Annotated in this window: 46 protein-coding genes (2 of these 46 cut by a window edge); 24 read left to right on the top strand and 22 right to left on the bottom strand. The window is 73.8% G+C overall.

The features are described from left to right. From ACF059_RS22185 to ACF059_RS22175, 3 genes are all read left to right on the top strand, one after another. A protein-coding gene (locus ACF059_RS22185) for a serine-threonine protein kinase (protein ID WP_392059782.1) crosses the window boundary here: on the top strand, positions 1 to 1,326 show its 3' portion. The gene continues 48 nt to the left of window position 1, outside the view; only the last 1,326 of its 1,374 coding nucleotides appear in the window; its start codon lies beyond the left edge, outside the window; its stop codon occupies positions 1,324 to 1,326. Positions 1,327 to 1,421: 95 nt separating this feature from the next. After that, positions 1,422 to 2,045, top strand: a complete 624-nt coding sequence (locus ACF059_RS22180) for a hypothetical protein (RefSeq protein WP_392059779.1) — start codon at positions 1,422 to 1,424, stop codon at positions 2,043 to 2,045. 121 nt (positions 2,046 to 2,166) lie between these two features. Continuing rightward, positions 2,167 to 2,880 (top strand): 3-keto-5-aminohexanoate cleavage protein, encoded by a 714-nt coding sequence (locus ACF059_RS22175; protein WP_392059776.1) that lies wholly within the window; start codon positions 2,167 to 2,169, stop codon positions 2,878 to 2,880. Here the strand turns inward: ACF059_RS22175 and soxR are convergent. Continuing rightward, positions 2,861 to 3,304, bottom strand: a complete 444-nt coding sequence (gene soxR / locus ACF059_RS22170) for a redox-sensitive transcriptional activator SoxR (protein ID WP_392059774.1) — start codon at positions 3,302 to 3,304, stop codon at positions 2,861 to 2,863. The genes ACF059_RS22175 and soxR overlap by 20 nt on opposite strands. A 157-nt stretch (positions 3,305 to 3,461) precedes the next feature. Between soxR and ACF059_RS22165 the strand changes: the two genes are divergently transcribed. Next, positions 3,462 to 3,923 (top strand): MaoC family dehydratase, encoded by a 462-nt coding sequence (locus ACF059_RS22165; protein ID WP_361946544.1) that lies wholly within the window; start codon positions 3,462 to 3,464, stop codon positions 3,921 to 3,923. Here ACF059_RS22165 and ACF059_RS22160 read toward each other — a convergent pair. Together ACF059_RS22160 and ACF059_RS22155 are read right to left on the bottom strand one after the other, a co-directional pair. After that, a complete protein-coding gene (locus ACF059_RS22160; protein WP_392059771.1) occupies positions 3,914 to 4,570 on the bottom strand; it encodes a TetR/AcrR family transcriptional regulator in 657 nt (218 codons plus the stop codon). The genes ACF059_RS22165 and ACF059_RS22160 overlap by 10 nt on opposite strands. 107 nt (positions 4,571 to 4,677) lie before the next feature. Next, the gene (locus ACF059_RS22155) at positions 4,678 to 5,829 is read right to left on the bottom strand and encodes an acyl-CoA dehydrogenase family protein (RefSeq protein ID WP_392059768.1); all 1,152 of its coding nucleotides are present in this window, start codon (positions 5,827 to 5,829) and stop codon (positions 4,678 to 4,680) included. A 78-nt stretch (positions 5,830 to 5,907) separates the two neighbouring features. On the opposite strand from ACF059_RS22155, the gene ACF059_RS22150 reads away from it, so the two are divergent. After that, a complete protein-coding gene (locus tag ACF059_RS22150) occupies positions 5,908 to 6,594 on the top strand; it encodes a TetR/AcrR family transcriptional regulator (protein ID WP_392059765.1) in 687 nt (228 codons plus the stop codon). Positions 6,595 to 6,640: 46 nt separating this feature from the next. On the opposite strand, the gene ACF059_RS22145 is transcribed toward ACF059_RS22150, so the two are convergent. The 8 genes from ACF059_RS22145 to ACF059_RS22110 all read right to left on the bottom strand — a co-directional run bounded on the left by ACF059_RS22145 (position 6,641) and on the right by ACF059_RS22110 (position 18,666). After that, positions 6,641 to 7,720, bottom strand: coding sequence for a Zn-dependent alcohol dehydrogenase (locus ACF059_RS22145; protein WP_392059762.1), 1,080 nt, complete (start codon positions 7,718 to 7,720; stop codon positions 6,641 to 6,643). Between the two features lie 79 nt (positions 7,721 to 7,799). After that, positions 7,800 to 9,212 (bottom strand): aldehyde dehydrogenase family protein, encoded by a 1,413-nt coding sequence (locus ACF059_RS22140; protein WP_392059758.1) that lies wholly within the window; start codon positions 9,210 to 9,212, stop codon positions 7,800 to 7,802. 98 nt (positions 9,213 to 9,310) lie between these two features. Beyond that, complete coding sequence (locus ACF059_RS22135; protein WP_392059755.1) at positions 9,311 to 10,786, bottom strand: CitMHS family transporter; 1,476 nt, start codon at positions 10,784 to 10,786, stop codon at positions 9,311 to 9,313. 73 nt (positions 10,787 to 10,859) lie between these two features. Continuing rightward, positions 10,860 to 13,091 carry a molybdopterin oxidoreductase family protein gene (locus tag ACF059_RS22130; RefSeq protein WP_392059753.1) on the bottom strand — a complete coding sequence of 744 codons (2,232 nt, stop codon included), beginning with the start codon at positions 13,089 to 13,091 and terminating at the stop codon, positions 10,860 to 10,862. 225 nt (positions 13,092 to 13,316) lie between these two features. Next, positions 13,317 to 13,937, bottom strand: coding sequence for a TetR/AcrR family transcriptional regulator (locus tag ACF059_RS22125; protein WP_392060332.1), 621 nt, complete (start codon positions 13,935 to 13,937; stop codon positions 13,317 to 13,319). A 47-nt stretch (positions 13,938 to 13,984) separates the two neighbouring features. After that, the gene (locus ACF059_RS22120; RefSeq protein ID WP_392060329.1) at positions 13,985 to 15,289 is read right to left on the bottom strand and encodes a hypothetical protein; all 1,305 of its coding nucleotides are present in this window, start codon (positions 15,287 to 15,289) and stop codon (positions 13,985 to 13,987) included. A gap of 163 nt (positions 15,290 to 15,452) precedes the next feature. Beyond that, the gene (locus ACF059_RS22115; protein ID WP_392059750.1) at positions 15,453 to 16,379 is read right to left on the bottom strand and encodes a hypothetical protein; all 927 of its coding nucleotides are present in this window, start codon (positions 16,377 to 16,379) and stop codon (positions 15,453 to 15,455) included. A 124-nt stretch (positions 16,380 to 16,503) separates the two neighbouring features. Continuing rightward, positions 16,504 to 18,666, bottom strand: coding sequence for a right-handed parallel beta-helix repeat-containing protein (locus ACF059_RS22110; RefSeq protein ID WP_392059748.1), 2,163 nt, complete (start codon positions 18,664 to 18,666; stop codon positions 16,504 to 16,506). A 161-nt stretch (positions 18,667 to 18,827) separates the two neighbouring features. Here ACF059_RS22110 and hmgA point away from each other — a divergent pair, with 161 nt between their 5' ends. Together hmgA and ACF059_RS22100 are read left to right on the top strand one after the other, a co-directional pair. Then, positions 18,828 to 20,168, top strand: coding sequence for a homogentisate 1,2-dioxygenase (gene hmgA, locus ACF059_RS22105; RefSeq protein ID WP_392059745.1), 1,341 nt, complete (start codon positions 18,828 to 18,830; stop codon positions 20,166 to 20,168). 62 nt (positions 20,169 to 20,230) lie between these two features. Continuing rightward, complete coding sequence (locus ACF059_RS22100) at positions 20,231 to 20,980, top strand: GntR family transcriptional regulator (protein ID WP_392059742.1); 750 nt, start codon at positions 20,231 to 20,233, stop codon at positions 20,978 to 20,980. Positions 20,981 to 21,037: 57 nt separating this feature from the next. Here the strand turns inward: ACF059_RS22100 and ACF059_RS22095 are convergent, their stop codons facing one another. Then, complete coding sequence (locus ACF059_RS22095) at positions 21,038 to 21,202, bottom strand: hypothetical protein (RefSeq protein ID WP_392059739.1); 165 nt, start codon at positions 21,200 to 21,202, stop codon at positions 21,038 to 21,040. A gap of 155 nt (positions 21,203 to 21,357) precedes the next feature. On the opposite strand from ACF059_RS22095, the gene ACF059_RS22090 reads away from it, so the two are divergent. Continuing rightward, positions 21,358 to 22,479 carry a type ISP restriction/modification enzyme gene (locus tag ACF059_RS22090; protein ID WP_392060326.1) on the top strand — a complete coding sequence of 374 codons (1,122 nt, stop codon included), beginning with the start codon at positions 21,358 to 21,360 and terminating at the stop codon, positions 22,477 to 22,479. Positions 22,480 to 22,485: 6 nt separating this feature from the next. Here the strand turns inward: ACF059_RS22090 and ACF059_RS22085 are convergent, their stop codons facing one another. Further along, positions 22,486 to 23,253 (bottom strand): TetR/AcrR family transcriptional regulator, encoded by a 768-nt coding sequence (locus tag ACF059_RS22085; RefSeq protein WP_392059736.1) that lies wholly within the window; start codon positions 23,251 to 23,253, stop codon positions 22,486 to 22,488. A gap of 73 nt (positions 23,254 to 23,326) precedes the next feature. Between ACF059_RS22085 and ACF059_RS22080 the strand changes: the two genes are divergently transcribed. The 3 genes from ACF059_RS22080 (at position 23,327) to ACF059_RS22070 (ending at position 26,385) form a co-directional block, all read left to right on the top strand. Beyond that, a complete protein-coding gene (locus ACF059_RS22080; RefSeq protein WP_392059733.1) occupies positions 23,327 to 24,316 on the top strand; it encodes an ATP-binding cassette domain-containing protein in 990 nt (329 codons plus the stop codon). Further along, on the top strand, positions 24,313 to 25,101 hold the full coding sequence (locus ACF059_RS22075) for an ABC transporter permease (protein WP_392059730.1): 789 nt from the start codon (positions 24,313 to 24,315) through the stop codon (positions 25,099 to 25,101). The genes ACF059_RS22080 and ACF059_RS22075 overlap by 4 nt, the downstream gene beginning before the upstream one ends. Before the next feature lie 87 nt (positions 25,102 to 25,188). Further along, a complete protein-coding gene (locus ACF059_RS22070; RefSeq protein ID WP_392059727.1) occupies positions 25,189 to 26,385 on the top strand; it encodes a CaiB/BaiF CoA transferase family protein in 1,197 nt (398 codons plus the stop codon). Positions 26,386 to 26,433: 48 nt separating this feature from the next. Here ACF059_RS22070 and ACF059_RS22065 read toward each other — a convergent pair whose 3' ends face one another. Further along, entirely contained in the window at positions 26,434 to 26,703 is a 270-nt protein-coding gene (locus tag ACF059_RS22065) for a hypothetical protein (protein WP_076046471.1), read from the bottom strand. 277 nt (positions 26,704 to 26,980) lie between these two features. Between ACF059_RS22065 and ACF059_RS22060 the strand changes: the two genes are divergently transcribed. After that, positions 26,981 to 28,732, top strand: a complete 1,752-nt coding sequence (locus ACF059_RS22060; protein ID WP_392059724.1) for a serine/threonine-protein kinase — start codon at positions 26,981 to 26,983, stop codon at positions 28,730 to 28,732. Here ACF059_RS22060 and ACF059_RS22055 read toward each other — a convergent pair. Further along, entirely contained in the window at positions 28,702 to 29,514 is an 813-nt protein-coding gene (locus ACF059_RS22055; RefSeq protein WP_392059721.1) for an SGNH/GDSL hydrolase family protein, read from the bottom strand. The two genes, ACF059_RS22060 and ACF059_RS22055, sit on opposite strands and share 31 nt — an antisense overlap. Before the next feature lie 214 nt (positions 29,515 to 29,728). Here ACF059_RS22055 and ACF059_RS22050 point away from each other — a divergent pair, with 214 nt between their 5' ends. Then, positions 29,729 to 30,826: a DUF5925 domain-containing protein gene (locus ACF059_RS22050; RefSeq protein WP_392059718.1), complete on the top strand. Its 1,098-nt coding sequence runs from the start codon at positions 29,729 to 29,731 to the stop codon at positions 30,824 to 30,826. 69 nt (positions 30,827 to 30,895) lie between these two features. Here the strand turns inward: ACF059_RS22050 and ACF059_RS22045 are convergent, their stop codons facing one another. Beyond that, positions 30,896 to 31,300: a GntR family transcriptional regulator gene (locus ACF059_RS22045; protein WP_392059715.1), complete on the bottom strand. Its 405-nt coding sequence runs from the start codon at positions 31,298 to 31,300 to the stop codon at positions 30,896 to 30,898. Positions 31,301 to 31,352: 52 nt separating this feature from the next. Between ACF059_RS22045 and ACF059_RS22040 the strand changes: the two genes are divergently transcribed. Together ACF059_RS22040 and ACF059_RS22035 are read left to right on the top strand one after the other, a co-directional pair. Continuing rightward, positions 31,353 to 32,291 carry a GNAT family N-acetyltransferase gene (locus tag ACF059_RS22040; protein WP_392059712.1) on the top strand — a complete coding sequence of 313 codons (939 nt, stop codon included), beginning with the start codon at positions 31,353 to 31,355 and terminating at the stop codon, positions 32,289 to 32,291. Next, entirely contained in the window at positions 32,288 to 32,806 is a 519-nt protein-coding gene (locus ACF059_RS22035) for a DUF402 domain-containing protein (protein ID WP_392059709.1), read from the top strand. Before ACF059_RS22040 ends, ACF059_RS22035 begins: the two co-directional genes overlap by 4 nt. Before the next feature lie 10 nt (positions 32,807 to 32,816). Here ACF059_RS22035 and ACF059_RS22030 read toward each other — a convergent pair whose 3' ends face one another. From ACF059_RS22030 to ACF059_RS22020, 3 genes are read right to left on the bottom strand one after another with little or no spacing between them, the layout of a single operon-like run. Next, the gene (locus tag ACF059_RS22030) at positions 32,817 to 34,919 is read right to left on the bottom strand and encodes a PQQ-binding-like beta-propeller repeat protein (protein ID WP_392059706.1); all 2,103 of its coding nucleotides are present in this window, start codon (positions 34,917 to 34,919) and stop codon (positions 32,817 to 32,819) included. A gap of 21 nt (positions 34,920 to 34,940) precedes the next feature. Beyond that, positions 34,941 to 37,145 carry a PQQ-binding-like beta-propeller repeat protein gene (locus ACF059_RS22025; RefSeq protein WP_392059703.1) on the bottom strand — a complete coding sequence of 735 codons (2,205 nt, stop codon included), beginning with the start codon at positions 37,143 to 37,145 and terminating at the stop codon, positions 34,941 to 34,943. A 6-nt stretch (positions 37,146 to 37,151) separates the two neighbouring features. Further along, positions 37,152 to 38,042, bottom strand: a complete 891-nt coding sequence (locus tag ACF059_RS22020) for a serine/threonine protein kinase (RefSeq protein ID WP_392059700.1) — start codon at positions 38,040 to 38,042, stop codon at positions 37,152 to 37,154. A gap of 331 nt (positions 38,043 to 38,373) precedes the next feature. Between ACF059_RS22020 and ACF059_RS22015 the strand changes: the two genes are divergently transcribed. After that, complete coding sequence (locus tag ACF059_RS22015) at positions 38,374 to 39,417, top strand: lytic polysaccharide monooxygenase (protein ID WP_392059697.1); 1,044 nt, start codon at positions 38,374 to 38,376, stop codon at positions 39,415 to 39,417. Between the two features lie 30 nt (positions 39,418 to 39,447). Here ACF059_RS22015 and ACF059_RS22010 read toward each other — a convergent pair whose 3' ends face one another. The 3 genes from ACF059_RS22010 to ACF059_RS22000 form a co-directional block, all read right to left on the bottom strand. After that, on the bottom strand, positions 39,448 to 40,308 hold the full coding sequence (locus tag ACF059_RS22010) for an esterase/lipase family protein (RefSeq protein ID WP_392059694.1): 861 nt from the start codon (positions 40,306 to 40,308) through the stop codon (positions 39,448 to 39,450). 167 nt (positions 40,309 to 40,475) lie between these two features. After that, entirely contained in the window at positions 40,476 to 41,513 is a 1,038-nt protein-coding gene (locus tag ACF059_RS22005) for a hypothetical protein (RefSeq protein ID WP_392059691.1), read from the bottom strand. Then, a complete protein-coding gene (locus tag ACF059_RS22000) occupies positions 41,510 to 45,130 on the bottom strand; it encodes a DNA polymerase III subunit alpha (protein WP_392059687.1) in 3,621 nt (1,206 codons plus the stop codon). Before ACF059_RS22000 ends, ACF059_RS22005 begins: the two co-directional genes overlap by 4 nt. A gap of 157 nt (positions 45,131 to 45,287) precedes the next feature. Here ACF059_RS22000 and ACF059_RS21995 point away from each other — a divergent pair, with 157 nt between their 5' ends. From ACF059_RS21995 to ACF059_RS21960, 8 genes are all read left to right on the top strand, one after another. After that, positions 45,288 to 46,379: a DUF3533 domain-containing protein gene (locus tag ACF059_RS21995; RefSeq protein WP_392059684.1), complete on the top strand. Its 1,092-nt coding sequence runs from the start codon at positions 45,288 to 45,290 to the stop codon at positions 46,377 to 46,379. Between the two features lie 87 nt (positions 46,380 to 46,466). Next, on the top strand, positions 46,467 to 47,396 hold the full coding sequence (locus ACF059_RS21990; RefSeq protein WP_392059681.1) for an alpha/beta fold hydrolase: 930 nt from the start codon (positions 46,467 to 46,469) through the stop codon (positions 47,394 to 47,396). A gap of 225 nt (positions 47,397 to 47,621) precedes the next feature. Beyond that, positions 47,622 to 47,786, top strand: a complete 165-nt coding sequence (locus ACF059_RS21985; protein WP_360887843.1) for an FXSXX-COOH protein — start codon at positions 47,622 to 47,624, stop codon at positions 47,784 to 47,786. A 29-nt stretch (positions 47,787 to 47,815) separates the two neighbouring features. Further along, entirely contained in the window at positions 47,816 to 50,104 is a 2,289-nt protein-coding gene (fxsBH, locus tag ACF059_RS21980; protein ID WP_392059678.1) for a radical SAM/SPASM protein FxsBH, inactivated beta-hydroxylase extension form, read from the top strand. 50 nt (positions 50,105 to 50,154) lie between these two features. Beyond that, entirely contained in the window at positions 50,155 to 50,889 is a 735-nt protein-coding gene (locus ACF059_RS21975) for an AAC(3) family N-acetyltransferase (protein ID WP_361953907.1), read from the top strand. Positions 50,890 to 50,932: 43 nt separating this feature from the next. Further along, positions 50,933 to 52,327, top strand: a complete 1,395-nt coding sequence (locus ACF059_RS21970; RefSeq protein WP_392060323.1) for a TIR-like protein FxsC — start codon at positions 50,933 to 50,935, stop codon at positions 52,325 to 52,327. After that, entirely contained in the window at positions 52,311 to 56,300 is a 3,990-nt protein-coding gene (gene fxsT / locus ACF059_RS21965) for an FxSxx-COOH system tetratricopeptide repeat protein (RefSeq protein ID WP_392059675.1), read from the top strand. Before ACF059_RS21970 ends, fxsT begins: the two co-directional genes overlap by 17 nt. Positions 56,301 to 56,385: 85 nt before the next feature. Then, positions 56,386 to 56,952: the 5' portion of a DUF4231 domain-containing protein gene (locus ACF059_RS21960; protein ID WP_392059672.1), read on the top strand. 330 nt of this gene lie beyond the right edge of the window; the window shows 567 of its 897 coding nt (coding positions 1-567); it begins with the start codon at positions 56,386 to 56,388; the stop codon falls past the right edge of the window.

Below are 56,952 nucleotides of genomic sequence, written 5' to 3'. Positions count from 1 at the left end.
GGTGGCGGGGCCGGAATCTGGGCCGAGATCGGGGTGGGGGTGGGGGCCGGGATCGGGGTCGGGCCGTACGCGGAGCTGACCTTCGACGCCGAGGGGGACGTCGACCGGGCGACGCAGGGGACGGTGGCCCGGATGGAGGCCACGGACGTCCTGGTCTTCGCGCACGGCTGGAACAGCGACCGCTCGACGGCGACCCGGCTCTACGACCGCTTCTTCGCCCCCTTCCCGGGGCTCGTCGGGCCGGGGGTGCGCCTCGGCTACGTGGGCGTCGTATGGCCCGCGATGCGTTTCTCCGACGAGCCGATACCCGACTTCGACGCGCCCGGCGCCGTCGCCGCGGCCCCGGCGTCCGCCGGTACGGCGCTGGACGCCGCCACCCGGCAGGCACTCGACGCGTTCTGGCCGGGGCGGCAGGCGGAGCTGGACAAGGTGGCGCAGCTGCTGGAGGAGCGGCCGGACTCGGCGGTCGCCTTCATCGAGTTCGGCGCCCTCGTACGGGAGCTGGCGGGGGTGGACGCGGTGGCCACGGCGGCCGCCCCGTCGGTTCCCGCGATCTTCGTGGACGACGTACTGGAGGTCTGCCGGGCCCTCACCCAGGCCCTGGTCGAGGCGGGCGCGCCGGCCGGGAGCTCGGACGAGCCGGGTCTCGCACTCGGCGGCGGGCTGCGCGGCCTGTGGGGCGGCGCCAAGGAACTGCTGCGGCAGGCGACGTACTACAAGATGAAGAAGCGGGCCGGAGTGGTCGGTGAGCGCGGGCTCGGGCCGGTCCTGGCAGAGATCGCGGCCGGCCGGCCGGCGCTGCGCTTCCATCTGATCGGGCACAGCTTCGGGGCGCGGGTGGTGTCGTTCTCGCTGCGCGCGGTGCCGGCCGGAGCCCGTTACGTGAAGTCCGTGACCCTGCTCCAAGGGGCCTTCTCCCATTACGCGTTCGCCGACCGGCTGCCGCACGACGAGCGCAACGGCGGCGCCCTGCGCGGCCTCCACGGCAGGGTCGACGGACCGGTGGTGGCCTGTCACTCACCGCACGACTCGGCCCTGAGGGTGTTCTATCCGCTCGCCGCCCGGATGGCAGGCGATTCGGCCGGTCTGCTCGGCTTCGACGAGCGCTGGGGCGCGGTCGGGCACGACGGGGTGCGGGCGGTGCCGGGCGCGCCGCGGCTGAGCCTCGACGCGGCCCTGCGCGAGGGGGTGCCCGCGACCGGTTGCGTCAGTGTGGACGCGGGCTCCGTGGTGCGGCGCGGCGGCGCCCCGTCGGGGGCGCACAGCGACATCTGCCACGAGGAACTGGCCCGGCTCGTGGTGGGAGCGGGGCGCATGGGGCGCTGACTTCCGGCCACGTGCCACCCGCACGCCTCGACCGCCCCCGCATGCGCCCGGCCCCTGCCGGGCATGTTGGGCACATCGGCGGAGGTGATGGTGTGATGGCGGGTTTCCGGAGTCTGGCCTATCAGGTGCGCGACGCGCGCAACGACCGCGCCCTGCGGCGCCATTCGCTGCGCCGCTGCCTGGAGCGGTTCGCGCCGTACGGGCACCGGGCGACCTGGTGGCACCTGTGCGACCGGCACGGGATCGCCCCCGAGGACCGCGGGGCGGATCCGCTGCGGCTGGTCGCCGCGCTGGAGGAGCTGGAGGACGCGCGGGCGGTGTGGCTGGAGTACGAGCGCCAGTTCGCGGAACGGCGCAGACGGGAGAAGCACCACGGGCTGCGCCGGCCGGAGTGGGCGTGGGGCGGGAGCGGGGACGCGGTGGTGCGGTGCGCGGATCCGGGGGTGCGGCCGGAGGGGTCGCTGGGCGAGGTATTGCGCAGGCTGGTGCGGGCGCTGGAGTCGGAGCCGGGCACCGCGTGCCCGGTCTGCGGGGAGCAGGAGCTGCGCTGGCCGCCGGTGACGGCGGGGCCGAGGCGCGTTCCGTCCGGGGCCGGCGGGAGCTCCGGGCACGGCCCGTGGGAAGGGGCCTGGGCCTGGGACGGTCCGGTGTGCGCGGGCTGCGGGATCGTGGTGCCGAAGCCGGCACTGGCGGACACCCCCACGGCGGGGGCGGCGTGAGCCTGGGGCACGGCGCGAGCACGCGGCACGGTGTGTGGCCAGGGGGCGGCATGCGCCCGGGCCGCGGCCTGCGCCCGGGGGCCGCGTGAGCCCGGGCCCCGGCGGGGGTTTTGCGCTGCCCGTGTCGTTGAACGGCTCCCGGAGCGCCGTCGACGGGGTGGCCGTGCCGATGTCGCCGGAGGACCTGGCGCAGGCGGCGCGGCTGGCGGTCGCCGCCGGGGCCGGGGAGGTGCTGGTGCACCCGCGGACCCCGTGCGGGAGGGAGAGCCTCTCGCCCCGGGTGGTCGGGCCGGCGCTGGAGGCGCTGCGGGGCGCGGGGGTCGGTGTGCCGCTCGCGGTGTGCGCGAGCATCGGGGCCGAGCCCGATCCCGCGGGGCGCCTTGAGCGGGTGCGGTCGTGGACGGTGCTGCCGGACCGCACGGTCGTGGACTTCGCGGAGCCGGGGGCCGCGGACTTGGCCGAGGTGTTGCTGGCGCGGGGCGTCGCGGTGGACGCGGAGGTCGCGCTGGGCGGACCGGCCGGGCCGGAGCCCATGCGACGGTTCCTGGCCTGGCCGGTGCGCGAGCCCGCCCGGGTCCGGCTCGTCGCCGAGCTCGCGTCGGCCGATCCCACCCTGGTGGCCGCCCTGCCCGGCCTGCCGCCGGTGGCCGTGCTGCTGTACGGGCGGGAGGCGGCCGCCTGGCCGGTGCTGCGGCTGGCCGTACGGTGCGGCGCGGGCGCGCGGACCGGCGTAGGCGACGTACTGCACCTGCCGGACGGGCGGCCGGCGCGGTCGAACGCCGAGCTGGTGACGGCGGCGCTGGAGCAGCGCCGGCCTACAGCCGTGAGCCGGTGAGCCGGTCGCCGAAGGCGTCGTCCGGGTTGGACAGGGCGCAGGTTTCCAGGGACAGGCAGCCGCAGCCGATGCAGTCGGTCAAGTGGTCGCGCAGTCGCCCGAGTTGACTGATCCGCTGGTCGAGTTCGGCGCGCCAGGCCTCGGAGAGGCGGGCCCAGTCCTCGCGGTTGGGGGTGCGCTCCTCGGGGAGGCGGGCCAGTGCCTCGCGGATGCTGGCCAGGGGGATGCCCACGCGCTGGGCGGCGCGGACGAAGGCCACCCTGCGCAGTGCGTCGCGGGTGTAGCGGCGCTGGTTGCCGGAGGTGCGGCGGCTGCTGATCAGGCCCTTGGCCTCGTAGAAGTGGAGCGCCGAGACGGCCGCGCCGCTGCGGGCGGACAGCTGGCCGACGGTGAGCTCGTGGACGTTCTCGGGAATCTGCGGCACCCGGCCGAGGGTAGTCGGAGGTCCGTTGACATACACATACGGTCCGACCATGCTGAGCAAGCGCTTGTTCGCCCGGTCGCACACCAGCCAGCGGCAGTCGCCCGTACGTCCCGTACGTCCCGTACGTCCGTCGTAGTCGAGAAGGCAGGAGCAGGGCATGGCCGAGCCGAGGATCTTCACGTCCGCCGAGGAGCTGCACGCCGGGATCGGCGCGCCGCTCGGCCCCAGCGACTGGCTGGAGGTGGACCAGAAGCGGATCGACCTCTTCGCGGACGCCACCGGGGATCACCAGTGGATCCACGTGGACCCGGAGCGGGCGGCGTCCGGACCCTTCGGTTCCACCATTGCGCACGGCTATCTGACGCTGTCCCTGCTGCCCAGCCTGGTACCGCAGGTCATGCGGGTCGAGGGCATGCGGATGGGCCTCAACTACGGGGCGAACAAGGTGCGTTTCCCGGCGCCGGTGCCGGTCGGCTCGCGGCTGCGCGCCACGGCCGTGATCACGGAGGTCGCGGAGGCGGGCGGCGGCGTACAGGTCACGGCCACCGTCACGGTCGAGCGCGAGGGCGGCGACAAGCCGGTGTGCGTGGCCGAAGCGGTGTCCCGCTACTACTTCTGAGGGCGGCGGGGCTGCTCCTGCTGAGGGCGGGGCCGCGCGGCCACCATGCGCAGCACGAGGTCGGCGTAGAGCGCGCCGACCTCGTCGGGGGTGCGCTGCCCGGCCACGTTGAACCACCGGGCCACGTCGATGCACAGCGACAGCACGGCGAGGGTGGTGCCGGGCACGTCGGGGACGTCGAACTCCCCCGCCGCGACCCCCTCGACGAGGATGCGGCGCACGACCGCGTCGCTCTGCCGGCGCAGGGCCACGATCTCGGAGCGGTGCTCCGGGGCGAGGGCGTCGAGCTCGTACTGGACCACGCGCGCGGTGGTGTGGTGCGCCGCGTGCCACAGGACGAACGACCGCACGGCGGCGTCGAGCCGGTCGGCGGCGCAGCCGGGGCCCGCGGCCGCCGTGGTGAGGATCTCCAGCGCCTTGTCGTGGCCGATCCGGCTGATGCGGTGGAGCAGCTCTTCCTTGGTCTTGTAGTGGATGTAGAGCGCGGCCGGGCTCATGCCGGCGCGGCTGGCGATGTCGCGCGTGGTGGTGGCGTGGTACCCACGCTCGGCGAAGGCCTCGACGGCGGCGACGAGCAGCCGCCGCGCGGCGTCGGGGGTGACCTCCGACCACGGCTGGTAGCCGCCGGTCTCCACCGCGCTGTCCATCTCTCGCTCACCCTCTTCGCCTTGCAGGAATGAACACCTTACCGGAGGGTGAGCAAGCGCTTAGCGGAGATCGTCCCTCCGATTGGGGCGGAGGACGGCCGGCGGGCTCAGAAGGCGGACACTCCCGTGCGGGCGCGGCCGATGAGCAGCTTCTGGATCTGGCTGGTGCCCTCGTACAGGGTCATCACGCGGGCGTCGCGCAGCAGCTTGCCCGCCGGGTATTCGTCGATGTAGCCGTAACCCCCGTGCACCTGGAGGGCGTTGCTCGCGGCGCGCACGGCGGCCTCGGAGGCGAAGAGCTTGGCGGTGGAGGACTCGACGGCGAAGGGCAGGCCGCGGTCGATGAGGTCCGCTACCCGCCAGGTCAGCAGCCGGGCCGCGTCCACGTCGACGGAGATGTCGGCGATGAGCTCCTGGACCAGCTGGTGCTGGGCGATCGGCTTGCCGAACTGCTCGCGCTGGCCGGCGTACGAAACGGCCGCGTCCAGCGCCGCCTGGGCGATGCCCACGCAGCCGGCGGCGACCGACATCCGGCCCTTGGCCAGGGCGGACATGGCGACCGAGAACCCCTTGCCCTCAGGGCCGAGCAGCGCGGAGGCGGGCACGCGCACGCCGTCGAGGGTGAGCTCGGCGGTGGCCTGGCCGCGCAGGCCGAGCTTGCCGTGGATCTCGCGGCGGCTCAGACCCGGGGTGTCGGCGGGGACGAGGAAGGCGCTGACCCCGCGGTGGCCGGGCTCCTCGCCGGTGCGGGCGAAGAGGAGCACGACGTCGGCCCAGGTGCCGTTCGTAATGAACGTCTTGCCGCCGTCGAGGACGTACGAGTCCCCCTTCCGCACGGCGCGGGTGGTGAGGCTGCCCGCGTCGGAGCCCGTGCCCGGTTCGGTCAGGCCGAAGCAGCCGAGCGCGTCGCCGGAGCACAGCCGGGGCAGCCAGGCGCGCTTCTGCTCCTCGGTCCCCCAGGCCGCGATGGTCTTGGCGACGAGGCCGAGGGAGACGGAGACGATGCCGCGCACGGCGGAGTCGCCGCGCCCGAGCTCCTCGGTGACCAGGGCGTAGGCGAGGTGGTCGCCGCCGGAGCCGCCGTACTCCTCGGGGACGGTCATCCCGAGGAAGCCCAGGGCCCCGAGCTTCTTCACGACGGCCCGGTCCACGCTCTCGGCGCGGTCCCACGCGGCGGCGTACGGGGCCACCTCGCGCTCGGTGAACTCGCGGGCGAGCCGGCGTACGGCGGCCTGCTCCTCGCTCAGCTCCATGTTCACCGGGCACCTCCGGGCACCTCGTCCGGGCTTTTAACTAGCGCCGGTAGTTTATGGCGGACAGGGCCTACTATGTGGCGCATGGCCAGACCGCGCAAGCCCCTCCTCAGCAGAGCCCGGATCGTCGAGGCGGCGGGTGAGCTGGTGGACGCGGAGGGGCTGGAGGCGGTGTCGACGCGTCGGCTGGCGGCCGCGCTCGGGGTCAGCGGGCCTTCCCTGTACAACCACTTCCGCACCAAGGACGAGATCCTGGAGGCGGTGGCGGACGCGGTGAGCGCGCGGGTCGACTTGTCGATGTTCGAGGGGGCCGGCCAGGACTGGCGCGGGGCCCTGCACGCGTGGGCGCACTCCTACCGGGACGCCCTGTCGGACCATCCGCACATCGTCCCGGTGCTGGCGCGGGGCCCGGGCCGCCGCCCGGCCGGACTCCGGGTGGCGGACGCGGTGTTCGGCGCGATGACGGCGGCGGGCTGGCCTCCGGCGCAGGCGACCCGGATCGGCGCGCTGATGCGCTACTTCATCCTGGGCTCGGCGGTGGCCTCGTTCGCCCGGGGTTTCGTGGACGACCGCACGGCATACGACCCGGCGGACTACCCCCACCTGGGCCAGGCCCACCTGCTGGCCGAGCGGCAGCGCGAGGTGGACGAGGGCGCCTTCGAGACGGGCCTGGCGGCGCTGCTGGACGGGCTGGCCCTCCAGTACGCGGCGTTGAAGGACGCCCCGCTGGACGCCCGATTGGACGCCCCGCCGGAGCGTCCAGCCGGCTGAAGAGCCGAGACGGGCTGAAGAGCCGAGACGGGCTGGAAGACGACCGCTAGAAGACGACGAGCGAGCGGCCGCCCTTGCCCGCGAGCATCGCGTCGAAGGCCGCCGGGATGCCGTCGAGGGTGATGCGGTCGGTGACCAGGGCGCCGAGGTCGAGGCGGCCCGCGCGGACGTGCTCGGCGATCACCGGGAGGTCGACGGCGGGGTCGCTGTTGCCGTAGACGCAGCCGGTGAGGGTGCGGGCGAAGTGGAAGATCTCCAGGGCGTGGAAGGTGATCTGCTGCTCCTTGCCCCCGATGCCGACGACCGTGGTGCGGCCGCCGCGACGGGTGGACTCCCAGGCCGCGCGGATGCTCTGCGCCCGGCCCGCGCATTCCACGGCGACGTCCACGCCGTGCCCGCCGGTGAGCGCGCGGATCTGCTTGGCGGTGGTGTCGGAGGCGAGCACGAAGTCGGTGGCCCCTGCGGCGCGGGCCAGCTCCTCCTTCGCCGGGGACACGTCGACGGCGATGACGGGGCCCGCCTGGGCGACCCGGGCGGACTGGAGGGCGGACAGGCCGACACCGCCGACGCCGAAGACCGCCACCGATTCGCCGGGACGGACCTGGGCGCTGTGGTGGACGGCCCCGTAACCGGTGAGGACGGCGCAGCCGAGCAGGGCGGCCTCGGCGAGCGGGATGCCGGCGGGCGCGGGCAGCACGCAGTTGGCCGCGACGACGGTCTCCTCGGCGAAGGCGGCCACGTTCAGTCCGGGGTGCAGCTCGACACCCTCGGCGTCGTGGGCGTAGACGGCGCCGACGCCGGAGAGCGCCGAGGCGCACAGCCAGACCTCGCCGAGGGTGCAGTGGTGGCACCGGCCGCAGGACGGGGCCCAGTTGAGCACCACGCCGTCGCCGGGGGCGACGTGACTGACGCCCTCCCCGACGGCGAGGACCGTACCCGCGCCCTCATGGCCGAGGACGGCGGGCACGGGGACCCGCATGGTGCCGGTGGTGAGGGAGAGGTCGGAATGGCAGACCCCGGCTGCGGTGAGCCGCACCCGGACCTGCCCGGGACCGGGATCGGGCAGCACGATCTCCCGTATCTCCAGCGGGGCTCCGACGGCGGGCAGGATGGCGGCGCGGACCATGGTCGTCGTCTCGTCTTTCCGGTGCGATGAGGGCGGAGGTGCGGAGCGGTGCGGTGCTCGGGATCAGAACTACTCGGAATCAGAACTGCAGGGACTTGGTCTGGAGGTACTCCGCCAGGCCGTGCGGGCCAAGCTCGCGGCCGACACCCGACTGCTTGTAGCCGCCGAAGGGCGCGAGCACGTTGAAGCGACCGCCGTTGATGTCCACCTGCCCGGTGTCCATACGGCGCGCGAAGGCCACGGCCGTCGCCTCGTCCTCGGCCCATACGGCGCCGCCCAGGCCGTAGACGGTGCCGTTGGCGATGCGCAGGGCCTCCTCCTCGTCCTCGTACGGGAGGATCGACAGCACCGGGCCGAAGATCTCCTCCTGGGCGATGGTCATGTCGGGGGTGACGTCGGCGAACACGGTCGGGGCGACGAAGTACCCCTGCTCGTGCGGTGTCTCCGGGCCGCCCGCGACGAGGCGCGCGCCCTCGTCCACGCCCTTGGCGATGTAGCCGCGGACGCGCTCGTGCTGCTTGGCGTTGACGACCGGGCCGACGCGGGTGCCCGGCTCGCGCGGGTCGCCGGTGGGGAACGCGGCGACGGCGGCGGCCGCGAGCGAGACGGCCTCCTCGTACTGGTCACAGTGGACGAGCATGCGGGAGAGCGCGTTGCAGCTCTGGCCGGTGTTGTTCATGACGTGACCCACGCCTGCCGCGACGGCCTTGGCCAGGTCGGCGCCGGGCAGGATGACATTGGCCGATTTGCCGCCCAGTTCGAGGGCGACCCGCTTGACGGCGGCGCCGGCGGTGGCGCCGATCTGCTTGCCGACGGCGGTCGAGCCGGTGAAGGAGACGAGGTCGACTCCCTCGTGCGCGGCAAGGGCCTGCCCGGCGACCGGGCCGGTCCCGGTTACCAGGTTGAAGACTCCCGCCGGGATGCCCGCCTCGTGCACGGCTTCGGCGAAGAGCTGTGCGGTCAGCGGGGTGTCCTCGGCGGGCTTGAGGACGATGGTGCAGCCGGCGGCGAGAGCGGGCGCCACCTTTGCAACGATCTGGTGCAGCGGATAGTTCCACGGCGTGATGGCTCCGACGACGCCGACCGGCTCCAGCAGCACGGTGGAGTTCCCGATCCGCTCCTCGAAGGCGTACGAGGACGCGAGCTCGGCGTAGGAGGAGGCCACCGCGATCGGCGACCCGACGTGGACCATCGTCGAGAAGCCGATCGGGGAGCCGAGTTCGGCGGTGATGGTGTCGGCGATCTCGGCCTTACGGGCCTGCAGTACGTCGCGCAGCGCACGGATCAGGGCGCCCCGCTCGGCCGCAGGCGTGGCCGCCCAGCCGGGGAAGGCGGCACGGGCCGCGCGTACGGCCGCGTCCACGTCCTCGCCGGTCCCGGCGGGGACCTCGGCGATGACCTGCTCGTCGGCGGGGTTCACGACCTCGATCCGGTCGCGTCCGACGGCAGGCCGCCACTCGCCGTCTATGTACATCCCGTCGTGGGCCTTCATGGCATTCCTCCCGAGCACGCACGAGCGCGTAGGTCCGACCTCGCGAACACCCTACAAACTAGCGCCGGTAGTTTTTGGTGACCAGGGGGCGGCCAGGATCAGATGATGCCGAAAACCATCCCTGCCGCGAGGACGACGAGGGAGGTCAGAGCAGCCCATTTCACGGTGAAACGGGTGTGGTCGCCGAACTCGACCTTGGCCATCCCGACGAGGACGTAGACGGCCGGAACCAGGGGGCTCGACATGTGCAGCGCCTGGCCGACCAGGGAGGCGCGGGCGATTTCCAGCGAGGAGACGCCGTGGGCGGCGCCTGCCTCCGCGAGGACGGGCAGCACACCGAAGTAGAAGCCGTCGTTGGACATGAAGTAGGTGAGCGGAAGGCTCAGCAGACCGGTGACGAGCGCCATGTGCGGGCCCATGCCCTCGGGGATGGCGCCGACGAGCCAGTCGGCCATGTGCTTGACCATGCCGGTGCCGGTGAGGACGCCCGTGAAGACGGCGGCGGCGAAAACCATGCCGGCGACGTTCAGGACGTTGTCGGCGTGGGCGGCGAGGCGGCCCTTCTGGTCCGGCATGTGGGGGAAGTTCACGGTGAGGGCGAGGGCGGCGCCGAGCAGGAAGAGCACCGGTATGGGCAACAGCTCCATGATCATCGCGGTGAGGAGTGCGACGGTGAGCCCGGCGTTGAACCAGTAGAGGCGCGGTCGCAGCGTGGCACGGTGGGGGTCGAGGCCCTGGAAACCGTCCTCGGGCGCCGACGCGGCGCCCGCCTGCGGGACGGGATCTGAGCCGGTGGCGACGGTGGCGGAGGAGGGCCGGGGGGCGTCGGCATTCGCCTCGGCTCCGGCTCCGGCTCCGGCTTCGGCTTCGGCCTTGGCCTCGGCCTCGGTCGAGCGGGGGGCGGCCGGGACGAGAGACGCTTCCACAGTCTCGGGCTCCGCCTGGCCGGGCAGGACCAGCATGCCGACGCGGCGCCGCTCCTTGACGCCGAGGACGTACGCCAGGACGAACACGAAGAGCAGGCCCACCGCGAGGGCCGGGATCATCGGGACGAAGATGTCGGCGGCGTCGAGCTTGAGTGCGGTGGCGGCGCGCGCCGTGGGGCCGCCCCAGGGCAGGGTGTTCATGACGCCGTTGGCCGTGGCCGCGACCCCCGTCATGACCACGAGGCTCAGCCCGAGCCGCTTGTACAGCGGATACATGGCCGACACGGTGATCATGAAGGTGGTCGACCCGTCGCCGTCGAGCGAGACGATGGCGGCGAGGACGGCGGTGCCGACCACCACCCGCATCGGGTCCGCCTTACAGAAGCGCAGGATGCCGCGCACGATCGGGTCGAAGAGGCCGACGTCGATCATCACGCCGAAGTAGACGATGGCGAACATCAGCATGGCGGCGGTCGGTGCGAGCTTGCCGACGCCTTCGATGACGTAGTCGCCGAGGTGCGCGCCCTTGCCTGCGAACACGCAGAAGAGTGCGGGGATGAGGACGAGCGCCGCGATGGGCGACATTTTCTTCATCATGATCAGGACCAGGAAGGTCGCGATCATGGCGAAGCCGAGGAAGGTCAGCATGGAGGGAAGGTAGGTGCCGCCTCCCCGGCCCAACAAGACGTCCGCGTGTGAGCAATACGAGCAAAACCCCAGCTCAGGGCAGGGGTGTCAGTTCAACGGGGAACCCGTTGAGCACCGCGGTGCCCGACAGCCGGTCGAGCCGGGTGCCGTCGAGCAGCTGGTTGACGTTCACGCCGGGCACGGCGGAAGCCACCGAGAGCCGGGTCCCGGGACGGTCGTGGCCCCAGCCGTGCGGAAGGCTCACCACGCCGGCGCGGACGGCTTCGGTGACCTCGACGGGCACCTCCAGGCTCCCGCCGTCGGCGGTGACCCTGGCCCGTCCCCCGTCGGTGAGACCGAGCCGCCCGGCGTCCTGCGGGTGGACGTGGAGGGTGCAGCGGTTGGAACCTCCGGTGAGGGCCGGGACGTTGTGAGACCAGCTGTTGTTGGACCGCAGATGGCGGCGGCCCACGAGCACCAGGGTGGCGGGGTGGTGGGCGAGCGACTCCCGCAGCCTGGGCAGCTCGGCCGCGATCGGTTCCGGGAGCAGCTCGATCCTGCCGCTGCGGGTCTTCAGCACGCCCGGGAGCCGGGGCTGCAACGGACCCAGGTCGATGCCGTGCGGGTGTGCGAGGAGTCGCTCCAGGCTGAGCGAGCCTTCGGCATCCGCGCCGAACCGGTCTCCGTACGGCCCGAGTCGCAGCATCAGGTCGAGGCGGCGCTCGGGACCGCTGTCGCCGGTGAGGAGGCCGGCGAGGTCTGCCGGGTCCCGCCCGTGCAGCGGGGAGCGGGGATCGGCGGTCTCCTTGACCAGGGCGGCCTGGACGGCCAGCTCGTCGACGGCTTCCGGGCCCGCCGCACCGTGCATGCCGGAGACGGCGAGGACGAGACGCGCGTGGATGTCGCACTCGTCGAGACGGCCCGCCTCCAGGGGGACGGCCGAGCGGGTGTAGCGCACCTGGTTGCGGATGGCGAAGCCGTTGAAGGCGAAGTCGTGGTGGGCGCTTTGCGAGGGCGGCGGCGGGGGCAGCACCACGTGGGCGTGGCGTGAGGTCTCGTTCAGGTACGGGTCGACCGAGACCATGAAGTCGAGCCCGGCCAGCGCCCGGTCGAGCCGGTCGCCGTCGGGTGCGGACAGGACCGGATTGGCGGCGATGCAGATGAGCGCGCGGAGCTGCCCCTCCCCCGGGGTCTCGATCTCCTCGGCCAGGGCGGCGGTGGGCAGTTCGCTCTTGGCCTCGGGGTGCCCGCTGACCCTGCTGTGCCAGCGACCGAGGCTGAAGCCCTTGCCGGGCCCGGCGGGGCGGGGCCGGGGTCCGGCGGCGGGCAGGGGGAAGAGGACTCCGCCCGGCCGGTCGAGATTGCCGGTGAGGATGTTGAGTACGTCGACCAGCCAGCTGGTCAGGGTGCCGTACTCGACGGTGCAGCTGCCGATGCGCCCGTAGACGGCGGCGGTGGGCGCGGCCGCGAGCTCGCGGGCGAGGGTGCGGATCTCGTCGGCCGGAAGGTCGCAGGCGGGGGCTACGGCCTCAGGAGTGAAACTCGCGAGCGCGTCGGCGAGTTCCCCGAGTCCCTCGGCTTGTTCCTCCAGTTCGCCGGGGGCGGCGAGCTTCTCCGCGAGCAGGGTGTGGGCGAGGGCGGCGAGCAGCAGGGCGTCGCTGCCGGGGCGCGGCGCGAGGTGGCGGTCGGCGAGCGCGGCGGTGCGCGTGCGGCGCGGGTCGACGACGACCAGCGTTCCGCCGCGGCTGCGCAGGGCCTTGAGCCGGCCGGGGAAGTCGGGGGCGGTGCACAGGGAGCCGTTCGACTCGACCGGGTTCGCGCCGAGGAGCAGCAGGAAGTCGGTCCTGTCGAGATCGGGAACCGCGATGGCGAAGGGGTCGCCGAAGAGCAGCCCGCTGGAGACGTGCTTGGGCATCTGGTCGAGGGTGCTCGCGGTGAACACGTTGCGGGTGCCGAGGGCTTTGAGGAGCAGCGGGGGGTAGAGCGCGCCGGCCATGGTGTGGGAGTTCGGATTGCCGAGGACCACGCCGACCGACAGGGCACCGTGCTCCCGGACGAGCGCGGGGACGGCGGCCGCGATGGCGTCGTAGGCCTCCTCCCAGGTGGCCTCCTGGAGCCGGCCGTCGCGGCGGACGAGGGGGGTCCGTAGCCGGTCGGGGTCCGCGTCGAGCTGGCCGAAGGTGGCGCCCTTGGGGCAGACGAAGCCCTTGCTGAAGACGTCCTCGCGGTCGCCTCGGGCCCCCGTGACCGTGGTGCCCTCGATGGTGAGGGTCAGGCCGCAGGTGGCTTCACAGAGGGGGCAGATGCGCAGGGCGGTGCGGGGCATGGGCCCTCCAGGGCGGCGGCGGACTGCGGCGCGGACACGCGGGCCCTTCGAGCATACCGACCGGTAGGCACGGAGAGGAGGGTCCGGCGGGAGCAAGTACGGCGGGGGGTGGGCGGGGCGGGCCGGGGACGGGGCGCCAGAGCAGAGGGAGACCGGGGACGGGGCGCCAGGGGCAGGGGGAGGCCGAGGACAGGGCGCCAGGGGCAGGGGAAGGCCGCAGGGGGCTCAGTCCAGTACGCGGGCCAGGTAGGCGTGCATCATCGCGCGGGTCTCGGCGACGATGTCCGGATCCCCGGCCGGGTCGGTCCGGAAGGCCAGGTGGATCAGGGCGTCGGTGGCCTCGACGGCGACCAGGACGGCGCGTTCGAGGACGGCGTCGGGCGTCAGGCCGAGGTGCGCGGAGAGCAGTTCGGTCAGACGCGCGGCGACCTGGCGGTTGGGGTCGACGTCCGGACCCTCGGCCGGGGGCGCGGGCACGCCGAAGTCGATGAGCGCGAAGCCGGGGACGCTGCGTTTCATCGTCAGGTACTCGTCCAGCACCGCGTCCACGACGGGCCGCCAGTGGGTGGCCGGGAGCTCGGCGAGCCGCTCCGCGATGCCTTCGGCGTAGCGGTCCAGGTTGCGGTGGGCGAGCGCGACGGCCATGGCCCGCTTGTTGCCGAAGAAGCGGTAGACGGAACCGATCGGTACGCCGGCGCGCTGTGCGACGGCGCGGGTGCTGAGGTTTTCGTACCCGGTCTCGTCCAGCACTTCGGCGCAGGCGTCGAGGATCCGGGCGAGCCGGTCGGCGCTGCGCTGCTGTATCGGCGCACGGCGCAGGGAGGGGGCGGGAGGCACGGGGTCCATCATGCCGTTCCTCGCTTTCGGGTGCGCCGGGGGCCTCGGTTCGGCTTTCAGTTCAGCAGCAGGCTGAGTCCGCCGACGGTGTACGTGATCATCAGCGCGAGCAGCGGCAGTTGGCCGGCCACGGCCTTCGCGGGCGGGAAGAGGCGGACCGAGCGGTCGTGGGCCGCGACGACGCCGAGCACGTGACCTGCGACGACGGCGACGACCTGGAGGGCGGCGAGGGCCCCGGGACCCAGGGGTGGGGCGGCTTCGGGGGCGTTGTCAGTGCCGAGTGCCATGCTTACCATGCGTGGTCCTTCGACTACAAGGAGGGAGAAGTAGTGAGCGATGAGATAGCCGAGGGCGATCGGCACGAGTGAGTGCGCGAAGGCGGTCAGCGGGCTGGGGTGCGGGCCGCTGACGAGGCGGGTGGCCGCCGCGCAGAGGCAGTACAGGGTGGCGACGAGGGCGATGGAAGCGAGCAGTCCGAGTGTGGCCGCGGGGGTGCGGCCGAGGGGGGAGGTCTGGAGGACGTTGATCCAGGAGGGGTTGTCGGAGAAGCCGTCGTAGGCGGTGGAGCCGAGCAGGACGCAGACGGTGGCGACGAGTCCGGGCCGCTCGGGTGTCGCGTCGAGTCCGTGGAAGGGGTTACGGAGGACGAGGCGGCCGTCGCTGCGGCGGCCGAGGGGGGAGAGCCGGGCCAGGAGGGCGGAGTACGCCTCGAAGGCGTCTCCGTCGTCGAACCAGCGCTCGCCGAAGCGGGCGGCGAGCGCGAGTTGGGCCGTGGCGTAGGCGGCGAGGGCGAACAGGAGGGTGGTGGTGGATGCGGGGTCAGGAGCGACGAGTTCGAGCCATGTGAAGCCGAATAGTCCGGCGGCGGCGGGCCATTGTCCGAGTCGGGCGGGGAGGGGGCGGCGGCCGGGGTCGCGGGGACGCAGGGCCCGGGAGAGCAGGCGGTGCAGGGTGCGGAGCGGGTTAAGGAGGCGCCAGACGGGGCCGAGGAGGAGGGAGGCGGGGACGAGTCCGACCCAGAGGAGGACGTAGACGGCGCCGGGAGCGGGGTTGCGTGCGGGGTCGTCGGGACCGAGGAGGAGGTGGAGCAGAACGGCAAGTGCGGCAGCGAGTCCCAGCCCGCGCAGTGCGGTGCGGGTGGCCGGCGCGTCGGCCACCCGCTGAAGGGCGGCGGGCAGGGCGAGCCCCGAGCGGTTTCCGCGGAAGCGGGAGGTGGACCAGAGCAGGCCGAGCGCGAGAAAGGAGACGAAGAGAGCGGCGAAGGCACCGGCGAACGCGTAGAAGGGAGAGATGGGCAGATCGTGCTGGGAGCCGATCCCGTGCGCGAGCGCGGTGAGCGGATCGGCCGGGTGAAGGACCACGCCCTGGCCGCGACCGCCGCCGCCCGCACCGGGGCCCGTGCCCGGGAGGAGGCCCGGCCCGCCCGGGCTCACCACCGGCCCGCCCACGATGGTGCCCTACGGCCGCTTTCACCCGACGGCGCGGCCGCCGGGGTCCCGACGCTGAGCGCGGGGCGGGGCGGGGTCATCGGACGAGGAGTTGGGTCAGGACGAGGTCGGACTCGTGGGTCTCGACCTCGAAGAGGCCCGTGCGGTCGGCCGTCAGGACCAGGGTGGCCTCCTGGCCAGCGGGCAGGGCGAGTTCCTTGTCGTATCCGTGGACGTGCAAGGTGTCCGCGCGGTCGCTGGTGACGCGCAGGGCGACCCGCTCCCCGCGCCGTAGCTCGGTGCGGGCGGGGGCCGGGCTGACCTTGCCGTCCCGGACGGTGATGGTGACGGTCCGGTCGGCTTCGGGCGCCGCCGGGGGCTGTGCCGGGGGTGGCGGCGTGCCGCCGTGGCTGTGGCCGCCGGGTGCGGCCTGGGCGGTGGCGGTGAGCGGGGCCGTGCCCTCGACCGGTTTGCCGGATACCGCCCAGGCGGTGTGGTCGTCCGCGTAGAGGCGGACGGTCAGGGTGTGCGTGCCTTCGGGGACCTGGGCGGCGGGCAGGTGGAACCAGGGGCCGTACAGCCGGGCCAGCTTGCGGCCGTCGAGCTCCAGGTGCGCGTGGCCCGCGCCCGGGAGGGCCGCGCCGCCGGTGCTGTCGGGGGTGAAGCGGAAGTTCTTCACCGCCAGCTGGAGGTTCCAGCCGTCCTCGGAGTCGGGCCGGGCAATGAGCTGGACCTCCGGCGCGCCCTCGGCCGGGACCTCGCGCAGCCGGTGGCCGGTGCCGTCGGCGGCGGTGAGCAAGGTGCCCACGCTTCCGGTGGCCTGCTCGTGGCTGGTGCCGGGCTTGTGGTGGGTGGTGGCCCGCCCGCCGCAGCCCGTCGCCGCGCCGCCCGCCAAGAGCAGGACGAGGGCGAGCAGGCCCGTGGCGCGGGCCGCCCGGCGGGCTGGGCGCGGCCGGCTCGTAGGCCCTGCGCACGCGTCGCACCGACCCGGGTCATCGGCCCGGGCGCCGTCGACACCGCTCATCGCGAACCTCCCGAGGAGTGCCGGGCCCGCCGGCCGGCCGTCCGAGGGTGCACGGCAGCCGACTCAGGCGATACGGCGGCTGGCGCGGTCCGTACGGCGGCCGGTCGACGTGCCGGGGTGCGGGTCATGCCGTGGCCTCCGGGGTCGTGGCGGTGGCCGAGGCGGGTGTCGACGGCGCGCCGAGGGTCGGGGACGGCGCCGTGGGGGCCGGGGTGTGGCCGTCGGCCGGGTCCTCGCCGGGGGCGTCGGGGGCGGCGGTCGGGGCGGCGCCGGGGGTGGTGGGGCGGGCTGAGGCGATGGCGGTCCATAGGAGCCAGATCACGGCGACCAGGGTGCGGAGCCAGGCGGGGCTGAGTGGGGTCCAGGGGATCATCAGGACGGCCTTGTCGAAGGCGTCGAGGAGCGTGAGGGCGCCCAGGAGCAGGGTGAGGCGGGCCAGCCAGGGGCGGGTGGGGCGCAGTGCCACGCCGACGCCCGTCCACCAGAGGCCGAGGAGGAGGAGGGCCAGTGCGGGGACGGAGGTGGCGGACAGGGCCATGGTGGAGCCGGCCACGTCCAGGGCCAGGCCCGCCAGGCCCAGGAGCGAGGCGGCCGTGCCGAGGCGCGACCCGCGCAGGCGGCGCCACCACAGCGCCCCGCCGACCAGCAGCAGGACCGCCGCCACCGCCAGCGCGAGCTGGGTCTCGACCCGCTCCAGACCGCGCGCGCCGTACCAGTCGCAGCCCGCCGGGAGCTTGCGCGCCTGGACGCTGTAGTCCGCGCAGACGAAGAGCTGGACCAGCTTGACCGGTTCGCCGACCAGCCGGGCCGAGGCCCCGGAGACCGCGCCGCGCCGCTCACCGCACTGCGGGACCGTGCCCGGGGAGGAGCCGTCGGGGCCGTCCTGCCAGCAGTTGCCGCGCCCCTGGCCGTCCCACCACACGTCCATGCCGTTGGGGCGGGCGGCGCCTGACCTGTCCTTGCCCATGGTGTTCGCGGCGTACCGGTTGTGGTGGGAGGTGTCGGTCTGCTTCGACCACTTCTCCTCGCCGCGCATGAAGGCCGGGACCGCGCTGAGGAAGAAGCCCGCGCGCCGGTGCCCGTACACCCAGTTGTCCTCGTAGAGGTTCCAGTTGCCGCCCGCGGTGATGATGCCGGTGCCCGGCGGCATGGAGATCTGCGGGCAGACGACACCGCGTTCGTAGCCGCGCTCGATCGGCGGCTTGGCGCAGGTGCCGTCGGCGACGTGGCGGTAGTAGTCCTGGTTGTTGTCGTGGATCAGGTTCCGCTCGAACTTGGCGTGGTTCTGCGGGAGTCCGGGATGACCGGGGAAGGCGCTGTCCATTGAGGCGCCGCCCATGTTCTGGTCGAACTCGTTGTCGTGCACCCAGACCGAGTCACCCGCGGTGCCGGAGTAGCCGACCATGTTGTGGTGGCTGCGGCAGCCGGTGATCTCGATGGAGTAGCGGGGGACCTCGTAGCCTCGGCCGTCGTTGATGTTGGAGGCGCTGCCGGGGTAGATGCCGGAGTCGCCGTTCCCGTACGACTCGCAGTTCTTGTAGAGCCCGTGGTCGCTGGCGAAGGTCAGGAAGCCGTACTCGTCGTTCCAGCGGGTCAGGACATCGTCGATGACGAAGCCGTCGCCCGCCAGCACGTACAGCGAGTTGAAGGTGGTGCGCTGGGCGGTGAAGTTGCGGAAGTAGACGCCGTTGGACCGGTCGGCGCGGATGGCGTTCAGCTTCTGGTACTTGGCGTCGATGACGACATCCGTGCGGGTGGCGCCGGTGCCTTCGATCTGGAGGTTCGTCTTGCCGAGGATCGCGACGAGGTTCTGGTTGTGGCGGCAGGCGACCTGCTGCTCGTAGCTGAGGATCTGGTAGCCGAGGGAGGAGTTCGGGGCCTTCAGTGCGGCGCACTCCCCCGCCGGGGCCCCGAGTGAGGGCTCCTCCTCGTACAGGCCGGGAAGGACCGCGATGTTCATGCCCGGCCGGTCGACGGCGTCGACGGCCTGCTGGAGGTGGCGGTAGCCGCTCTGCTCGCAGCGGTCGTACAGGGCGAGGTTGCGCTGCCTGAGCTCCTCCGGGAAGGCGGATATCCGGCGTTCGAAGGCGGGGCGATCGGTCTTGCAGACGATCAGGTCCGGCTCCGCCGCGCGGTACTCGGGTACGGAGCCCGAGCCGTCGGGGAGGGTGATCGGGCGCTCCTCGTGTGCGCGGGCGGCGGGCGCGGCGGCGAGGAGGGACACGAGGGCGAGGAGGGCGGCGAGGAGCGCCGCCGGCACGGCAGGATACCTGCGGGTCCACGACATGCGCGTGAGAGTAGAGCATTGTTCATCTTTTCGGATCCCCCCGCGCACGGGGGAATCGGGAACCGCGTGATCCGGCCATCCGCGCCAGGACACCGTTGACGCGCGGCCCGCGGAATCCTACTGTCGACCATAGGATTCCTTCGACGGAGCAGGAGCAGCACATGAGCGAGCAGGCCGGCGGCAGCGAGCAGGCCAGGAAGACGGCGGAGGCCCTGGAATACCTCACCGGCTTCGGCAACGAGCACAGCTCCGAGGCCGTCCCCGGCGCCCTGCCGCTCGGCCGGAACTCGCCGCAGCGCGCCCCCCTCGGCCTGTACGCCGAGCAGCTCAGCGGCAGCGCCTTCACCGAGCCCCGCAGCCACAACCGCCGCTCCTGGCTCTACCGGATCCGCCCGTCGGCCGCGCACCCGCCCTTCACCCGGATCGACAACGGGGCCCTGCGCACCGGCCCCTTCACCGAGGCCCCGGCGGACCCGAACCGGCTGCGCTGGAACCCGCTGCCCGACCCGGCCCCCGGCACCGACTTCCTGGCCGGCCTGTGGACCCTCGGCGGCAACGGTGACGCGACCCAGCGCACCGGTATGGCCATCCACCTCTACGCCGCGAACGCGCCCATGACCGACCGGGTGTTCAGCGACTCCGACGGCGAGCTGCTGATCGTCCCCGAGCGCGGCGGTCTGCTGCTGCGCACCGAGCTCGGTCTGCTCGCCGCCCGCCCGGGCGACGTGGCCCTCATCCCGCGCGGCGTCCGCTTCCGCGTGGAGCTGCTGGACTCCGACGCCCGCGGCTACGTCTGCGAGAACTACGGCCAGCCCTTCCAGCTGCCCGACCTCGGCCCGATCGGCGCCAACGGCCTCGCGGCCGCCCGGGACTTCCGGGCCCCGGTGGCGGCGTACGAGGCGCCCGACCTGCTCGACCGCCCGACCGAGGTGGTCAACAAGTTCTGCGGCAACCTCTGGTCCGCGACCTACGACCACTCCCCGCTCGACGTGGTGGCCTGGCACGGCAGCCACGTCCCGTACGTCTACGACCTGCGGCGTTTCAACGTCCTGGGCTCGATCAGCTACGACCACCCCGATCCGTCGATCTTCACGGTCCTGACCTCGCCCTCCGACACGCCTGGCCTGGCGGGCGTGGACTTCGTGGTCTTCGCCCCGCGCTGGCTGGTCGGCGAGGACACCTTCCGCCCGCCGTACTTCCACCGCAACGTGATGAGCGAGTACATGGGCCTGATCGAGGGCGCCTACGACGCCAAGGCCGAGGGCTTCGTCCCCGGTGGCGGCTCGCTCCACAACATGATGTCCGCGCACGGCCCCGACCACGAGACCTTCGAGCGGGCGAGCGCCGCCGAGCTGAAGCCGCAGAAGATCGACGACGGTCTGGCGTTCATGTTCGAGACCCGCTGGCCGATCACCGCCACCGCCCAGGCGGCCGGCGCCGATCACCTCCAGCGCGGCTATGACGACGTGTGGCAGGGTCTGCAGCGCCACTTCCGCGCCTGACCGGCACTGCATACGCTGCATGCGCCGCCGTCACCCCTGTCCAGCCGTTCGGAGATCCACCCGTGACCGCCTTCGCCCCCGACTCGCTGGTGCTGAACCGGAAGCTGCCCCTCTGGTATCAGGTGTCGCAGTCCCTGCGCGCCTCGATACTCGGGCGCACCCCGGACGCCTCGCTGCGCCTGCCCACCGAGGAGCGGCTGGCCGAGCACTACGGGGTGAGCGTGCTGACCATGCGGCAGGCGCTCAAGGAGCTGGAGGGCGAGGGGTTGATCAGCCGGCACCGGCGGCGCGGCACGTTCATCGAGCCGGGGGCGCTGCGCAGCACCCCGGTGCGACTGCTGGGCTCGGTCGACGCGATCGTGGCCCAGCAGTCGGGTGACCGTACGAAGATCCTCGGCCACGGCCGCACGGCCGTGGCCGGGGAGCTCCTGGAGCATTTCCCGGGCACGGCGGAGGTGGTCGCCTACCGCCGGCTGCGGTACGACCGCGAGAGCGGCGAGCCGACCAACTGGGTGGAGAACGCGGTGCTCCCGCAGCTCGCGGAGGCGGTGGACCTGGCCGATCTCGAACGCTGGCCGATGACGAAGGTGCTGCGGGACGTCGTGGGCGTGCGCATCAGCCGGATCACGGACACGGTCGAGGCGCGGCTCGCCGACCCGGAGACGGCCGAGCTGCTCCAGGTCCCGCTGCTCAGCCCGATCCTGCACTACACGGGCGTGACGTACGACGAGGACGGGCGGGTGGTGGACGTGGCGCGGATCCGCTACCGCGGCGACCGGTTCTCCTTCACCGTGACGGTCGACGCGCACTGACCGGCGAGGAGGACGGCGACGGCGTCCCGGCGAGGAGACCGGCGCCGGGGAACGGCGTCACTTCTTCTGCTCGTCCTCCGTGGCGCGCTCACCCTCCGCCTGGGACGGCGTGGTCCGCATCGTCTGGGGGTGGCGCTCCTTGCGCTGCTTGTCGTCCATGTCCTCGTCGAGGCGCTCGCCCTCGGCCTGCGACGGGGTCGAGTATTCGTCGTACTGGCTCATGACCCACTCCTCGGTCGGACCGCCTGGATGCGTACATGTGAGTACATGTGCGTACATAAGGAGCGTAGCGCTTCGGCCTGGACGCGGCCCGGCCGTCGGGTGCCGTCGCTACCATCGGCGGCGTGAGCGACGACGTACCGCTGCTGGACGATCTGATGCCCTGGTCCGTGGGCGGCCTGCGCCTGGGCCGGGACTGGGTGGCCGCGCCCGATCCGGCCGCCCTGCGCGCCCGCTGGGCCGCTCTGACCGGCTGCGAAGGGGCCGAGCGGGAGCGCTTGTTCCGCCCGAGCCGCAGGCGCACGCCCGCCGCCGGGGCGGCCGCGCTGCCGGGCCAGCGCTCGGCGTCCACGGCCCGTTTCGCCGACGCGCCCGGGCCCTGCCCCGAGCCCGTACGGGTGCTGCGCGAGCCCTTCGACGAGCAGTGGCTCCTGCCGGACCAGCGGCTCATCGACACGGCACGCCCGGAGCTCTGGCGGGTCCGCGACGAGCACCAGCTGTTCACCGTCGAGACCCCGGAGCTTCTGGTCACCGCCCACCTCCCGACCGGCCGGCTCGGCCGGATCCGGCCGCTGCACCGGCGCCCCGGCGGCGCGGAGCCGAACCTCGCCCCCGGCCTGCTGGACCTGCTGGGCGAGCGCTACGGCGGCTGGGCCAGCCCCGAGGAGTTCCTCTGCTGGATCCTCGCGGCCGGCCGCCCGGGCCCGCGCGGGTACGAGGTCCCGCTCACGGCCGACCCCGAGCGCTGGCGGGCCGGGCTCCGGCTCGGCCACCGGCTGCTCGCCGTCCAGCTGCGCGGGGCCCGCGGTGAGCCGCCGCGACTGCCCGGCGGGCGCCGCCCGTACGTCCGCTCGGCGGTCGGGGCCTGGCCCGACGGGCTCGCGTACGACGCGGACAGCGAGACCCTGAGCCTCGGGAGCGGGACGGTGTCGCCCGTGCCGCAGAAGGCCTGGGAGTACGAGGCGCAGGGCGTACGGGTCCTGGAGGCCTGGTTCGCCGCGCGCACCGCGCACCGCGGCCCGGACGCCGACGGGCTGGAGGCGCTGGGTCCCGCCGAGTGGCCGCAGAGCTGGACCTCGGAGCTGCTCGCCCTGGTGACCACCCTGGCCCTGCTGGCCGATCTGGCCCCGGAGCGGGCCGCGTTCGAGCCCGGCCCGGGCCTGGCGGCCGGTGAGCTGCGCGCGGCCGGGGTGCTGCCGCCGCCGGCCCGGGCCCGGCGCCCGGCCTCGGTGCTGGACCACCAGGAGGAGGGCCCGGGCGGCCAGTTCGCCCTGCTCTGAGCGGCGCTAGGAAGGCGGGTCCGAAGCCGGGCCCGCACCCGAGGCGGCCCCCGGATCCCACGCCCCCAGCAGCCGCATCAGCGTGCGGTCGAACACCGCGGCCATGTCCAGCCCCGCGCCCGGGACCGGGCCGCCGGCCGTGACGGCCGCCGCCAGCCGCGGGTACTGCCCGGTGGCCAGGCAGGAGCCGAGCCAGGCCGTCCGTACGGCCTGTTCCTGCGCCTCGCTCCAGGGCAGCGACCGGGCGCGCTCGGCCAGCGCGAGCTCGCCCGTCACGTAGGTCGCGACGGTGCCGTTGACGGCGGCCACGAGTTCCAGTTTCTCGGCGTCGGGGACCTCCAGCGGAGCCAGGCAGTCCAGGCTGTGCTCCAGATAGCGCAGGGCGTTGGGGCTGAAGCCGTAGACGGGGCTCAGCAGGCCCGGCAGCCAGGGGTGGCGGTGCATCAGCGCGCGCGTCTGGCGGGCCAGGGCCAGCATGTCGGCCCGCCAGTCGCCGGTCGGCCGGGCGAACTCGTACTCCCCGCTGACGGCGTCGACCATCAGCTCGTACAAGTCCTCCTTGCGCGGCACGTAGTTGTAGAGGGACATCGTCCCGGCACCGATCCCGGACGCCACCCGGCGCATGGAGACGGCCTCGATCCCCAGGGCGTCGGCGACCCGCACCGCTTCGGCGGCGATCGACTCGCGGCTGTGCGCGGGCCTGGGTCCGCGACCGGTCCGCTGGGGGCGGGACCAGATCACTTCGGGTTCAGCGGGTCGACCGCCGGCTGTCATCGCTCAGATCACCTCGTCGTCTCGCCCCCATCTTAGTTACGTACACCGTACGCAATGCGGTAAGGTCCCGCACATGACCACTACGTACGCTGTACTTAGTGAGGGTCTGGAGAAGAACTACGGGGAGGTCCACGCCCTGCGCGGGCTCGACCTCGCCGTCGCCGAGGGCACGGTCTGCGGCCTCCTCGGCCCCAACGGCGCGGGCAAGACCACCGCCGTCCGGATCCTCACCACCCTCACCACCCCCACCGGCGGCCGCGCCCTCGTCGCCGGCCACGACATCACCCGCGACCCCGGCTCCGTCCGCCGCGCCATCGGGGTCACCGGCCAGTACGCCTCCGTCGACGGGGAACTGACGGGCCGCGAGAACCTCAGCCTGTTCGCGCGGCTCGCCGGACTGCGCGGCTCCGCGGGCCGGGCCCGGGCCGACGGGCTGCTGGAGCGCTTCGGCCTCGGCGAGGCCGCCGACCGGGTGGCCGGCACCTGGTCCGGCGGGATGAAGCGGCGCCTGGACCTGGCGGCGGGGCTGATCACCCGCCCCCGGGTGCTGTTCCTCGACGAGCCCACCACCGGCCTGGACCCCGCGGCCCGCGAGCAGATCTGGACGGCGGTACGGGAGCTGGCCGACGAGGGCACCACCGTCCTGCTCACCACCCAGTACCTGGAGGAGGCCGACCGGCTCGCCGGCGACATCGTGGTCGTCGACCGCGGCCGCGCCGCCGCCACCGGCACCCCGGCCGAACTGAAGGCGCTGATCGGCGCCTACGCGGAGGTCGCCGTCACGGCCCGCGAGGCGCTCGCGGGCGCCGCCGGGGTCCTGGACCAGCTGACCGGCGGCCGCCCGGTGCTCGACGAGGAGCGGCTGACGGTCGGGGTGAGCGTGCTCGACGCCGGGCTCACACTGCCCCGCATCATCCGGGAACTCGACACCGCCGGGGTCCCCGTGACGGACGCGAGCCTGCGCCCGCCCACCCTCGACCAGGTCTTCCTGCGGCTCACGAAGCGTTCCGGGCAGGCAGGGGACGCCGGGCAGAGCGGGCACCACGAGGAGTACGCCGCATGAGCACCCTGCTGTACGACGGCGGAGCCGTCCTCGTCCGCCAGCTGCAGAAGGCCCGGCACGCCCCGGGCCTGCTGATCCTCACGCAGACGATGCCGATCACCATGCTGCTGTTCTTCGGCTACGTGTTCGGCAGCGCGCTGGCCATGCCGGGCTCCGAGTACCGCGAGTTCCTGGTTCCCGGGCTGCTCGCCGCCACGGCCGCGAACGGGCTGATGGCGGGCATGTTCACGGCCGCGCAGGACGCCCACCGCGGGGTGACGGACCGCTTCCGGACCCTGCCCATGAGCCGTACCGCCGTCCCGCTCGGGCAGACTGCGGCCGACCTGCTCACCACGGGTCTGTCGATGGTGCCCCTGATGCTGGTGGGGCTCGCGATGGGCTGGCGGTGCGAGAACGGACTCCCGGGCGCGGCCGGGGCGTGGGGCGTGCTGCTGCTGTTCCGCTTCGCCACCGCGTGGGCGGGCACCTACCTGGGCCTGTTGAGCCGGAGCGAGGAGGCGGCGGGCCAGCTCGGCAGCGCCACCTTCATCCTGCCGATGCTGTCCAGCGCCTACCTGCCGACCGCCGGCCTGCCCGGGGGCCTGCGCGCGGTCGCGGAGTGGAACCCGATCAGCGCGGTCGCCACGGCGGTGCGCGCCCTGTGCGGCAACGCGGGCGGCGAGGTGGTGGCGGGCGCGTCCTGGCCCGTCGCCCACCCGGTGGCCGGGGCGCTGCTCTGGTCGCTCGCCCTGCTCGCGGTCTTCGTGCCGCTGGCCACGCGCCGGTTCGCACGCGGCCGGGACTGAGGGGACGCCCCCGTCGGGGGGTGCGGCGGGCGCCCGTCGCCGCGGGCGGGGTGACAGGATCCCGCCCGACCGGGTAGGCAGGGGCCCATGGCTACCGAACCGCACCCCCTGGACGGCATCACCGTCGTCGCCGTCGAACAGGCCGTCTCGGCCCCCTTCGCCACCCGTCAGCTCGCCGACCTCGGCGCCCGGGTGATCAAGGTCGAGCGCCCCGACGGCGGCGACTTCGCCCGCGCCTACGACACCGCCGCGCGCGGCCTCGCCTCGCACTTCGTCTGGGCCAACCGCGGCAAGGAGTCGATCGCGCTCGACCTGAAGGACCCGCGGGGCCGGGAGGTCCTGCACCGACTGCTGGCGGGCGCCGACGTCTTCGTGCAGAACCTCGCGCAGGGCGCCGCGGCCCGGCTCGGACTCGACTCGGCCGCGCTGTGCGCGCGTTACCCGCGGCTGGTCGCCGTGGACGTCTCGGGTTACGGAGCCGAGGGCCCGTACGCCCACAAGCGCGCCTACGACATGCTCGTGCAGTGCGAGGCGGGGCTGGTCTCGGTGACCGGCACCGCGGAGCAGCCCGTGAAGGCGGGCATTCCGGCGGCGGACATCGCGGCGGCCATGTACGCCTTCTCCGGGGTGCTCGCCGCCCTGCTGCGGCGCGGGGTGACCGGCCGCGGGGGCAGGGTGGAGGTGTCCATGCTGGACGCGCTCGCCGAGTGGATGGGGCATCCGCTGCACCACACGATGCACGGCGGGGAGCAGCCCGTGCGCACGGGCCTCGCGCACGCGGTGATCGCGCCGTACGACGCCTATCCGACGGCCGACGGGGACCGCGTGCTGCTGTCGGTGCAGAACGACCGCGAGTGGCGGCGGCTCGCCGGACAGGTCCTGGAACGGCCCGAGTTGGCCGAGGATCCGGACTACGCGACGAACACGGCGCGCACCCACAACCGCGAGAAGACGGACGCGGTGGTGGCGCAGGCGCTGGGCCGGCTGGACGCCGACGAGGCGGTGGCGCGGCTGGAGGCGGCGGGCATCGCCTGCGCGCGCCTGAACTCCGTCGCCCAACTGGCCGGGCATCCGCAGCTGGCGGCCCGGGACCGTTGGCGGGAGGTGGGATCACCGGCCGGTCCGCTGCGGGCCCTGCTGCCGCCGATCGGGCTGCCGGGCGGCGCGGCACCGCACATGGGTGCGGTGCCCGCGCTGGGTGAGCACACCGAGTCCCTCCTGCGCGCCCTGGGGATGGCGGGCGCGCAGATCTCGGAACTGCGCCGGGACGGTGTGATCGCTTAGGGCCGGGAAGCCGCGGCCCGGGGGCCGTCGGCTGCGGTGCGGGGACGGTTACGAACGGCGGCTGCCGAAGAGCGTGCGACGCAGGCGGCGCAGCGGCGCGAAGAGCGAGACGCGCGCGCTCCTGCTCCGCAGGCGGTGCGTGTGGTCGCGGGAGGTGAGCTCGCGCATCAGCAGCGTCGCCTCGGCGGTCTCCCGGTGCGGGACGGCGGGTCCGCCCAGCACGGCGAGATGGCGGTCGAGGCGCGAGCTGGTCGCACTGCTGCCGCAGGTGATGGCAGGCACGCGGGGCGGCCTGCTGCGCATTGCTATCTGTTCCATGTTCTCTCCCCACCCGTACGAGGGCACCCGGCCCGGGCAGGTTAACCCTATCGTCCCCGGATCGCCCTCGGGTATCCCGGTGGTGTGAATTACCCCTGCGGCTACGGGGAGTTGACGGTTACTCAGCGGAGTCGACAGTCACTCTCCGCACGGATGTCACGCTGCGGAGGGCCCCGCCGCGCGTCCCGTCACGACAGGAGCCACACGCCGCACACTGCGCTAACTTGGAGTGACTGCGCGATGACGCATCGGCGCACAGGAGCACTCGGGGGCTCGCGTGAGTGAGGAATCGAACTCCGGTCGTGTCGTCGCGGGCCGCTACCGGCTGCTCGAGGCGATCGGCCGTGGCGGGATGGGCGTCGTGTGGCGGGCCCGGGACGAGGTGCTGGCCCGTGACGTCGCCGTCAAGGAGGTGCGGGCGCCCGACGGACTGGACCCCGCCGAACTGCAGCGGATGTACCGGCGCCTGGAGCGCGAGGCGTGGGCGGCGGCCCGCATCGCGCACCGCGGGGTGGTCACGGTCTACGACGTGGCCTCCGAGGGCGGGCGGCCCTGGATCGTCATGGAGCTGGTGCACGGCCTCTCCCTGGCCGACGCACTGGAGGCCGAGGGGCCGATGAGCCCGCAGCGCGCCGCGCACATCGGGGAACAGGTCCTGGCGGCGCTGCGCTCCGCGCACGACGCGGGGGTGCTGCACCGGGACGTGAAGCCGGGCAACGTACTGCTCGCCAACGACGGCCGGGTGGTGCTCAGCGACTTCGGGATCGCGAGCCTGGAGGGCTCCTCGGCGATCACCATGACGGGCGAGGTGGTCGGCTCCCCCGAATTCCTCGCGCCCGAGCGGGCGTTGGGGCGCGATCCGGGGCCCGAGTCGGACCTGTGGTCCCTGGGGGTCATGCTCTACGCCGCCGTCGAGGGCGCCTCGCCGTTCCGCCGGGCCACCGCGCTGGACACCCTGCGGGCCGTGGTGGACGAGGAGTTGCCGCCGCCGCGCCGGGCCGGGCCGCTGGCCCCCGTACTGGAGGGGCTGCTGTGCAAGGACCCGGCCGAGCGGCTGCCCGCGGCGGAGGCGGCCCGGATGCTACGGATCGTGGGCGCGGGCGGGGCCGTACGGGCGTCCGGCGGGCCGGTGTCGGGGCCGGCCGCGGTGACGGGGCCGGTGGCGGGCAGGGGGCCGGACGCGCCGACCGTCCTCGCGCACGGCCGCCCGCAGGAGCCGGGACCGGCGCGGTACGGGCAGCCCACACCGCCGCTGCCCGGGCCCGGGCCGGTGGGCCGCGAGAGTCGCGAGAGCCGGGCGGGGACGGTGCTGGCCGTCGGGATCGTGCTGATGCTGCTCGCGCTGGTCGCGCTGGGGTGGCTGCTGCTGAAGGACCGGGGGAACGGGGACGGGGACGGCGGCACCCCGTCGGGCTCGGCGAGCACCGCGCCCTCCGTCACCACGAGCCCTTCCGCGCCCGCGTCCGCCTCGGCGTCGGCCTCCGTGTCGGCTTCGGCCTCGGCCGGGGAGGGGCAGTACGTCTCGGTGTACGTCGACGCCGTGCGCACCTCCTACACCGGAAGCTGCCCGCCGCCCGCCGAGCGGGCGCCCGCCTTCACCGCGATCGTCGAGGTGGAGCGCACTCCCGTGTCGCTGGAGTACCGCTGGGCCACGAGGAGCGGGCGGACCACCGGTCCCGGCTGGCAGTCCGTCACCTACGAGGAGGGCGGGCCGCGGAGCCGGCGGCTGGAGCACACCGAGCTCACGTACGCGCCGGACGCGACCTTCGAGGACGCGGTCCGGCTGGAGGTGCGGGGACCGGCGGAGGTGGCCACCCAGTGGGTGCCCACCTCCGTGACGTGCGAGAGGGCGACGCCGACCGGCGGGGCCTCCCCCTCCGGCGCGAGCCCGTCGCCGGCGCCGAGCCCGTCCCCGAGCCCGGCGTCGACCGACGGGGATCAGGCGGTCGAGGCGGATCAAGCGGTTGTCGAGACGGATCAGGCGGTTGTGGAGGCGGATCAGGCGGCGTTCGTGAGGACCGGCAGGTAACCACCGGAGTGTCCGGAGGCGGTCGGGTGGTAGGACTCCGGGACGTTCAGCCAGTTGAGGCTGTGCAGCCACGCGCTGCCGGAGCAGATCTCGTGGCCCGTGAAGGCGCCGACGACCGAGGCGTAGGTGAAGCCGTGGTCGGCGGCGCGCTTGGCGATGGCGGCGTTGAGGTGGTCGGCCGCGCCGTTGATGGCGGAGCGCTCGCCCTCGGTCAGCCCGGTCGTGCAGGTACCGGCCAGCTTGTAGAAGCGGGGATAGCCGATGACGACGACGTGGGCGGCGGGGGCACGGCTGTCGATGGCGTTGTAGACCTGGTCGAGCTGGCCGGGGAGGGTGGAGTCCACGTAGGCCTTGGCCTGGTTCACGCGGGTGATGCAGGAGGATTCGGACTGGAGCACACAGGTCGTCATGACGTCGGAGAATCCGGCGTCGTTGCCGCCCACGGTGATGCTGACCAGGTCGGTGCCGGAGTTGAGCGGGGCGAGCTGGTTGGCGAGGACGTCACCCGTACGGGCGCCCGAGCAGGCGGTGAAGGAGAAGGTCTGCGGGGCGTGGGCGGCGGCCCACAGGGCCGGGTAGGCGCGGGTGGTGCGCTTGCAGTCGCCGCTCGCGGTGTCGTAACCGCCGGCGCCGAGGCCGGAGGAGTACGAGTCACCGAGGGCGACGTAGCCGAAGTCGGCCTGGGCGGCGGCGGACGCCTGGCCGGCGCCGAACAGGGCGGCGCCCGCGGCGAGTAACAGGGAGGACGTCAAGGCGGCGAAGCGCGGCATTCTCTTGCTCATGGGGGTGCGGCTCCTTGTGGGGGTTACTCGGGAGTTACTCCTGAGTCCGTGGTACAAGCAGCCGGGCGTGGCTGGAAGTGTTCATGCCAAGAATGTTCGGGGAAGAGTTGTGGCCCGAATCTTCACTCCCGCATGCGTTTGAAGAGGTAACTCGGGCACCCGATCCGGCGAAACACGGGTGCACGCGGGCACCGCGTGCCGGATCATGGACGCCATGCCAGCCAACCCGCATGACGCGCTGCCGATCCGGCTCAATGTCGACGACAGCGATTCACCGTCGGATGTCGTGGACGCGCTGTTTCTCGGCCGTTTCGCCTCCGGTGAGCAGCCGTACTCGCACAGCGTGTCCATCGAGCGGGTCAAGGCGGAGGCCACCCTTCTGCCGCCCGGGGCCGCCGTGTTGCGCTCGGCGCGCGACAGCGACCGCAGCGCCACCCTCGCCGAGGGCGAGGGCTGGACCATGCTCGTCTCCCGCTGGAGCCGTGGCGCGGACGTCACGGTGACCGCGGTCAACGACGAACTCGCGCAGTCGGTGCTCGCCACCGCCACGGAGGGCGCGCAGGACGAGCCCGAACCGCAGCCCGAGAACGTCACGATGGGCTTCTGGTACGTCTCCCCGCGCCGCGGCCCGTACCGGACGACCCGCCAGATCGCGGCCGGGACCTGGGCGGAGGTGCGGCCCAACTACACCGCGCCGGTGGCCGGGGCCATGGACCGGCTGATGAAGCTGACGCCGGACGACATCGCGGGCCGGCTGCTCCTGCTGCACGGCCCGCCGGGCACGGGCAAGACCTCGGCGCTGCGGACGCTGGCCCGGTCGTGGCGGGACTGGTGCCAGGTGGACTGCGTCCTGGACCCGGAGCGGCTGTTCAACGACGTGGGCTACCTGATGGACATCGCGATCGGCGAGGACGAGGGCACGTCGAGGGGCCGTTGGCGGCTGCTGCTGCTGGAGGACTGCGACGAGCTGATCCGCGGCGAGGCCCGCCACACCGCCGGGCAGGCGCTGTCGCGCCTGCTCAACCTGACGGACGGGCTGCTGGGGCAGGGCCGCAACGTCCTGGTCGGGGTGACGACGAACGAGGACCTGGAGCGGCTCCACCCGGCGGTGGTCCGGCCGGGGCGCTGCCTGGCCCGCATCGAGGTCGGCCGGCTGACGCACCCGGAGGCCGTGGAGTGGCTGGGCACGGACGAGGGCGTGTCCCGCGAGGGGGCGAGCCTGGCGGAGCTCTTCGCCCTGCGGCGCGGCACGGGCCCGGCGGCGATCCTGCCGCCGCAGCCGCACAGTTCGGAGGCGGGGCTGTACCTCTAGGAGTACGGGGCCGTACCTCTAGGAGTACGAGGCCGTACCTCTAGCAGTACGGGGCGGACGAGGTCCGGGTCACTGGGCGTACCGGGCCCGGACGGCGTCGCCGGCCGCGGCCGTCGCCTCGGCCTGAGTCAGGCCGAGGCGGTGCACCCGCTCCGCGTAGGCCTGCGCGGCGGAGGCGGCCTCGCGCGACGCCGAGTCCCCCGCGGCCGCGACGAACGTGCCGTTGCGGCCCCGCGTCTCGATCACCCCGTCGGCCTCCAGGGCCCGGTAGGCCTTCGCCACGGTGTTGGCGGCCAGCCCCAGCTCCTGCGCCAGGCCCCGTACCGTCGGCAGCTTGTAGCCCGCCGGCAGCCTTCCCGACCGGGCCCGGTCCGCGATCTGCGCGCGCAGCTGTTCGTACGGGGCGGCCGAGCCGGCCGCGGTGTCGAGGGTGATCTTCAGGTTCGTCGAGGTCACGGGGTGATTCTCCCCCATGGCCCCTTAATTGGGAGGCGCCGGGCGCCAGCGCGCCCGTAGCGTCTGCCGCATGACCGTATCGATCCGCGACCTCCGGCCCGACGACCCCTCGGACGCCGAGTCCGTCGTCCGGGTACGGCGCGCTGCCCTGCCCTTCATGATCACCACGGCCGAGGGCGTGGCCTTCGAGCTCGCCTGCGCCCACCCCGCGAAGCACTACCGCCTGCTCGTCGCCGAGACCGCCGCGGGTGCCGTCATCGGCACCGCCCAGGTCGGCATCGCCCACGACAGCCCGCAGCCCGGCCAGTCGTACGTCAACGTCCACGTCGATCCGGCCCACCGCCGTCTCGGCGCCGGCACCCTCCTGCTCCGCGCCGCCGAGGCGCACCTCGCCGCACGAGGCGCGGTCGACACGTACGCCTGGGTCCTGGACGAGCCCGCCCACCGCGCCTTCGCCGAGCGCCACGGCTACCGCCCCAGCCGGTCCGCGCACTTCCTGCGCCTGGACCTGGCCGGCGCCCTGCCCCCGCTCCCCGAGGTCCTCCCGGCCGGGGTCGAGCTGCGCCCCGCCTCCGCCTTCGCCGCCGACCCCCGTCCGCTCTTCGAGGCCGACGCGGAGACGACGTCCGACGAACCGGGGGACGTGGCCGTCGAGTTCGACGACTACGAGGACTGGCTCGCGCACACCTGGAACAGCCCGGCCCTCGACAAGGAGCTGACGACCGTCCTCCTCGTCGACGGCGCGGTGGCCGCCTTCACGGCCGCCCAGACGGATGGAGCGACCCGCTACGCCACGGCGATGACCGGCACCCTGCGCGCCTTCCGGGGGCGTGGTCTGGCGAAGCTCGTCAAGAACGCGTCGCTGCACCGGGCCCGCGAGGCCGGGTACACCGAGGCCTTCACCGGCAACGACGCCGGAAACGCTCCGATGCTCGCCGTCAACGAGTGGTTCGGATACGAGATCTGCGCGAGCGAGACGCGTTACACGAGGAAGCTGGGGACCCGATGACCGAGCGACCGACCGGCCGACCGACCGCGCAACCCACCGCCCGGCTGACCGTCGTCCTGACCAAGGCCGGCCGGACCAAGATCCGCTATCCGGCGGCGCAGGTCGCCGACGACGGCGACCGGATCTCGGTGCGCGCCCCCTGGGCGGCCGACGGCGTCCGGGACTTCGGCTTCGTGCGGTTCGAGCCGGGCGACGTGTTCGTCGAGCACTTCTGGCGGACGCGCTGGTACTCGGTCAAGGAGGTGTGGACGGGCGACGGCGTCCTCAAGGGCTGGTACTGCGACGTCACCCGCCCGGCGCTGGTGCGCAACGGGGAGATCCACGTGGAGGACCTGGACCTCGACCTGTGGGTCTCGGCGGACGGGACCCTCGTACTGCGCCTGGACGAGGACGAGTTCGCCGAGAGCGGCCTCGCGACGAGCGACCCGGAGGCGGCCGCCCGGGCCGTACGGGCGCTGGACGCGCTGGACGACCAGGCCCGGACGCCGGCGGGTCTGGGCGCGCTCCTGGCGTAGCGGCGGCGCGTCAGAACACCGGGAGGGCGAGCAGTGACGTGCCGTCCAGGAGGAACACGCGGTTCGCGTCGGCCGTGAGCCAGTAGCGGTCGGGGTTCTTGATGAGGGGGAACACCCACGGCGGCCGGTTCTCGGAGGAGAGGTCGATGACGTTGACGCCGCCCTGGGTCTTGTTGACGGCGACCGACCAGAGGCCGTTGCCCTGTACGACGAGGGGGCTGGGCGGGTCGCATTCGAGGAGCGCGGTGTAGGCCCAGTCCGTTCCCTTGCCGGTGCGCAGGTCGACGCGCAGGGGGAACTTCCGGGCCGTCGCGTACACGTGGTCGCCGTGGATGGTCGGGGGTCCCCAGAAGACCGTGGCGGCGCTCGGCTCTTCGCGGTTCTCGGCCGACCAGATTTCCCTGCCGTCGAGGAGGTCGAAGGCGGCGAGGTTCTTCCCGGTCACGCACAGGATCCGCCCGGACAGGGCGAGCTTGGCCCGTTCGCCGTCGGACAGCTTGCGGTGGTCCCACACCGTGCGGCCGTCGGCCGTGTCGAGGGCGGCGACGGTGCCGTCCGCCGCCGCGACGACGAGCCGGCCCTCGGCCGCCAGGCCGCGCGAGGCGGCCTTCGTACCGAGGTCCGCGTCCACGTGGACGGTCCAGCGGACCTTGGCGTCGGACCGGCCGATGCCGCGCACCCGCCCGTCCTTGGTGATCACGTACACGGCTTCTTCGTCCGCCGCCAGGAGCGAGGCGGCCTCGGCGGGAGCCGTCCACTTGGGCTCCCCGGTCGAGGCGACGAAGGTCACGAGGGTGCCGTCGCGGTCGGTGGCCGCCACGAGCCGGTCGGAGAGGGACAGATAGCGGTGAGCGGCCACCACCTGAGGCGCCGACCACCGCAGGCTGCCGTCGACGACGCTGTGCGCGGCGATGCCGCCCTTCGCCGCCCCGACGACGAGGACGTCCCGTACGGGCAGGGGCGCGGGCGTGTCGTCCGAGAGCACCGAGGCGAGGCTCCACAGCGGGTCGGGGGTCTGGCCGAGGACGTAGTCGCCCTTCTTCGCGTCCAGGACGCGGGCCTGCGGGACTTGGGCGGCCGCCGGGATGTCGAAGGGCCCGCGACGCTCGCCCCTGCCGATCCACCAGGCGGCGCCGCCGCCGGCCGCGAGCACGGCTCCGCCGGCCGCGAGGCCGGTCAGCAGGCCGCGCCGGGAGAGGGGGCGCCGGGCGGCCGTGACCCCGCCCGGCAGCGTGGTCAGCCGGTGCAGGCTCTGCTCCCGGGTCGTGATGTCCTGCGCGATCGGGCCCTTGCGCCAGAGGCGTTCGGCGCCGCGGGGCGGGGCGAAGGCCCCGATGATCTGGTCCGGCAGGGGCCGCGCCGCCGGGTCCTTGGCCAGGCACGGACCGATCAGCGGCTGGAGCACGGGCGAAACCCGGTCCAGGCGCGGCGCGCCGTGGACGACCTCGTACTGCACGGCGGCGACGTGCGCGCCCTCGTAGGCGTGCTGCCCGCTCGCCGCGTACACCAGGACCGCGCCGAGGGAGAAGACGTCGGCCGGCGGCCCGACGCGCTGCCCGAGGACCTGCTCGGGCGCGCCGTAGCCGGGGGTGACCGGGACCTGGCCGGTGGCGGTGAGGGTGAGGCCGTGTTCGGGGCGGGCGATGCCGAAGTCGATGACGCGCGGGCCGGTCGCGGTGAGCACGATGTTGGCGGGCTTCAGGTCCCGGTGGACGAGGCCGGCGGCGTGGATCTCGCGCAGCGCGCGGGCGAGCGCCGCCGCCAGGGCCCGTACCGTCGCCTCGTCGAACGGTCCGTGGGCGCGGACGGCGTCGGCGAGGGTCGGCCCGGTCAGGAACTCGGTGGCGATCCACGGACGCCCGCCCTCCGTCCGGGCGTCCAGGACGCGGGCCACGGACCCGCCGGTGACCGCCCTGGCCATCTGGGCCTCGCGGACGAACCGCCCCGTGAGGTTCTGGTCGTGCGTCAGGTGGGGGTGCAGCACCTTCACGGCGGCGGCGTGCCCCGCGCCGTCCTGGCCGACGTAGACCTTGCCCATGCCTCCTTCGCCGAGCACGGCGAGGATGCGGTACGGACCCAGTCGGATCGGGTCTCCGGATTCCAGGGGCTTCATGGGGTGCGGCTTTCTGTGGGCTCAGTCGAGGGGGTACGCGGCGACGGACTCCTCGCCGAGGGCGATGAGGCGCCGGGCGGAGGGGTGGGCGAAGTACCGTGCCCTGGCGGCTTTGAAGGGACGGGACACGGCGCCGGTCCGCAGGTCCGCGGCCAGCAGTCCGGACGAGGCCGCGCTGTACGCGTACACGTGCGCGGTCCCGACCGCGGGCGGGGCGTCGAGGTCCTCGGGCCCGGCCCCGCCGCTCGTCTGGGCCCACCGCAGTGTGCCGCCGGCGGCATCGACCGCGATCAGGCCGCGGCCTTCCTCCACCGCGTACACCACGCCGTCCTTGACGGCCGGAGGGCTGAACCGCGCCTTCGGGGTCTGCCCCTCGAAGCGCCAGGCCACCTTGCCGTCGGCCAGGCGGAGGGCGAGGAGTTCGCCGGCCGACGGGTAGACGTGCCGGTCGTCCACGGCGAGGTGGGCCCGGCTGAACGCGGGCTGCTCGCCGTCGAGCGGCCGGTCCCACAGCGCCTTGCCCGTCCGCGCGTGGTGCACGGCCAGGCGCGGCCGGCCGTCCGCGGCCTGCTGGACGAGGACCAGGTACTCGCCCACGGCCTGGGCGCTCAGGACGTGCAGGCGCTTGGATCCGGCGGGCCGGGCGGGGAGCGGGACCTCCCAGAGCGTGCCGCCCGACCGGGTGTCGACGCCCAGCAGGAACCACGTCTGGTCCTTGCCGAAGCCGTCGCGGACGTCGGGGCCCCGGCCCGCCACCAGGTAGAGGGCGTCGGCCGTCGCGCAGAGCGCCTGCGTTCCGTAGAGGATCGCCCTCAGGTCCCCGCGTTCGCCGAAGGGAGCCCTGAGCCTGCCGGTGGCCGGGTCGACGGTGGACACCCTGAGGGGCCCGTTCTCGTCGAGGGTGTGGTCGACGGCGTAGATCTGCCGGCCGTCCGTGGCGGTGCGGCGGAGGAAGGAGAAACCGGGATCCGGCCACTTCACCGCTCCCGTCGCGGGATCCAGGCCCTGTACGGTGCTCTGCCCCACGAGGAGCAGTCCGTCCAGGAGGAGGGGCGCGGGGGGAACGAGCGGGTCGGCGTAGCTGGTCCCCACCTGCCAGAGCATGTCCCACGCGGGCTCCTTCGCGACGACGGCGGGGCCCTTCGGGCGGGCGGCGCCGTGACGGGCCTGCCAGACCCAGGCGCCGGCTCCGACCGCTGCCGCCCCGAGGACGGAACCGCCCCCGGCCAGGAACCTGCGGCGGGACAGGACGGAACCGGTGGCCGGGGCGGACGGGCCCGCCGGACCGGCGCTCGGGAGGGTCTGGGCGGGGGCGAGTTCCGGCGGGGCCGGGAGGCGGTGGGGCCGGGCGTGCCAGACGGCGCCGGCGCGGCGGGCGATCTCCGCGAGCAGGGGCTCGGGCAGATGGCCGGCGAAGGCTCCCGGTCCGGGGTTCAGCTGGGCGGCGAGTTCGGTGGTGGTGGGGCGGTCGGCCGGGTTCTTGCCGAGGCAGCGGGTCAGGACCGGGAGCAGGGCCGGGGGGACCCCGGTGAGGTCGGGCTCGGCGTAGCGAACGCGGTAGAGGAGGTCGGCGTGCCGGCCCGCGCCGAAGGGGCCGTGGCCGGCGGCCGCGTAGGTGAGGACCCCCGCGAGCGCGAAGACGTCCCCCGCGCTGGTGTGTTCCTGGCCGGTGGCCTGCTCGGGGGACATGAAGGCGGGGGTGCCCGCGGCGGTGCCGGTGCGGGTCAGGTGCGCGTCGCCGAGGGCGCGGGCGATGCCGAAGTCGATGACCTTGGGACCGTCCGCCGTGATCATGATGTTGGAGGGCTTGAGGTCGCGGTGGACGACGTCCGAGGCGTGGAGCTGGGCCAGGGCGGCGCACAGCAGGGTGCCCAGCGCGCGCAGCGCGGGCTCGGGGAGCGGTCCCGCGAGGGAGACGGCGTCGTCCAGGGGCGGGCCGAGCACGTACTCGGTGGCCAGCCAGGGGGTTTCGGCGAGCGGGTCGGCGTCGAAGACCCGGGCGCCGTGTACGGGGCCGATGACGCGGGCCGCGTCCACCTCCAGGCGGAAGCGGGTGCGGACGGCGGGGTCGGTGGCGATGCGGGCGTGCATCGTCTTCAGCGCTGCCGTACGGCCCGTGGCCGAGCGGGCGAGGTAGACGGTGCCCATGCCGCCGCTGCCCAGGCGGGCGAGGAGGCGGTAGGCGCCGAGCCGGTGCGGGTCGTCGTGGGTGAGCGGGGAGAGCATCAGCCGTCAGTCCAGGGAAGCGGGAGCGGGGAGTTCGGCCGCGAGGACCTGCGCCGACTGGCGCGCGAGCGCGGCCACCAGGGAGGCGGGCAGGGGAAGGGGGGCGGCCGCGTCCAGGACGGTGGCGGGGGCGCCCGCCACGGGCACGGCCGGCTCCAGGTGGGCCAGGACCTGGTGGGCCTGCGGACGCCTCCCGGGGTCACGGGAGAGGCATGCGGTGATCAACGCACGCAGCCCGGCGGGGAGTTCGTCGCCCTCGGGGACGGTGTGGCCGGTCGCCGCGTAGGCGAGTACCGCCCCCAGCGCGTACACGTCGCCCAGCGGGCGGGGCCGTCCACCGGCCGCTTGTTCGGGCGCGAGGCTGCCGGAGTCGAGGCCCGGCAGGCCGCCGCGCTGCTCACCGTCCGGCGCCGCGGCCCGTACCGCGCCGAAGCAGCTCAGCCGGGGGCCCTCGGTGGTGAGCAGGACGGCGGCGGGGGACAGACCGGCGTGCGTCACGCCCTGGGCGTGCGCGGTGGCCAGCGTCCGGGCGAGGGCGGCGCCCAGGGCCCGTACGAACGGCTCGGGCAACGGACCGCCGTGCGCGCGCAGGGCGGCGGGGAGCGGGAGGGCGGGGGCGTACGGCGCCGTGCACCAGGGGAGTTCCGCCGTGCCGCCGACCTCCGCGACCGGCAGGAACCCCGGTACCGAGAGCCGACGGGCACCCTCCGCCTCGACCGCCCAGCGGTTCGGGTCGGCATCGGTGCGCGGGAGGAAGGCGAGGAACGTGCGGTCGCCGTCGGCGCTGCGGGCGATGAACCGGCGGGCGGGCAGGCCCGGTTCGCGGTCCGCGTCGAGCCGGGCCAGGTTGCGGTGGGGCCCGCTCCGCTCGGGGTCGTCACGGCGCAGCGGTTCCATGCGCGTCTGTTCTCCCCCGGTGTGTGATGAGCAGGGGCCAGCCTACTCAAGCGCCGGTGCGCGGCCGGAGGGAGGTGCACAAGGCGGCCACGGCGGGCGCCGACGGCGGCCCTCGGCCCGCTTCCTGAGGCCCTCCTTACTGCCGCCTTAAGCCGACCCTAAGGATCTCCTCCGGCGGCCCGGATCGGGCGGAAGCCCTGGTCCGGGGGGCTAGCTTGGGCCGGGCCAGGACAGGAAGGGCCCGACGTGGCGCCGCCGGGGGGCGGCGCCGCGGAGCCCGATCCCGATGCCTCCGGCGCTCCCCCGCCTCGTGCCCGAAGGAGATCCACCCATGCCCGCACGCCGCACCGTGACCCGTACCGCCGGCAGCGCCGTCGTCGTCGCACTGGCCCCGCTCGCGCTCGCCGCGTACGCCGCCGCTCCCGCGGCCGCCCACGGCTCGATGACGGACCCGGTCAGCCGGGTGGCCGCGTGCTACGCGGAGGGCCCGGAGGCCCCGCGGTCGGCGGCGTGCAAGGCGGCGGTCGCCGCGAGCGGGGCGCAGGCCTTCTACGACTGGAACGCGGTCAACATCGCCAACGCGGCCGGGAACCACCGGGCTCTGATCCCGAACGGCCAGCTGTGCTCCGCGGGCAACGACAAGTACCAGGGTCTGGACCTGGCCCGGGCCGACTGGCCCGCCAGCACGATGACCGCCGGCGCGCACACCTTCCGCTACAAGGGCACGGCCCCGCACAAGGGTTCCTTCGAGCTGTACGTGACGAAGGACGGGTACGACCCGACGCAGCCCCTGCGGTGGGCCGACCTGGAGCCCGCCCCCTTCGCGAAGGTGACCGACCCGGGCATGCAGAACGGCGACTACGTCTTCCAGGGCACCGTCCCGGCCAAGTCCGGCCGCCACGTGATCTACAGCATCTGGCAGCGCTCCGACAGCCCGGAGGCCTTCTACACCTGCTCGGACGTGGTCTTCGGCAAGGACAACGGGGGCAGCGGGGGCAACGGCGGGAGCGGCGCCAACGGCGGCACGCAGACCGGCAAGCCCGGCACCAAGCCCACCGCGAAGCCCCAGCCGAGCTCCGCCCCCTCGGCGCCCACGGACCAGCAGATCGCCGAGGGCGCGGACAAGTCCACGGTGGAGCACAACGGGCACGGCGACAACGACCCGAAGACGAACGGCAGTACGGCCGTGCCGGCGGCCGTCGAGACCGCCACCGCCGCCGCGGCCCCGCAGGGCGACCACCTCGCCCAGACCGGCGGCAGCGGCGCCACCCCGTCGATCGCGATCGCCGGGGCCGGCGCCCTGTCCGTCGGCGCGGCCGTGCTGTTCGCCCTGGCTCGCCGCCGCGCGACGACCGGTGGCTCCTCCCGCCGCTAGCCGTCCGGCCGGAGGAGCGAGCCGGCGCCGCTAGTCGAAGACCGAGGCGCAGGTGGTCGGTTCGGCGTGCGCCGGGTCGAGGGCGTTGAGCGCCTCGTGCCAGGCGATCCGGTCGGTGATCCCGATGCCGGCGTGTTCCGAGAAGTCCAGGACGCACAGGTCCTGGAGCACGACGTTGCGGACGTTCGGGCCCTCGAGGAACTGGGTCCGGTACGGGGTCACCACCTCGTCGTACTTGGTCGCGATCACCGTGTACTTGACCCCCGGCACGGTGTCGCCGCCCTCGTTCAGCTTCTGCTGGAAGGGGGATCCGGCGATCTGGTCGGCCAGGCCCGGGGTCGCGGTGCTGATCAGGTCCTCGGCCCCGGGGAAGTACGGGAGGAGCTTGGTGAAGCCGAGCAGGGTGGTGCCGTGGTTGCTGGGCGCGAGGCCGACCAGGCTGTTCACCTTGTCGGCGCCGCCTAGGAACTTCAGGTAGTAGCGCGGCATCATGCCGCCCTGCGAGTGGCCGATGATGTCGGTCTCGGCGGAGCCGGTGGCGGCGAGCACCTTGTCGACGAAGACGTCGAGCTGGCCGGCGGACTTGTCGATGGGGCCGAGCCCGTTGAAGAAGGGGACGCCGGGCAGTTGCCCGTAGTCGAGCGAGTAGACGCAGTACCCGCGGTGCACGAGGTACGGCGCGAGGCCGAGCCAGTTGTCGACGGAGTTGCCGAAGGTGCCGTGCACGAGCACGACGGGGCGGGGGTGCGCGGCGGACGGCTTGCAGGACCAGTTGTTCCAGCCGCTGCTGGGTGCGGTCGTGGCCTGCGCCGCGCCGGTGGGGGCGACGAGCGCGGCGGCGGTCAGGGTGAGGACGGCCAGCGGGCGGAGCAGGCGTCTCCAGGGCAGCATCGTGTGATCTCCTTGCGGATCGACTCAAGGGGATGGGCGTGGGGGTTCGTCCCGTGATCCGGATCACAAAGGGGCGCTGCTGCCGCCAAATTACGGGTGAGTAGCAACACAGGGAAGTTACGCGTCGGTAAAAACTGGCGTGTCGCCGAGCCGGCGCCGTTCCTCCGTCAGGCGGCGAGCGTGCCGCGGCCGATCGCCCGAGGTCCGAAGCGTGCGCGGACCCGGTCCGTGACGGCTTCCAGGCGGCGGGCCTTCTCGTCCTCGGGGTCCAGGCTGAGCTGGTGCGCGGCGCGTTCGGCGGGGGTCAGGTCCTCGGCCCGCAGGGACAGCGCGCGGACCCGCGCCCGTTGCAGGCCGAGGCCCGCGTACAGGGCGTAGGCGGCCTCGGTCAAGGCGGCGGAGTGCGCGGTGGGTTCGGCCAGCTTGCGCGTGCGGGTGAGCGTGGTGCGGTCGGCGCAGCGCACGGTGAGCGAGAGGGCGCGGCAGACCTGCCCGCGGCCCTCCTCCTGTGTACGAAGTCGCGCGCCGAGCTCCTGCGTCAGCGAGAGCAGGGCCCGCCGGTGCCGCACGGGATCCAGCTCGTCCCGGTCGAAGGCGCGCTCGGCGGCGATGCTGCGGGCGGCCGCCCCCGGCTGGACGGGGGTCCGGTCGATCCCGAGGGCGCGCTCGTGCACCTCGCGCCCGAGCCGGGCTCCGAGGATCCGGCGCAGGGCCGCGGGTGGGGCGGCGGCGAGGCGGCCGACGGTGTCCAGGCCGTAGGAGCACAGGGTGCGGGCGGCCTTGGGGCCGACCCCGTCGAGGAGGATGACGGGCTGGTCCGCCAGGAAGTCCCGTACGGCGGCGGGCTCGTCGGGGATCACCCGGGTCTCCCCCGCCCGGGTCCCGCGGGCCGCCGCCCGGGCCAGCATGGGGTTGGCGGCCACGCCGACGGCGGCGTCCACCCCGTACAGGGCGAGCGCCCGGACCCGGATCACGGCGGCCAGCCGGGCGGCGTCGCAGCCGAAGTAGCGCAGCGCGCCCCGGACGTCGGCGAGGGCGGCGTCCGGCGGCAGTGCCTGCACGGCCGGGGTGATGCCGCCGAGCAGCGCGAGCACCCCGGCGTACGCCTCGGCCCCGAGCGGGCCCCCGTCGGCGGGGCGCAGCCGCAGGCACATCACGGCCGCGCGGGACCCGGCCCCCGCGTCTGCGGACCGGCCGGTGGTCATCCCGCGCTCCCCGGGCTGGAGTGCCACAGCTTGCGGCCGGTCGCGGGGCCGGCGCCGGGGGGCTGGAGGTCGGCCCAGGGGTTCATCTCGTACCCCGTGGAGAAGTGGATCCGGCGGCCCGCTCCGCGCCCGGCGGCCGCGGCGTCACCTCCACCGTCTCCCTCGCCGCCGCCGTCGCCGTTGCCGTTGCCGTTACCGTCCACGGACGCGGACGCGCTCGGCGCGGCCGGCGCGGCCGGTTCCGCCAGCCGGGCCGCGACCGCGTCCAGGCCGCCCGACGCCCGCAGTTCCACCAGCTCCGCCAGGTTCCACGCCGCCGCCCCGACCACGCTCAGGCTCTGCGGGCCCCGCCGCTGCACGACGCCCCGTACCAGCAGCAGGAAGGAGTGGAAGACGGTGTGCGCGCACCGCTCGTGGCTGTCGTCGAAGAAGGCCAGGTCGACCAGTCCCGTGCCGTCGTCCAGCGTCGTGAAGATGACCCGCTTCCCGGACCGGATCGGCGGGGTCTGGGTGGCAGCCTTGGCCCCCGCGACCAGGACGGTCCGCCCGTGAGCGGCGTCCCGCAGCCGGCTCGCCGGGATCACCCCCAGCTCGGCCAGGAAGGCGTGGTGGTCCGCCATCAGGTGCCGCGAGGTGTCCATGCCGAGGACGCCCAGCTCGGCGCTGAGCCGTTCCGCTTCGGTCAGGTCGGGCAGCCCGACGCGGGCCGTGGACCGGCCGCCCTCCAACGGGAGTTGAGCGCCGCCCCGGACCCCCGCCGCCCGCTGTGCGCCGTGCAGCTCGGTCAAGTGCAGCAGCAGATCGCGCCGGTTGGCGCCGAAGGAGTCCAACGCGCCGACCTGTGCCAGCCGTTCGGCGACCGGGCGCCCCGGGTGCGCCCGGTCCCAGAAGTCGCGCAAGGAGGTGTACGGCCGTCCGGCCGCGATCCGCTCGGCCTCGGCCTCGCTGATGCCGTGGACGTCGGTCAGCCCGAGGCGCAGCCCCCACACGGCGGGCGCCTCGGACACCAGTTCGATGCGATGGGCGACCGCGGACCGGTTCACGTCCAGCGGCAGCACCGGCACGCCCCGCCGCCGCGCGTCCGCCAGCAGCAGCCGCTTCGGGTACATCCCCGGATCGTGCGTGAGCAGCCCGGCGTAGAAGGCCGCCGGATGGTGCGCCTTGAGCCATGCCGACTGGTAGGTGGGCACCGCGAAAGCCACCGCGTGCGCCTTGCAGAAGCCGTACGAACCGAAGGCCTCCACGATCTCCCAGGTCCGGCCGATCACCTCCACCGGATAGCCCCGCTCGGCCGCCTTCGCCGCGAACCAGACCTTGATCCGCGCCTGCGACTGCGGGTCGGAGAGCCCGCGCCGCACCCGGTCCGCCTCGTCCCGCCCGCAGCCGGTCATCACGTGCACGATCTCGATGACCTGCTCGTGGAAGACCACCACCCCGTACGTCTCGCGCAGCGCGTCGGCCAGGTCCGGGTGGGGGAAGCTGACCGGCGCCCGCCCGTGCCGGGCCGCGATGAAGGGCCGCACCATGTCGGCGGCCACCGGCCCGGGCCGGAAGAGGGAGATGTCGACGACCAGGTCGTGGAAGGTCGACGGCTGGAGCCGGCCCACCAGGTCGCGCTGGCCCGGCGATTCGATCTGGAAGCACCCCAGCGTCTCGGCCGAGCGGATCAGCTCGTACGTGGCCCGGTCGCCCGGCGGCACCTGCGCCGGGTCGTCCAGGTCGAGCTCCTGCCCCGTGCCGCGCCGGATCTCCGCGACCGCGTGCGCCATCGCGGACTGCATCCGCACACCGAGCACGTCGAGCTTGAGCAGCCCGAGCTCCTCCACGTCGTCCTTGTCGAACTGGGACATGGGGAAGCCCTCCCCGCTGGTGGGCACCACCGGCGTGCGGGCGAGCAGCGAGGCGTCGGAGAGCAGCACCCCGCACGGGTGCATGGCGATGCCGCGCGGCAGCGCGTCGAGCGATTCGACGAGCTCCCACAGCCGCCCGTACGACTCGCCCCGTACGTCGCGCAGTTCGGGGAGCTCCTCCAGCGCGGCGCGGGCGTCGCGGGCCCGGATGTGCGGGAAGGCCTTGGCGAGCCGGTCGACGGCGGCCGGGTCCATGGACAGGGCGGCGCCGACGTCGCGGATGGCGTGGCGGACCCGGTAGGTCTCGGGCATGGAGACGGTGGCGACGCGCTCGGTGCCGAACCGGTCGATGATCCGCCGGTAGACCTCCAGCCGGCGGGCGGACTCCACGTCGATGTCGATGTCGGGCAGCACCCGCCGACGCTTGGACAGGAAGCGCTCCATCAGCAGGCCGTGCGCGACGGGGTCGGCGTGCGCGATCCCGAGCAGGTGGTTGACGAGGGAGCCGGCGCCGGAGCCGCGCGCGGCCACCCGGATGCCCATCTCCCGTACGTCGTCGACGACTTGGGCGACCGTCAGGAAGTAGGAGGCGAAGCCGTGGTAGGCGATGATGTCGAGCTCGTGGTGCATCCGCTCCCAGTACGCGCGGTCGTCCGCGTAGCCCCGCAGGACCATGCCCGCCGAGGCCCGGGAGGCCAGGACCCGCTGGGCGCTGCGGTGGGCGGCGCCGACGAGCCGGGCCTCGGGGAAGTGCACGGAGCCCATGCCGAGGTCGTCCTCGGGGTCCACGGAGCAGGCCTCGGCGGTGTGCCGGGTCTCCGCGAGCAGCCGCCTGGCGTCGGCGGGGCGCAGGCCCGCCGCCCGGGCGATCCGGTCGGCGGCCTCGGCCATGGCGGCGGGGTCCTTGAGCCAGCGCTCGCCGGTGTCGAGGGGGCCCCGGATGTCGATGGGGACCAGGCGGCGGGCCGCGTCGAGGACGTCGGCGACCGGGCCCTGGCCGGGGTCGGCGTAGCGGACGGCGTTCGTGAGCACGGCCGGGACGCCCTGCTCGGCGGCGAAGCCGACGGTACGGGCGGCCAGCCGCAGCGAGCCGGGCCCCGTGCCGGTGCGGCCGTGGTGGACGGCCTCCAGGCGCAGGGAGTCGCCGTAGACCTCCCGCCAGGGCGCCAGCAGCCGGGCGGCCCGGTCGGGGCGCCCGGCTGCGAGCGCCCGTCCCACCTCGGAGCCGGGCCCGAGCAGGACGAGGACGCCCTCGCCGCGCAGGGCGCTCCAGGGCAGCAGCGGGACCTCGGGGCTCCCCGCGTGGGCGGCGGTGACCATCCGGCACAGCTCGGCCCATCCGGCGGCCCCGTCGCGGGCCAGGAACACGGCCCGCGCGGCGGACTCGTCGAGGAAGGCCCCGCCCTTGACGGGGGTGCGCCGCCGGAACGAGGCCTCGCCGGCCGGGGCCCGGCCTCCGGCTCCGGTTCCCCGGGCACCCGTACGCGCGCCGCCCCGGGCGGAGCCGGTCGAGCCCCCCGACCCGGCCGGCCCCGCCTCGGACGACGCGGCGGGCGATACCGCCATGTCCACTCCGAACAGCGGCCGGATCCCCGCCGCCGCGCACGCCTTGGCGAACCGCACCGCGCCCGCCAGGGTGTCGCGGTCGGTCAGGGCGAGGGCGTCCATGCCCCGCTCGGCGGCGCGTTCCGCCAGCCGTTCGGGGTGCGAGGCTCCGTAGCGCATGGAGAACCCCGAAACGGTGTGCAGATGCGTAAAACCAGGCACCCGCGGCCTCCTGCTTCCCTCGTTGAACACCTCCTCCCCCTGTCTCCACCATAGAGCAATTCGAATACCCGTGCGAAACGCTTGTTCGATCGTCCGTGGGTCATCCGTTCGGCCCACCCCTGCTGCGGCCGGGCCCCCGCACGCCGAGCGTGTGAGCATGACCCAGCGCACCGAGAGCACCGACCCACGCCCGTCCCACGGCTTCCTCGCCGAGGTCAAGGACGCCGTGACCACCCGGGCGGCCCTGCTGGTCCTGGGAGTGCTGGTCCTCCAGCTCGCCTTCATCACCTCGTACATCGGGGCCTTCCACCATCCGAAGCCCAGCGAGATCCCGATCGCCGTGACCGCCCCCGCCGCAGCGGCGGCCGAGCAGTCCGTGAAGCAGCTCGCGGCCCTGCCCGGCAAACCGCTCGACCCGCACGCGGTCGAGGACGAGGCGACGGCGCTCGCGCAGATCAAGGACCGGGACGTCGACGGCGCTCTGATCGTCGACCCGGCCGGCACGACCGACAGGCTGCTGGTCGCCTCCGGTGGCGGAGCCTCGCTCTCCCAGGCCCTGGAGGAGATCGTGGGCCGCGCCGAGAAGGCCCGCGGCCGCACGCTCCGGGTCACCGACGTGGCCCCGGCCGACCAGGGCGACAGCCGCGGTCTGAGCTCCTTCTACCTGGTGGTCGGCTGGTGCGTGGGCGGCTACCTGTGCGCCGCCATCCTCGCGATCAGCGCGGGCGCCCGCCCGGCGAACGCCGCCCGCGCCTTCATCCGGCTCGGCGCGCTCCTCGCGTACGCGATCGCCGCCGGGCTGCTCGGGGCGGTCATCGCGGGCCCGGTCCTGGGCGCGCTGCCCGCCGGCACCCTGGGCCTGTGGGGGCTGGGCACCCTGGTCGTCTTCGCGGTCGGCGCGATCACCCTCGCCTTCCAGGGGCTGGCGGGCGTGGTCGGCATCGGCCTGGCGATCCTGCTGATCGTGGTGTTCGGCAACCCCAGCGCCGGCGGCGCCTACCCGTACCCCCTGCTGCCGCCGTTCTGGAGGGCCATCGGCCCGGCCCTGCCGCCGGGCGCCGGTACGTACGCCGCGCGCTCCCTCGCGTACTTCAAGGGCAACGACGCGGCCGCCCCGATGCTGGTGCTGTCCGCCTGGGCGGTGGCCGGCTCGGCCGTCACCGTGGCCTGCGCGGCGTTCCGCAGGGGCCGGCCGGGGGCCGCCGTGGGCAGCGGACTCCCCGACGACGCGCCCTCCGACGCTCGATGATTCCGCTCGAAGTGCGCCCTACCGCGCTCCTCCCCCAGCGCGCACAATCACCGTGACGACCCGAGTCGACCGTGAGGGAGGGAACGCGTGCGCAAGCAGGTGCGCGCCGCGGACGGACGCGCTCTGACCGTGGAGCGCTGGGGCGATCCGGACGGCAAACCCGTTTTCCTCCTCCACGGCATGCCCGGCAGCCGCCTGGGCCCGGCGCCCCGCGGCATGGTCCTCTACCAGCGCCGCATCCAGCTCATCGCCTACGACAGACCCGGCTACGGGGGCTCCGACCGCCACCCGGGCCGCACCGTCGCCGACGTGGCCCAGGACGTGGCCGCCGTCGCCGACGACCTCGGCCTGGAGACCTTCGCCGTGGCGGGCCGCTCCGGCGGCGCCGCGGGCGCCCTGGCCTGCGCGGCCCTGCTGCCCGACCGCGTCACCCGGACGGCGGCGATGGTGGGCCTGGCCCCCCGCGACGCGGAGGACCTGGACTGGTTCGCCGGCATGGCCGCCTCGAACGTGAAGGAGTACACCACCGCCTTCGACGACCCGGAGGAGCTCGCGGCCCGGCTGATCCCGCGCGCCGCCGGCATCCGCAAGGACCCCGGCCGGCTGCTGGACGAGCTGCGCCGGGACCTGACCGACAACGACCGCATGATCGTCTCGGACGCCGGGCTGCGGTCGATGCTGCTGCGCAACTACAGCGAGGGGCTGCGCCATTCGGCGTACGGGTGGATCGACGACCTGCTGGCCTTCATCCGCCCCTGGGGCTTCGACCCGGCCGACATCCGCGGGCCCGTGCTGATCTGGCACGGCGAGCTCGACGTGTTCTCCCCCGTGGGCCACTCCCGCTGGCTGGCCCGCCGCATCCCGGGGGCCACCACCACCTTCGAGCCGGCCGCCGCGCACTTCGCGGCCCTGCGCGCCCTGCCCGACGTACTGAACTGGCTGCTCCGCGAGCCGCCCGCCGACGGCCCTGCCCCCCGCGGCCTGACCCCCGGCCGCACCGAACAGCAGCCCGCCTAGGAACTCTCCGGCGACGGTCCGCCAGAAGAAATGGATCTTGCCATCCGGCGAACGGCCGAATAAGCCCCCTTGGAAATCCGTTGCCGTTGCTCTGGAACGGTTGACCAGGCGTCATGTCTGCGGTTGCCAAGGGGGTGTGGCCGAGTAAAGTCCACGCATGACGGCAGCGCGTCGCTGTTTGTCATACGCATGCCCATTCCACATGGCTTCCCCGAGGACGGTGTCGTGAACACTTCCGCAACCCCCCCGACCAGCACGGTCAAGGCCCGCCGGGTCCCGCTCACCAAGATCGACGTCCACACCGCCTCCGCGGTGTCGGCGCTCGGCCGCGTGCTGCCGACCGAATCCGGTCGTTCGGTGCAGTCGCCGATCTTCAACTCCGCGCTCTGACACCGAAGTAAGCGCTCTAGACTGGTGGAATGACCGGCCTGATCGCATTTCGCGAGATCGTCCTGAAAGTTCACAGCAGATGCGATCTTGCTTGTGATCATTGCTATGTCTACGAACACGCAGATCAGAGCTGGCGAGCCCGGCCGAAAGTGATCTCCCCCGAGGTTATTTCGCACACCGCGTCGCGGCTCGCCGAACATGCCCGTGACCATGCACTCCCCTCCGTCACGGTGATCTTCCACGGAGGGGAACCCCTGTTGGCGGGCACCGCCCGGCTCCGGCTCGTCTGCCAGGAGTTCAGCCGGGCGCTGGCCGGTATCGCGGCCCTCGACCTGCGGATCCACACCAACGGGCTCCAGCTCAGCACCCGTTACCTCGACCTCTTCGACGAGTTCGGCGTCCGGGTCGGCATCTCCCTCGACGGCGACCGCGCCGCCAACGACCGCCACCGCCGCTTCGCGGACGGCCGTACGAGCCACCCGCTGGTCCTGGCAGCCGTCGACCTGCTCCGCTCCGAGCCCTACCGCCACCTCTACCAGGGCCTGCTCTGCACCGTGGACGTGGCCAACGACCCCGTGGCGGTCCTGGACGCGCTCGTCGCACTCGAACCCCCGCGCGTCGACTTCCTCCTCCCGCACGCCACCTGGGAGAGCCCGCCGCCCCGCCCCGACGGCGCCCCCGACGCGTACGCGCGCTGGCTCCTGCGGGTCTTCGACCACTGGGAGCGCCTCGGCCGCCCGGTGCCCGTACGGCTCTTCGAGTCGCTCTTCTCCACCCTGCGCGGCGGGCCCAGCCTCACCGAGTCGCTCGGTCTCGCGCCCACGGACCTCGTCGTCGTCGAGACCGACGGGACGCTGGAACAGGTCGACTCGCTCAAGAGCGCCTTCGAGGGGGCCGCCGCCACCGGGTTCAACGTCTTCGACCATTCCTTTGACCAGGTCGCGGCCCACCCGGGGGTCCGGGCCCGGCAGCTGGGCCTCGCGGGCGTCAGCGGTTCGTGCCGCCGGTGCCCCGTCGTACGTTCGTGCGGAGGCGGGCTCTACACCCACCGCTACCGGGACGGGGGCGCGGCCGGCGGGGACTTCGACAACCCCTCCGTGTACTGCACCGACCTGCGCGAGCTCGTGGACGGGGTCGAGGGCCGCACGGCCCTGCGGGAGACGGCGCCGCAGCTGTCCGATCCGGCCGAACTGGCCCGTTCCCAGGAGGAGCTGACGCGGGTCCTGCTGGCCCGACTGCACGCGGACCTCGCCGGTGATCCCGGCTGGGCGCGTGCCTGGGAGCTGCTCGACGCCGTGGAGCGGGCCGGCGACGCGGGCGTGGACGCGCTGGACGCCGTGCTGGAGCACCCCTTCACGCGGACCTGGGTGCTGGCGGCCCTGGACGCCGCCCGCGACGGCGGACGGGACGGCGGGCGCGACGGCGGACCGGAGGGATCCGAGGCGGCGCGCCGGCTGACCGCGCTGGCGGTGGCCGCCGTGCTGCGGGGCGGGCTGGACCTGCCGGCCGAGGTGGTCTACCGGGACGGCGAGGTGTACCTGCCGACGCTGGGGCTGCTGCGGCTCGGGGAGCCCGGCACGCAGGGGCGGGCCGCGCTGCGGACCACCGACGAGGGGTACGCCGTACGGGACGGCCGCACCGAGCACCGCTTCGGGCCCGCAGCGGGGGACGCGCGCTGGCAGCCCGTACGCACCTGGTCGCCCGGACCGGACGCGGCCCCGGTGGCGCTGGAGGACCTCGACCCGTACCGCAACTGCTTCGCCCGCCCGCCCCGGCTGCGCCTGGGCGCCGGTGAGGCCGAGGAGTGGCGCGGCAGGCTGGACCGGGCGTGGGCGCTGCTGCACGAGGCCGTGCCCGGGTTCGCCCGGGCGGCGGCGGTCGGGCTGACCACGCTGACCCCGCTGGCGGGCGGCCCGCGCGCCGGCGGCTGGGGCGAGGCGGGCCGACATGGGCCGGGGGCGCTCGGGGTGCCCTACGCGGCGGGGGTGCCGGAGACCGCGCTCGCGCTGCTGACCGGCCGGCGGCGGGCCCGGCTGCGGGCCCTGACCGAGGTGACCGACCTGTACGCGCTGGACGGGGAGTGGCAGCACCCGTCGCCGTGGCGGGAGCGCCCGGTGCCGGTGTCCCGGCTGCTGGCCGACGTACACGAGCGGGTGGCGGTGGAGGCGTACCGGCGGGCCACGCGGGCCGCCGAGCCGGGCGCAGCGGACCGTATCCACCAGGCCCTGGACCGGCTCTCGGAGGCGGCCGAACTGACCGTCACCGGCAAGCGGCTCGTCGCGGAACTGCGCTGGGAGCTGAAGGCGGTCGACGCGTGAGCACCCTCCGGCTGGCCGCGGCGCTGCGGCAGCTGGGGGTGCGTCCCGGGATGCGGCTGCTGGTGCACGCCGCGCTCGGCGGGACGGGGCTGCGCGCCGAGCAGCTGCGCGACGCCCTGACGGGCGTCCTCGGCCCGCGCGGCACGCTGGTGGTGCCGGCGTTCACTCCCGAGAACTCCACGACCTCCCATGCGCATCTGGAGCGGGTCGCGGGCCTGGACGAGGCGGGGCGACGGGCCTTCCGCGACCGGATGCCCGCCTTTGATCCGGCGAGCACCCCGAGTCAGGGCATGGGCTCCTTCGCCGAGGCCGTCCGCACCGCGCCGGGCGCCGCGCGCAGCGCTCACCCGCAGACCTCTTTCGCCGCTCTGGGCGCGGACGCGGAACGCCTCTGCTCCGGGCACCGCCTCGAAAGCCACATGGGGGAGGAGTCACCCCTGGGGAAGTTGTGCTGGGAGGGCGGCCGGGTACTCATGATCAATGTGGGGTTTTCCGTCTGCACCGCTTTCCATCTCGCGGAGTATCGAATTCCGAAGCCCCCCTTGCGCATGTACGAGTGTGTGGTGAAGGTGAACCTTCCGGGGGGCCGGCAGGGGCGGTGGGGGGAGGAGTGGACCGCGTACGAGGACGTCGCGCTGGACGACGGCGATTTCGCGGAGATCGGCCGCGCGTTCCCGGATTCCGGGGTGCGCCGGGGGCGGCTGGGAGACGCGTCGGCCATGCTCTTCTCGATTCCGGACGCCGTCGACCACGCCCTTGAGTGGATGACCGAAAACAGACGCTGATTGACTGAACGATGAGGGGATCTGGCGAAGCAGCTCCGGAATGATGTTTCTTCGCTCGCATCTTCGGGACGGGGGTCGTGTGCCCGCAAAAGGGGAGCCGTACTTTTTTCTGAGTTATGCGCATACGCCGAGATTCGGGGCCGGGGGACCCGATCCGGACATGTGGGTGGAGCGCCTCTTCCGCGATCTCTGCGGTCACGTGATGGCGCTGACGGACCTGCCCGCCACCTACGAGGTCGGGTTCATGGACCGGGAGATACGCAGCGGTGAGGGCTGGTCGGAACGGCTCGCGCAGGCACTGGCCAAGTGCCGCGTCTTCGTCCCCCTGTTCTCGCCGCGGTACTTCGCCAGCGAGATGTGCGGAAGGGAGTGGTACGCCTTCGCACAGCGCACCGTCCACCACGTGGCGGTCAACGCCGGCGGCTCGCCCGCGGAGGCCATCGTGCCCGCGTTGTGGGTACCGGTGCCCCCGGCCCAACTGCCCGGCCCCGCCGAGCGTCTGCAGTTCAACCACAACACCTTCGGCGAGCGCTACGTCACCGACGGCCTGTACGGGCTGATCAAACTGCGCGGTTACGCCGAGCAGTACGAGAAGGCCGTGTACGAGCTCGCCCGGCGCATCGTCCAGGTCGGCGAGAGCGTCCACCTCGATCCCGTCCGCCCGGTGGACTACCGCGTGGTCCCGAGCGCCTTCGGCCCGTCCAACAGCCCGACCGGCAGCCCCGCCCGCACCCTCCACGTCACCGTGGCGGCCGCCTCCCGGCACGACCTACCGGACGGCCGCAGCCCCGAGTACTACGGGGACAGCGCGCTGGAGTGGAACCCGTACCACCCGGTGTCCCAGCGGCCCATCGCCTACGTGGCCGAGGACCTGGTCAAGAACCTCAACTACCAGACCACCATCGCCTCCTTCGACGACGAGGCCGGGCACTTCGACAGCAAGCAGCCGCCGACCCGGCCCGAGATCCTGATCGTCGACCGCTGGGTGGTGGAGGACGAGCACCGCCGCCAGCGCCTGGCCGCCTTCGACCAGGAGTCGCGCCCGTGGATCAACGTGGTCGTGCCGTGGAACCGCTACGACCACCAGAGCCGGGCGAAGGAGGCCGAGTTGGCGAGGCGACTGGAGGAGACCCTGCCGGTCAAGATGAGTCAGGGCCGGGCCGCCTGCCGGGCCGCCGCCAACGGCGTGGCCAACATGGAGACGCTCGGGCAGATCCTGCCCCAGGTGGTGGAGGCCGCCGCCCAGCAGTTCCTCAGACACGCGCAGGTCTACCTGCCGGCCGGCAACACCCACACCGAACGCCCGCGACTGCTCGGGCCGATGGGCATGGGCGGGCCTCCCCACCCTCCGCCGGCCCCCTTCCCGCCCGACGCACACGACGGCCACAACGACACCAACGACACCGATCGGGGGGACGCGGATGACAGCGAGTCGTGACAGCAGGGACAGCCGTGACGGACGCATCGTCACCTTCTACTCGTACAAGGGCGGCACCGGCCGCACCATGGCGCTCGCCAACACCGCCTGGATCCTGGCGGCCAACGGCAAGCGGGTCCTCGCCGTGGACTGGGACCTGGAGGCCCCGGGCCTGCACCGCTTCTTCCACCCCTTCCTGGACCCCTCCACGCTCGGGGCCACCACCGGCGTCATCGACCTGATCAGCGAGTACGCGTGGGCCGCGACCAGCCCGGTGCAGCGTCCCGACGACTGGCACAAGGACTACGCGCGGATACAGCCGCACGCCGTCTCCCTCACCCCGGAGGCGCTCGGCTGGGAGTTCCCCGACGGCGGCACCCTGGACTTCGTCTCGGCGGGCCGGCAGAACCGCGAGTACTCCGCGACCGTCTCCACCTTCGACTGGGACAACTTCTACGACCGGCTCGGCGGCGGGCTCTTCTTCGACGCCTTACGCGCCGACATGAAGCGGAACTACGACTACGTCCTGATCGACAGCCGCACCGGCCTGTCCGACATCGCGGACATCTGCACCGTCCACCTCCCGGACGTGCTCGTCGACTGCTTCACCCTGTCCGACCAGTCCATCGACGGCGCCGCCTCCGTCGCCCGCCAGATCGACGAGCGGTTCAACGACCGGGGCATCAAGATCTACCCGGTCCCCATGCGCATCGACGAGGGCGAGAAGGAGAAGGCCGACGCCGGCCGCGCCCTGGCCCGGATCAAGTTCGACCGCTTCCCCTACGGCCTGGTGGGCGACGAGCTCACCTCCTACTGGGGCGCGGTGGAGATCCCGTACCGGCCGTACTACGCCTACGAGGAGACCCTGGCGACCTTCGGCGACGAGGCGGGGCTCACCAACTCCCTGCTGTCGGCGTTCGAGCGGCTCACCACGGTGATCACCGAGGGCGAGATCACCTCCATGCCGGTCATCGGCGACGAGGTCCGCCTGCGCATCCGGGACGCCTTCACCCGGCGCCGCCCGGCGCTGCCCGCCGACCTCTTCCTCTCGTACGTCGCCGAGAACCGCATGTGGGCCGACTGGATCGAGTCGGTGCTCACCCGGGCCGGCTTCCGGGTCGTCCCCAGGGACGTCTCGGCCGAGCGGCCCGCCGCGACGTCCTCCTCCGGGGACACCCTCGGCGGCGCGGGCCTCAGCATCGACGCCGCCGCCCGGACCGTGGTGCTGCTCTCGACGGCCTACCTCAAGTCCGCCCGGGCGGTGGAGGTGTGGCAGCGCGCGGCCGCCGAGGACCCGACCGGGGGCCGGCGTCAGCTGGTGCCGCTGAGGGTGGGCGACGTACGCCTCACGACGCCCTACATCGACCGCAACCCGGTGGACCTCTTCCGGCTCGACGAGGCGCACGCCACCAGCGCCCTGCTGCGCGCGGTGGAGCGGCCCACGGCCCTGCCCGACGGTGTCAGCAGCGCCACCCAGCCCGGCCCCCGCTTCCCGGGGACCGTTCCCAAGATCTGGAACGCGCCGCCCCGCAATCCCGGGTTCACCGGGCGCAGCATCGTGCTGGAGCGGATGCGCGACCAGCTCGGGGGCGGCATGGCCGTGGTGCTTCCGCAGCCGCAGACCCTGTTCGGGCTCGGCGGCGTCGGGAAGACCCAGGTGGCGCTGGAGTACGTCCACCGGTTCATGGCCGACTACGACCTGGTGTGGTGGATCTCCTCGGAGCAGACCGACGACGTGGTCGCGGCCCTCGCGGAGCTGGCCGTGCGCCTGGGCGTGCAGACCGGCGAGGACATGGCGGCCGCCTCCCAGGAGGCGATCGACCTGCTGCGGCGCGGGGTTCCCACCTCGCGCTGGCTGCTGGTCTTCGACAACGCCGACGACCCCGAGACGCTCAAGCGGTTCCTGCCGCCGGGCGGCCCGGGCCACGTGCTGGTGACCTCCCGCAACCAGTCCTGGTCGCAGTACGGGGACGCGCTCCCGGTGGACGTGTTCCTGCGCGAGGAGTCCATCGAGCACCTCCAGCGCCGGGCCGACTCGCTCAGCAAGGAGGACGCCGAGCAGGTGGCGGTGGCCGTGGGCGACCTGCCGCTGGCCGTCGAGCAGGCGGGTGCCTGGATCGCGGAGACCGCGACCCCGGTGTCCGCGTACATCGAACAGCTGGCCCAGCAGGCCGCCCGGGTGCTGAGCCTGAACCAGCCGCCCGGCTACCCCGAGCCGGTGGCCGCCACCTGGAACATCTCCATAGAGCGGCTGCAGTCCCGCTCCCCGGCGGCCGTGCGGCTCCTGCAGCTCTGCGCCTTCCTGGCGCCCGAGCCGATCTCCGCGGACCTGCTCTACAGCAAGGAGATGATCGACGCCCTCAAGCCCTACGACCCCTCGCTCCAGGAGAAGCTGGTCCTGGGCCGGGTGATCCGGGAGATCGGCCGGTTCGCGCTGGCCAAGGTCGACCAGGTCAGCAAGAGCATCCAGGTGCACCGGCTGGTCCAGGCCGTGATCCGGTCCCAGATGCAGGAGGAGGAGCAGCGCGAGGCCCGGCACGCCGTGCACCGGATCCTGGCGGGCGCCCGTCCGGACGACGACGAGCCGATCGACAACCCGGCCACCTGGCCGCGGTTCAACACCATCTGGTCGCACCTGACCCCGTCCGAGGCCCGCTACTGCAAGGAGCCGGAGACGCGCAGGCTGCTGATCGACCGGGTCCGCTACCTCTGGAAGCGCGGTGACTTCAAGGCCGCGTACGCGCTGGGCGAGGAGCTGCGGGCGGCCTGGAAGGAGCAGCTGGGCAACGACGACCTGCAGTACCTGTACCTGCGTTTCCACCTGTCGAACATCCTGCGCTCGCAGGGGCGGTTCGTGGAGGCGAAGGAGCTCGACGAGGTCACCCTGGAGCGGCAGCGGGCCGTACTGGGCCCCTCGCACCCGCACACCTACATGACCATGAGCGGCCTCGCCAACACCCTGGGCGCGCTCGGGCAGTACGGCAAGGCGATGGAGCTGGCCACCGACGCCCACGAGGGCTTCAGCCAGATCTTCCACGAGGCGCATCCGCGCACGCTGGCCGCCGCGAACAACCTGGCGCTGAACCTGCGGCTGGTCGGTCAGTACACCCGGGCCCGTGAGATCGACCAGGAGGTGCACGACCTGCGCACGGAGGTGCTCGGGCCGGAACACCCGTACACGCTGTCCTCCGCGAACAACCTCGCCCGCGACCTGCGCGAGGTGGGGCGCTACGAGGACTCGGTCCAGCTACTCAGCCGGACCTACGACACCTACAAGCGGACGCTGGGAAGCGCCTTCCCCGGCACGCTGGCCGCCGCGAAGAACCTGGCGGTGTCCCTGCGACGGGCCGGCCAGCTGGAGGACGCGCTGCGGCTGACCACGGCCACCCGGGCCCGCTACCGGGCCAAGTACACCGCCGTCAATCCCGACCTGCTGTCCTGCGAACTGAACCTGGCCTCCGACCTGTTCGCGACGGGTGACCCCGGCGGGGCGCGGGACCTGGCGCAGGAGGTGGTGGACGAGTACATGAAGGTGCCGGGCGAGCGGCACCCCTACACCCTGGCGGCCGTCAACAACCTGGCGGTCTTCCACTGGGGCACGGGCGCGGCGCAGACGGCGGAGACGCTGCTGAGGCAGACCATCCGGCTGATGCGGGACGTGCTCGGCGACAGCCATCCGCACACGGTCTTCGCCCTCCTGAACCTGGCGAACGCACGGGCCGACCTGGGCGATCCGGAGGGCGCCCTGGACCTGGAGCGGACGGCGGTGATGCGGCTGCGCGAGGTGCTCGGGGCGCACCATCCCGAGACCCTGGCGAGCAGCTCCAACATGGCGGTCAGCCTGGACTCGATGGGCCGCAAGGAGGAGGCGGCCCGGCTGCGGACGGAGGCGGTGGTCGAGCTGACGAGGCTGCTCGGCGAGGACCATAGCCTGACCCGCTACGCCCGTGACGAGCGCCGGATCCACCGCGACCTGGAGCCGCTCGCCGTGTGAACCGACGGTGGGCGGCGGGGGCCCCGCGACCGCGGTGGCCCCGCCGCCCGCCACCCGACAGCAGGGGGGCGCTGTGCCCGACAGCATGACCTTTCGAAACGAGGACCTGCCGGCCCTCTTCCACCACACCGACCAGGCGGCCATCTCCCGGCAGCGGGAGTCCACCCAGGCGACGCGCGCGCAGCTGATGCTGCTGGTGGCGGCCGCGGTGGCCGCCGCCCTGCCCGACGGACCGAAGCTGGGCTCGATGTACCTGTTCGGGCTGCTGAGCGCCCTGTCGTACCTGGGGGTACTGGCCGTGGGCGTGCGGGCGACCCGGCGCCGGGCCCGCCCGCAGTGGCAGCTCAACCGCAGCGCGGCGGAGTTCATCAAGTCTCTGGCCTGGCGGTACGCGGTCCACGGGGCGCCGTTCGGCAGCGAGGCCGCGGCTCCCGAGGAGACGTACCGCACGCGGCTGGAGGCGGGTCTGGACGAGCTGCGCAAGATGGGCTGGGAGGACCCGCGGGCCACCGGGACGGTGCCGGAGGGCGGGGAGATCACCGGCGCGATGCAGCGGCTGCGCGGGATGGACTACCACGTGCGGCGCGAGACGTACGTCCGGGACCGGCTGATCGAGCAGCGCAACTGGTACCGGCGCAAGACCGAGGTGTCC

The organism is Streptomyces sp. NPDC016562 (assembly GCF_043076955.1).
Lineage (GTDB): Bacteria > Actinomycetota > Actinomycetes > Streptomycetales > Streptomycetaceae > Streptomyces.
This window is presented reverse-complemented; position numbering and strand designations above follow the sequence as displayed.

Bases quoted from the DNA above. Each gene is read 5' to 3' on its own strand.
- ACF059_RS22040 (WP_392059712.1), top strand. From the start codon at position 31,353: ATGACCGTATCGATCCGCGACCTCCGGCCCGACGACCCCTCGGACGCC.
- ACF059_RS22045 (WP_392059715.1), bottom strand. From the start codon at position 31,300: ATGGGGGAGAATCACCCCGTGACCTCGACGAACCTGAAGATCACCCTC.
- ACF059_RS22150 (WP_392059765.1), top strand. From the start codon at position 5,908: ATGGCCAGACCGCGCAAGCCCCTCCTCAGCAGAGCCCGGATCGTCGAG.
- ACF059_RS22110 (WP_392059748.1), bottom strand. From the start codon at position 18,666: ATGTCGTGGACCCGCAGGTATCCTGCCGTGCCGGCGGCGCTCCTCGCC.
- ACF059_RS22115 (WP_392059750.1), bottom strand. From the start codon at position 16,379: ATGAGCGGTGTCGACGGCGCCCGGGCCGATGACCCGGGTCGGTGCGAC.
- ACF059_RS22090 (WP_392060326.1), top strand. From the start codon at position 21,358: ATGCCCTGGTCCGTGGGCGGCCTGCGCCTGGGCCGGGACTGGGTGGCC.
- ACF059_RS22025 (WP_392059703.1), bottom strand. From the start codon at position 37,145: ATGCTCTCCCCGCTCACCCACGACGACCCGCACCGGCTCGGCGCCTAC.
- ACF059_RS22055 (WP_392059721.1), bottom strand. From the start codon at position 29,514: ATGAGCAAGAGAATGCCGCGCTTCGCCGCCTTGACGTCCTCCCTGTTA.
- ACF059_RS22005 (WP_392059691.1), bottom strand. From the start codon at position 41,513: ATGACCACCGGCCGGTCCGCAGACGCGGGGGCCGGGTCCCGCGCGGCC.
- ACF059_RS22050 (WP_392059718.1), top strand. From the start codon at position 29,729: ATGCCAGCCAACCCGCATGACGCGCTGCCGATCCGGCTCAATGTCGAC.
- ACF059_RS22145 (WP_392059762.1), bottom strand. From the start codon at position 7,720: ATGGTCCGCGCCGCCATCCTGCCCGCCGTCGGAGCCCCGCTGGAGATA.
- ACF059_RS22020 (WP_392059700.1), bottom strand. From the start codon at position 38,042: ATGGAACCGCTGCGCCGTGACGACCCCGAGCGGAGCGGGCCCCACCGC.
- ACF059_RS22125 (WP_392060332.1), bottom strand. From the start codon at position 13,937: ATGGACCCCGTGCCTCCCGCCCCCTCCCTGCGCCGTGCGCCGATACAG.
- fxsT (WP_392059675.1), top strand. From the start codon at position 52,311: ATGACAGCGAGTCGTGACAGCAGGGACAGCCGTGACGGACGCATCGTC.
- ACF059_RS22160 (WP_392059771.1), bottom strand. From the start codon at position 4,570: ATGGACAGCGCGGTGGAGACCGGCGGCTACCAGCCGTGGTCGGAGGTC.
- ACF059_RS21995 (WP_392059684.1), top strand. From the start codon at position 45,288: ATGACCCAGCGCACCGAGAGCACCGACCCACGCCCGTCCCACGGCTTC.
- ACF059_RS22030 (WP_392059706.1), bottom strand. From the start codon at position 34,919: ATGAAGCCCCTGGAATCCGGAGACCCGATCCGACTGGGTCCGTACCGC.
- ACF059_RS22075 (WP_392059730.1), top strand. From the start codon at position 24,313: ATGAGCACCCTGCTGTACGACGGCGGAGCCGTCCTCGTCCGCCAGCTG.
- ACF059_RS22130 (WP_392059753.1), bottom strand. From the start codon at position 13,091: ATGCCCCGCACCGCCCTGCGCATCTGCCCCCTCTGTGAAGCCACCTGC.
- hmgA (WP_392059745.1), top strand. From the start codon at position 18,828: ATGAGCGAGCAGGCCGGCGGCAGCGAGCAGGCCAGGAAGACGGCGGAG.
- ACF059_RS22140 (WP_392059758.1), bottom strand. From the start codon at position 9,212: ATGAAGGCCCACGACGGGATGTACATAGACGGCGAGTGGCGGCCTGCC.
- ACF059_RS22165 (WP_361946544.1), top strand. From the start codon at position 3,462: ATGGCCGAGCCGAGGATCTTCACGTCCGCCGAGGAGCTGCACGCCGGG.
- ACF059_RS22070 (WP_392059727.1), top strand. From the start codon at position 25,189: ATGGCTACCGAACCGCACCCCCTGGACGGCATCACCGTCGTCGCCGTC.
- fxsBH (WP_392059678.1), top strand. From the start codon at position 47,816: ATGACCGGCCTGATCGCATTTCGCGAGATCGTCCTGAAAGTTCACAGC.
- ACF059_RS22035 (WP_392059709.1), top strand. From the start codon at position 32,288: ATGACCGAGCGACCGACCGGCCGACCGACCGCGCAACCCACCGCCCGG.
- ACF059_RS22080 (WP_392059733.1), top strand. From the start codon at position 23,327: ATGACCACTACGTACGCTGTACTTAGTGAGGGTCTGGAGAAGAACTAC.
- ACF059_RS22135 (WP_392059755.1), bottom strand. From the start codon at position 10,786: ATGCTGACCTTCCTCGGCTTCGCCATGATCGCGACCTTCCTGGTCCTG.
- ACF059_RS22180 (WP_392059779.1), top strand. From the start codon at position 1,422: ATGGCGGGTTTCCGGAGTCTGGCCTATCAGGTGCGCGACGCGCGCAAC.
- ACF059_RS22085 (WP_392059736.1), bottom strand. From the start codon at position 23,253: ATGACAGCCGGCGGTCGACCCGCTGAACCCGAAGTGATCTGGTCCCGC.
- ACF059_RS21975 (WP_361953907.1), top strand. From the start codon at position 50,155: ATGCGGCTGCTGGTGCACGCCGCGCTCGGCGGGACGGGGCTGCGCGCC.
- ACF059_RS21970 (WP_392060323.1), top strand. From the start codon at position 50,933: ATGTTTCTTCGCTCGCATCTTCGGGACGGGGGTCGTGTGCCCGCAAAA.
- ACF059_RS22065 (WP_076046471.1), bottom strand. From the start codon at position 26,703: ATGGAACAGATAGCAATGCGCAGCAGGCCGCCCCGCGTGCCTGCCATC.
- ACF059_RS22010 (WP_392059694.1), bottom strand. From the start codon at position 40,308: ATGCTGCCCTGGAGACGCCTGCTCCGCCCGCTGGCCGTCCTCACCCTG.
- ACF059_RS22095 (WP_392059739.1), bottom strand. From the start codon at position 21,202: ATGAGCCAGTACGACGAATACTCGACCCCGTCGCAGGCCGAGGGCGAG.
- ACF059_RS22015 (WP_392059697.1), top strand. From the start codon at position 38,374: ATGCCCGCACGCCGCACCGTGACCCGTACCGCCGGCAGCGCCGTCGTC.